The sequence below is a fragment of the Streptomyces sp. NPDC060031 genome (assembly GCF_042736805.1).
GTDB lineage: Bacteria > Actinomycetota > Actinomycetes > Streptomycetales > Streptomycetaceae > Streptomyces.
In genome coordinates this window covers 1-55379 of the sequence record NZ_JBHWVM010000046.1, presented here as the reverse complement: position 1 = coordinate 55379, position 55379 = coordinate 1, and the positions used below count along the sequence as shown (strand labels likewise).

Sequence of the window (55379 nt, the reverse complement as noted above, 5' to 3'; positions counted from 1 at the left end):
CGGGCAACCTCGGCAGCCTCGCCGAGACCGCCCTCCCGTGGTTCGGCATCGCGATAGCGGTCCTCCTGCCGTGGGCGGCGCTGCGCGGCTCGCGTCGGGCGATGGCCGCCGCGCTGGTACCCCTGGTGGCCTGGTGCTACCTCTTCGTACCCACCTTGACGACGACGCCCCGCGCCGGGCACACCGACTTCAAGGCCCTGACCTTCAACGTCGGCGGGCACCGCACCACCCCCGAGGCCGTCGCCCGGGAAGTGATCGCCACCGGCGCCGATGTCGTCGCCCTGGAGAAGGTCCCCCTCCCGGCCATCCCCGCGTACAAGAAGGCACTTGCCCGGGTGTACCCCCACCACGCCACCCACAACACCCTCGGCCTGTGGTCGCGCTACCCGCTGCGCGCCGTCGAGGCGATGAACCTGGGCGGCCCCTGGCCCCACGCGATCCGGGCCGTCGCCGGCACCCCCGGCGGCGACACCGCCATTTACACGGTGCGCCTGCCCTCCGTACGGTTCCAGGCGACCGAGGGCTTCGCCATCGGTCGCCGCGACGCCGCCGCGGCCGTACTGGCCGACCGCATAGCCAAGGACCCGGCCCGCCGCATGATGCTGCTCGGCGACCTCAACGGCAGCCTGCGCGACCGGGGCCTGGCCCCCCTCACCCACCGTCTCAAGCCCGCACAGGAACACGCGGGCCGGGGCTTCGGTTTCACCTGGCCCGCCGCCTTCCCCGTGGTCCGGATCGACCACGTACTGCTGCGCGGCCTGGAGGCCAGCACCACCAGCGTCCTGCCCGACCTGGGCAGCGACCACCGCCCCGTCCTCACCGGGGTGCGACGCACGGCGTGACGGACGCCCGCCCCGCACCAGCTCCTACCCGGGGAGTCGGAAGCCGTTGAAGAGGTCGTCCATGCCGCGCAGGGCCAGGCGGGTGGGGGTGGCACGGACCGCGAGGTCGCGGGCAGCCACCGCGAGCGGGTTGCGGAGGGCGCCCAGGCTGCCGACCCGGCGGGCGCGGACGCGCACGGCGTCGGTGCGGTCGCGGCGGGCGGAGGTGTACGCGGCGAGGGCGGCGGGGACGGAGTCCGCGCCGGCTCCGCTGTCTCCGCCGGCTGCGCTGTCTCCGGACGGAAGCAGGTGGGCGAGTACCACCGCGTCCTCGATGGCCTGGCAGCCGCCCTGGCCGAGGTTGGGGGCCATGGCGTGGGCGGCGTCTCCGATCCAGGCGATCCGGCCGTGGTGCAGGCGGGGAAGCGGGGCGGCCAGGTCGTAGAGGTCGTTCTGGAGGACGTCGGCAGGATCGAGGCGCCCGACGTGGTCCAGCAGGGCCGGGATCGGGTCGTGCCACGAGGCGAAGCGGCGCCGGAGTTCGGCGCGGGGGTCGGCCGACCGGCTGCCGGCCGGGACGACCGCGGTGGCGTAGAGGTACAGCCGGCCGTCGGAGAGCGGGGTCACGCCGAACCGCTCGCCCCGCCCCCAGGTCTCGCTCATGGCCGGTATCCGGAGTTCCGGGGCGTCCACGATGGTCCGCCAGGCGGTCTCCCCGATGTAGTGCAGGCCCGGGTGGGCGGGGAAGTACGCGCGGCGCAGCGGGCTGTGGATGCCGTCGGCGGCGACGACGAGATCGGCGGGAAGGTCCGGCCCAGCTGCCGTACGGACGGTCGGGCGGCCCGCGGCGTCGTCGACGCCGGTCACATCGGTGCCGTAGCGAAGGGCCTGCGGCGGCAGGGCGGCGGCCAGTGCGGCGGTGAAGGCCGGGCGCGGAACGGCGATCGGGGGCATGCCGTAGCGGGCAGCCATGTCCGCGGTGCCGGTCCGGGTGAGCCATTGGCCGCCGGAACGGCGTACGCCCATCGTTGCGGGTATGGCACTGCCGGCGGCGTGGGCGGCGTCGACGCCGATGGCGTCGAGGGCGCGCAGGGCGTTGGGGGCGAGACCGATGCCGGCGCCCGTGGCCGGGGGCTCGGGGGCGCGCTCGCAGACGGTGACGTGCCAGCCGCGGCGGTGCAGTGCGAGGGCGGCCGTGAGACCGCCGATTCCGGCCCCGGCGACCACTGCGTGACGTTTCGGCATGGAACACCTCACCTCTCCGTTTGAGTCAGGCACCCTCTACAGCCGTAGAGCCCTCACTCTACAACTGTAGAGTGAGGGCATGTCCAGCTCCGGCCGCCGCAGCCTCATCGCGGACACCGCGATCGCCACCGTGGCCGAGGCCGGCCTGCGCGGGCTCACGCACCGCGCGGTCGACACCGCGGCGGGGCTGCCCGCGGGCAGTACCTCCTACTACTTCCGCACACGTACGGCGCTGATCGGCGCCTGCTACGCGCGGATCGCCGAGCTGGACCTGGACGACATCGAGTCGAGACAGCCGAGCTCGCGCGAGGAGGCCGCCACCTCACTCGGGAAGCTGCTGCACCGCTGGCTGACCACGGGCCGCGAGCGCCAGCTCGCCCGCTACGAGCTCAGCCTTGAGGCTGCGCGCACGCCGGAGTTGGGGTCCGCTCTCCATCGTGAAGGCCTGGCGGCCCGCGCCCGCGCGTCCCTCATCCTCGCGGCACTGGGCGCTGCGCGCCCCCGGGAGGCCGCCGAGCTGCTGGTCGCCTGGACCGACGGCCTGCTGTTCGACCGCCTCGCCGGCGCGACGGCCCGCACCCGGCCCGCGCCCGACCTGGCGGAACTCACGGCAGTCGCCCGCCGGATGCTCGACGCTGCGCTGGCCGGCTAGGACCGCTTGCTCCTCACCCTCATTTCTCGGCTGACGTCCACACGGAGCGCAGCCGATCGGCGGTGGCGGTCGCCTGGGCGAGACCCGCCTGGTAGGCCGGGCCCCAGGTCGCCCGGTCGTGCAGGTCCGAGCCGAAGGCCCGCACCGCATCCGGATCGGGGCCGACGGTCACGACGGTCTGAGCCCCGAGGGCTGCCAGTTGCTGCTCCAGCGGTTCGCGGGGAAACAGGTGCGCCATCGGCTCGATGACGACCAGCGTGCGGGCTCCGGCCGCGAGATCGGCGTTCGTTCCCGAGCGCAGGGCGCCGTCCATGTACCGCCGGCCCTGGATGGCGACAGGCGGCTCAGCCCCGGGGAAGGCACTGCTCGCGGCCACCGCGTGCACCAGCGGCACGCCGCTCGTGCGGTCCCACACCACGGGCTCACCCGTGGCCGCGTCCACCGCGGTGACCAGCAACCGCCGGTCCGGCCAGGCGTTCGAGCCGATCAGCGCGGCTCGCCCCGCGAGCAGCGCCTGTTCGGCGCCTGTGCCCGCGTCCGCGTCGGCGTGGTCGAGCGCGATGCGGCCGACCCGGCGCCGGGCCTCCCCGGGCTCCAGCCCACCGTCGCCGAGCACGGCGAACACGGAACCGATCACGGCGGCGTCGACCTCACGCCGGGGGGCGGCCGGACTCTGCCGGCGCGCCGGGGCGGCGAGCCGGTCGAGGTCCTGGCGGGTGGCCAACAGCGCGCCGACGATCGCACCGGCCGACGTGCCGACGGTCAGGTCGGCTTCGCCGAGGTCCACCCCACTGCGGCGCAGCCCACTGGCCAACCCGGTCATCCATGCCGTACCGGCCAGGCCTCCCGGGCCCAGTACGAGTGCGCGGTCGAAGGTCGCTGCGGTATCGATATTCACTGGTTCGTCCCCCGTCATCAGGTGCTGATCAACGTGATCGACGGTAGGACCTCTACCGAACTTCAGGTCAAGGAGGCTGCCAGGAATGCTGCGAGGCGGGTGATCACTCGCCTCGCGAGGTCGGCGTCAGGCCGGGTTCGGCGCGACCGGGGCGACCGGGGCGACCGAAGCGAGGAAGTCGTCGAGCATGGAGGTCTGTACGTCCACCGAGAACCGGCCGGGGTCGAAGAGGGCCTGGACGACGAGTCCGTGGACGAACGCGACTGCGGTGGCCGCGAGTTGCTCGGGATCGGCGGTTGCGGGCAGCTCCCCCAGGCGGCGAGCGGCTTCGAAGTGCGGGCGGATCGTCGAGCGCAACCGGGTGTAGCGGTCGGCCTGCTCCGCACCGAGCCCGTCGTCGGCGAGGGCCAGGTCCCAGGAGCTGACCCAGATCCGGTTGCGGGCGGTGTCGTCCGCGGTCAGCGGCAGGATGTCGAGCAACATGACGCGCACGGCGCCAAGGCCCTCGGCGGGACGTTCACGTCGCGGGCGTTCCGCGGTGCGCTTCTCCAGCAGGTCCAGGGCGTGAGCGACCAGGGCCCGCTTGGTCGGGAAGTAGTGCATGAGCATCCCGGTCGAGACGCCCATCGCGGTGGCGACGGCGCGCAGCGTCAGCCCGCCGAATCCCTTGTCGGCGAGGACGTGCCAGACGGCCTGGGAGACGTCCTCGCGGCGGGCTTCACGGTCTCCGGGAGCGGGGGGCATGCTGGTACCTTACCTACCGAACACTCGTTACGTACCATGGAATGAGGGTATCCGTGTTCGAACTGTCGCTCGGTGAAAATGCTCGGCTCCGCCCGCTGGAGCCCTGGCACGCTCAGGAGTTCCTCGACCACATGGACCGGGCCCGCCCGTATGTGGACCCCTGGATACCCTGGGCGACGTTCAACACCGACCTGGCCTCCGCCACGGCCACTCTCCAGCGTTACGCGGACCAGCAGGCCAAGGACACCCGCCGGATCTACGGGATCTGGCTGGACGGCACGCTGGTCGGCGGGGTCATGTTCACGAGCTTCGACGCCGCCACCGGGGTGTGCGAGATCGGCTGCTGGCTGGAGGCGGACGGCGCGGGCCGCGGACTGGTGACCCGGGCGTGCCGCGTGCTGATCGACTGGGCTTTCGGGCAACGCGGGATGAGCCGCGTCGAATGGTGGGTCGCGGCGGGCAACGCCCGCAGCATCGAAGCCGCGCGCCGGCTCGGGATGTCCCGCGACGGCGTGCTGCGGCAGCGCCATCCCTACCGGGGCATGCGGCACGACACGGAAATCTGGTCCGTCCTGCGCGACGAGTGGTCCGGCGGTTCAGCCGCCTCACCCCTCCCCGCGCCCGACGCCAAGGCCCGGCTCGACCAGTTGATGCGCGTGTTCCTCGGTGCGTTCACCAACACCAACGGCAGTCGGCCGAACCTCGACGCCGTCCGTGAGGTGTTCATTCCACAGGGGATGATCATCAGCAACGCCGGGGACGAGCCCGTGATCTACGACCTCGACTCGTTCATCGAGCCCCGGCAGAAGATCCTCACCGATGGGACGCTGACGGAGTTCTCCGAGTGGGAAGTCGCGGAGCGCACCGAAATCCGCGAATCGATCGCTCACCGGCTCAGTGAATACCGCAAGTCCGGCTTCCTCAACGGCGAATGGTTCGAGGGCTCCGGCCGCAAAACCACCCAGTTCGTCCGGACACCCGCCGGCTGGAAGATGAGCTCGATGGCCTGGGTCGACATGTAGGACCCCCCGCCCTGGTCCCCGGCTCACCGGGCGGGCAGGCGTGCAGGCGCCGCCCGATGCGCCTGGTGCGCCCGGTGACGATCTCCGGGTCGCGGTGGTCGAGGGGGCTGGTCGGGCCCCTCCTGGTCAGCGGCGCTCATTGGTCTTTCTGCCGAGGGGGTGCAGCGTCGATGGTGGGTAAAGCGCATTGCTTACAGGGGTGTTGGCGGTTTGGATGGCCCGGTCCAAGACGGCGGGGCTGGAAGGAAGCGGATGACACCCGTGCTCGACGGCTGCACACCCTGGCCCGAGGAGTTCGTCGACCGCTACTGGGCGGCCGGGCACTGGCGTGGCAACACGCTGGACAACCTGCTGCGCGGCTGGGCCCTGCAGTACGGACCGCGGACGGCGCTCGTGCACGGCGGCACCCGCATCACGTATGCGTACCTGAACCGGCGCGTGGACCGCACGGCGGCCGGATTCCGGCTGAGCGGCCTCCGGCCGGGGCAACGGGTCGTCGTCCAGCTGCCGAACGTTCCCGAGCTCGTCATCACCGTGTTCGCGCTGATGCGCGCCGGCGCGCTCCCCGTCTTCTGCCCCGTCCCGCACCGTGCGCCGGAGGTGTCCCACCTCGTACGGGTCACCCAGGCCGTCGGCTACGTCGGCCCCTCCACCTACCAGGGCTTCGACCACACGGCGATGGTCGCGGACATCGCGGCCCGAGGGCCCTTCCTGCGCCGGGTGTTCACCCTCGAGGCGCCGGGCGCCGCGTCCCCGTACGGCGGCATGACGGCCGACCCGTCCGGCTGCCACTACATCCCGTTGGGCTCCCTCGACGCCCCGCCCGAGCGGGCGCTCGCGCAGAGCGCCGACCAGGTGGCCTTCTTCCTGCTCTCCAGCGGTGCCACCGAGGCGCCCGAGCTCATTCCGCGGACCCACAACGACTACGCCTACCAGGCGCGGGCCGCCGCCGATCTGGTGTCGCTCACCGAGAACGACGTGTATCTCGCCGCGCTGCCCGCGGAGGTCGACTTCGCCTTCGGCTGCCCCGGCATCGTCGGCACCCTTTCCGTCGGCGGCGCCGTCGTCCTGGTCGAGAACCCGGGACCCGCCCACTGCCTCGAGCTCATCGAACGAGAGCGGGTCACCATCACGTCGGTGGCGCCCGCCGTCGCCGAGCTCTGGCTCGGCGCACTTCCCACGGTCCAGGCGGACTTGAGCAGTCTGCGTCTCGTGCAGATCGGCGGCGCGCCGTTGCCCCGGGCGACCGCCGCACGGATCGGCGCCGAATGGAGCTGCCGCCTGCAGCAGGGCTTCGGGATGGCCGAGGGGGTGCTCACTCTCACCCGGCCCGCCGATCCGGACGGGACCGTGCTCAGCACGCAGGGCCGCCCGCTCTCGCCCGACGACGAGATCCGCATCGTCGACGCCGACGGCAAGGACGTACCCGACGGGGAGCCCGGCGAACTCCTCGCCCGCGGTCCGTACACCGTGCGCGGCTACTACCGGGCGCCCGACCACAACGCGCGTTCCTTCACCCCCGACGGCTACCTCCGCACCGGCGCCCTCGCGCGGCGGACCCCGGACGGCAACCTGGTGGTGACCGGCCGCCTCGCGGACGTCCCGCCGCCGGCCGCGGCCGGCTGAACGTCACAGGCCGGCGGGTCCTGGTCGAGGCCGAAGGGGTGAGGGCCCGGGAAGTCCGTGGTCCCCTGGGTGTCGGCGTGCAGCGCGGGACGACGAAGATCCGGGTACGCGCCCGGGCCATACCCACGGCCACGGCCACGCCTCTCCGTCAGTTCATTCTCGCGGCTCCCTCAGAGGATCGCCACGCGGGCGGCGATCCGCCGCGACCGCTCATCGCCGCCGGAGCCGTCCCCGTACGGCGCCTCGAAGAGCGGCAGATTGCGCCCCATCAGCCGAAATTGCCGTTCACATGAGTGATCACGACGGGTTAGGGGGTAGCCACACATCATGATCACTGTTGGGGTCGAAGAAGAGTACTTGCTCGTCGACCCGGAAACTCTCCTTCCCGCTCCGCTCGTACAGGAGGTGCGTGCCACGGCCCGCCTGGCACCGATCGCGGACGAACGCGAGGTCCAGGACGAACTGCTCCAGGCCCAGATCGAAGTCGCCACCCCCGTCTGCACGGCCCTGGAGGAAGTGGGCGGGCACCTCCTGCGGCTGCGCCACGCGGTCGCCTCCGCCGCACAGGCGAACGACTGCCGCATCGCGATCTCTGGCACCGCGCCGGTCAAGGACGTCTTCCCCGTACCCGTCACCAGCACGGCGAGGTACCTGAGGATGCGGGGAGAGGCGCGGCTGCTGGTCGATGAGCAGCTGATCTGCGGCATGCACATCCATGTGGGGATCCCCGACCGGGAGACCGGCGTGGCGATGCTGAACCGGCTGCGCGTCTGGCTCCCGACCCTGCTGGCCATGTCCGCGAACGGACCCCTGTGGGACGGGCGCGACACCGGGTTCGCCAGCTGGCGCACGATCATCTTCGGCCGCTGGCCGGTCAGCGGCCCGCCCCCGTATTTCGAGGGGGCCGCGGATTACGAGGCGCGGGCAGACGGCCTGCTGGACTCGGGGGTGATCCCCGATCGCGGGCAGCTGTACTGGCACGCCCGGCTCTCCGAGCGCTACCCGACCCTCGAAGTGCGCTGCTGTGACGTGCAGCTGGAGGCGGACGACGCGGTGATGCTCGCCGGTATCGTACGCGGGCTCGCCGCCACCGCGATCGCCGAGGAGAAGGCGGGAGCCGCTCCCGCGCTGTGCCGACCGGAGGTCCTGCAGGCGGCGACGTGGCACGCGGCCCGGCACGGGATGAGCAGCACGCTGGTGGACCCGGAAGGCCGAATGCGGAGCAGCAGGGACGTGCTGTGCATGCTGCTGCGGCACATCGGCCCCGCCCTTGAGGAGAACGGTGACTCCCGCGAAGTGAGCTCGCTCGTTCACCGGCTCCTCCAGCAGGGCACGGCTGCCGACCGCCAGCGCCGTGCCCTCGCCGAGGCGGGTCTGCCCGCGCTCGCGGCCCTGATCACCGCGGGAGCCACCACCGGATGAGGCGGCGCTAGCCGGGGTGGGGTGGGCCGCTCGCTCTCCGGGCGTTGGCCGCGCATGCCGAGCCGTACCTCCAGCGGAGCGGGAGGTACGGCTCGTCCCTGCGCGCCCAGGGGGTGCGGCTGTCAGGTGTACAGGCGGCTGTTGATTCCGTCGTGGGCGTCGGCGGCCTCGTCGTTGAACCAGTAATCACCTGCGGCCAGGTAGCGGAAGGAGTGGACGCTCTTGCCGGGCAGGGCGACGGTGACGGCACGCATGCCGTCGCGCCGCCGGGCCAGGGTGTGAGTGCCGGGCTGCCAGTCGTTGAAGTCGCCGACAACACTGACCGGGCCGGGCGGGGTGTCGGCGGGCAGGACGAAGGTGACCTCGGTGCGGTCCTTGCGCTGCTTGCGTTCGAGCACGGGGAGGGGCTCCTGACGGCAGGGCGGGCAGAACGGGCTGTGCGTGCCCATGCTCGGACCGCCGCCCCGGGCACGGAGGCGGACGCGCCCGCGCTGCCGCCGCAGCTTCACTCGGCCGGCGCTGTGCCGGAACGTATCTGCCTGCGATCACGTGCGATCCGCGGAGGAGGCAGCGGCCGGCCGGAAGCGGGGTGGCCGGGTCAGGGCGCCCTCCAGTGGAACTTGCTGCCGCCGACCCACCGGACCTCGCCGGGGTCGTCAAGGTCGTGGATGGTGATACCGAGGGCCGCGGCGGTGAAGATCACGTCCGTCATGGACCTGGCGGTGCTGACGACCTCGCCGTCGATCTCCACGATGCGGAACGGCGGGTCGCCGGGCTGCACGCCGAGTACGGTGACCCGCGCCGGGGAAACGTAGGGACTCGTGCCTTCGGTCATGGAAGCTCGCCTCCACTTCGCGGCCGGGGCCCACGCGGGGCGGCCGCGGCACGCCGTTCTCCCCGGCGGCTCTTCAGCGGCCGAGGGCCATGGCCCCTCCGTGGTTCGTGTGCGGGTTTCGATCACGCTCCACCGAATGCATCCCGCATACATACTGCGCCTGCCCATGCCCTCTCGGCGAGCTGGTCCGCCCCTGGGAAGGTGTGAGCGTCCGTGTTCGCTCAACGGAAGAGACGCTTCGGCATGGCCGTTCGAGTTCATCGTGGTCAGGAGCACGCTCTCGTCGGCACCATGGAGCACGGGGTGTTGGGGCGGCGCTGGGCCTGCGACGGCTGCCACGACCCGGTGTTGGTGGCCCAGTTGCTCGCCCTGGTCGAGGGCCGGGTCCACGCCCAGGACCGGAACACCAGCGACACGCCCGACCGGGAGGTCATCTGCTCCTCCACCGGCGAAGGCTGGGCCCCTGGCGCTCGGCCCGCATGGCGCGACTCTCCGCTTGCACCGGGCCCTACTCCCCTCACAAGACCGCCCGCCGTTCCTTCCGCAGGAGCGACCGCCACATCTCCGTGACCGAGGAGGAGAGCCTGCCCGCCCCGTCATCGTGAGGGCGGCCCGCACCAAGTGCACCGGGTGCCGGGCCCCTCCATACTGGGGGCGTGAGGCGTACGCGTACGGTCTTGCTGTGCATCGCCGGCCTGATGGGTACAGCCCTTCCGGCCGGGAACGCTGCGGGCGGCCCGGCGCCGGCCGCGGCAGCGCCGGGGGTCTGCGTCAGCTCGCCCGGCCCCACCCGGGGCGACGCGCGCGAGATCCTCGCCATCGCTCAGCAGTCCCAGCGGGAGTTCGGTCTGAACTCGGTGATCCTGCGGGTGTCCTCCGGTGACCGGGAGGTGCTCACCACGGCTCTCGGCGCATCGATGACGGGCGTGCCGGCCGAGCCGTCGATGCACTTCCGTACGGGGTCCGTGGCCATCGTCTACATGGGCACCGTACTGCTCCAGCTGGTCGAGCAGGGCAAAGCCTCGCTCGACGATCCGGTGTCCCGGTGGCTGCCGGACCTGCCGCACGGCTCGGAGATCACCCTGCGGATGCTCGGCAGCTCCACGTCCGGTCTGCACGACTACGTCACGGACCCGGCCTTCCTCGCCGAGCTCGAGGCCGCGCCGTTCCGCACGTGGACACCGGCCGAGGTCATAGGAATCGCGACGCGTCAGCCGCTCCTGTACGAGCCGGGGACCAACTGGAGCTACTCGCACGCCAACTTCGCGCTCCTCGGCGCCGCGCTGGAGAAGATCAGCGGCCTCCCGCTGGAACGGCTGCTCACGGAGCGCGTGTTGAAACCGCTCGGGCTGAGCCAGACCAGCAACCAGTACACGCCGCAGATCCCGGACCCCGTACTGCACGCCTTCACCTCCGAGCGCGGCACCTACGAGGAGTCCACCTTCTGGAACCCTTCGTGGACCACCGCTCCCGGTGCGGTCCTCGTGCAGGACATCTGCGATCTCGACCGGTCTGCGCGTGCCGTCGGGACCGGGGAGCTGGTGTCCGCGGAGTCCTTCCGGACCCAGCTCGATCCGGGCACCGTCGGCCTGGGCCACGCGACGTCCTCCTGCCCGGCCAGCGTCTGCCTCCTGACCAACACGGCGGCCCACCACTTCGGGCTGGGTGTGATCGTCGTCAACGGCTGGATCCTGACGAACCCGTCGTTCTCGGGTTACGCGGCCATACAGGCCTACCTGCCGCCGAAGAAGCTCTCGATATCCGTCACCGTGACGAAGGGCCCCAAGAGCCCCGAAGGCAACTCGGCCCAGACCATCGCCGAACGCATCTCCGCGGCCCTCGCCCCCGAACAGGCGCTCAAGATGCGCTGACCTCGGCGCCGGACCCCACCGCGCCGCTCACTCGCTGAGCGGTGCGGCCCGTACGCCGCCCAGGCCAAAGCGCCGCCGCGAACGCGCACAGCACGGGCCTCTGGCTCGGAGCTCCGGCAGCTAGCGGGGACCGGCGTCCGCTCCGGGACGTGAACGTGAACGTGACTCCAGTCACTTCTAGTGGCGGATGGGACATGACTTCCGGGGCAGAGGGCATGCGCGCCGAAGTGCCAGATCATTGCGGGTTCGCCGCGGTGGCGGCGAACCGGAGGTACAGCGCGTCGTGTCCGAGCAAAAGACCATCCACACCGGCGGGACCTGGCGGTCCGCGGCCTCGGGAGCCACCAGGGAGGTCCTGGATCCGGTGGACGCCACCGTCCTCGCCGTGGTCGCCGAAGGCGGCTCCGCCGACGTCGACGCCGCGGTCAGCGCCGCGCGGGCCGCGTTCGACGGCGGGGAGTGGCCGGGCACGCCGGTCTCCGAGCGTGCGGCGCTGCTGCGCCGCACGGCCGACCTGCTCCAGCGTGACCGCGAGCGCATCGGCCTCCTGGAGAGCCTGGACGCGGGCAAGACGCTCGAAGAGGGCCGCGTCGACGTGGACTGCGTCAGCGACGCCTTCCGCTACTTCGCCGACCTCGTCATCGGTGAGGGCGCGGGCCGGGTCGTGGACGCCGGTTCCCCCGACATCCACAGTGTCGTCGTCCACGAGCCGGTCGGGGTGTGCGCCCTGATCACCCCGTGGAACTACCCGCTGCTCCAGGCCAGCTGGAAGGTCGCCCCTGCCCTGGCGGCGGGCAACACCTTCGTGATCAAGCCGAGCGAGATCACCCCGCTGACCACCGTGGCTCTGATCGAGCTGCTGGTGGAGGCGGGGCTGCCCGCCGGAGTCGCCAATCTCGTCACCGGCGCCGGCGATCCGGTCGGCGCCCGCCTGGCCGCCCACCCCGATGTGGACCTGGTCTCCTTCACCGGCGGCCTCACCAGCGGTACGAAGGTCATGCGCGCGGCTGCCGACACGGTCAAGAAGGTCGCCCTCGAACTCGGCGGCAAGAACCCCAACGTCGTCTTCGCCGACGCCTGCGCCACCGCGGACGGCTTCGACACCGCCGTCGACCAGGCTCTCAACGCCGCCTTCATGCACAGCGGCCAGGTCTGCTCGGCCGGCTCGCGCCTGATCGTCGAGGAGTCGCTGCGCGAGCGCTTCGTCGCCGAACTCGCCCGCCGCGCCGAGAAGATCCGCATCGGCCGCGGCACCGACCCGGGCGTGGAATGCGGTCCGCTGGTCTCCGCCGCCCAGCTGGCGCGGACCGAGTCCTACGTCGCCTCCGCGCTCGCCGAGGGCGCCACGCTGCGCGCCGGGGGCGAACGGCCCGACGGCCCGGGGTACTTCTACCGCCCCACGGTCCTGGACCGCTGCCACCGCGGCATGCGCGTCGTACGCGAAGAGGTCTTCGGGCCGGTGCTGACCGTCGAGACCTTCCGTACCGAGGACGAGGCCGTCGCGCTCGCCAACGACACCGAGTACGGGCTCGCGGGCGGCGTCTGGACGGCGGACCAGAGCCGCGCCCGCCGGGTGGCCGGCCGGCTGCGGCACGGCACGGTCTGGATCAACGACTTCCACCCCTACCTGCCGCAGGCCGAGTGGGGCGGCTTCGGGAAGTCCGGCATCGGGCGCGAGCTCGGCCCGTCCGGCCTGGCCGAGTACCGCGAGGCCAAGCACGTGTACCAGAACCTCGCTCCGCGCCCCGTGCGCTGGTTCGCGGGCTGACGGAGGCAGGAGACACATGAGCACGACCACCACGCACCACCTCGAACACCACCACGAGCGGGAGCAGGAGCACGAGTACGACTACGTCATCGTCGGCGGCGGCACCGCCGGCTCGGTGATCGCGTCCCGCCTGACCGAGGACCCGGACGTCACCGTCGCCGTCATCGAGGGCGGTCCGAGCGACGTCGACCGCCCCGATGTGCTCACCCTGCGCCGATGGATGGGCCTGCTCGGCGGCGAGCTCGACTACGACTACCCCACCACCGAGCAGCCGCGCGGCAATTCGCACATCAGGCACAGCCGGGCCCGCGTCCTGGGCGGCTGCTCCTCGCACAACACCCTCATCGCCTTCAAGCCGCTCCCGTCCGACTGGGACGAGTGGTCGCAGGCGGGCGCCGAAGGATGGCACGCGGCTGCCATGGAGCCGTACTTCGACCGGCTCCTCAACAACATCGTGCCGGTCGCCGAGGCGGACCGCAACGCCATCGCCCGCGACTTCGTGGACGCGGCCCAGAGCGCGCTGGGCGTTCCCGGCGTGGAGGGTTTCAACCGGAAGCCGTTCCACGAGGGCGTCGGCTTCTTCGACCTCGCCTACCACCCCGAGGACAACAAGCGTTCGTCGGCCTCGGTGGCGTACCTCCACCCGGTCATGGACGACCGTCCCAACCTGCGGCTCCTGCTGGAGACCTGGGCGTGCCGCCTGGAGCTGGACGGCACCCGGGCCCGCGGCGTCCACGTCCGTGCCGCCGACGGCTCGAAGTCGCTGATCACCGCCCGCCGCGAGGTTCTGGTGTGCGCGGGCGCCGTGGACACCCCGCGACTGCTGCTGCACTCCGGCATAGGCCCCCGCGAGGACCTGGAGGCCCTCGGCATACCCCCGGTCCACGATCTGCCCGGCGTCGGCGAGAACCTCCTCGACCACCCGGAGTCCGTGATCGTCTGGGAGACGGACGGCCCGATCCCCGAGAACTCGGCCATGGACAGCGACGCGGGACTCTTCGTCCGGCGCGACCCGGACTCCCCGGGGCCGGACCTGATGTTCCACTTCTACCAGGTCCCGTTCACCGACAATCCGGAGCGGATCGGCTACGAACGCCCCGCGCACGGCGTGTCGTTGACCCCGAACATTCCCAAGCCGCGCAGCCGCGGCCGTCTTTTCCTCACCAGCGCGGACCCTGAGGTCAAACCCGCCCTCGACTTCCGCTACTTCACCGATGAGGACGACTACGACGGCCGGACCCTGGTGGACGGCATCAAGCTGGCCCGCCGGATCGCCGCGGCCGAACCGCTCGCCGGATGGCTGAAGCGAGAGGTCTGCCCGGGTCCCGAGATCACCGACGACGAAGCCCTCAGTGCGTACGCCCGTTCGGTGGCGCACACCGTCTACCACCCCGCGGGCACCTGCAAGATGGGCGCCGCCGACGACGAAACCGCGGTCGTGGGACCGGACTTGAAGGTGCGCGGCCTCGAGGGGATTCGCATCGCGGACGCCTCCGTCTTCCCGACGATGCCCGCGGTCAACCCGATGATCGGAGTACTCATGGTCGGCGAGAAGGCCGCCGAGCTGCTGGCGGGTGAGGTCCGGTGACCACGGTTCACACCGACTCCGCCGGGGCCGCGGCGGGCGACACCCCCGGCGCCGACGGCGCTCCCGTCTTCCGCGTCCAGGGCCTGTGGAAGGTCTTCGGCCCCGCGCGCAAGGCCGCCCTGGTGCCGGGCTCCGAGCACGCCGCGCTGCCCGCCGCCGAACTGCGCGAGCGGACCGGCTGCACGGCCGCCGTCCGCGACGTCACCTTCGACGTCCGCAAGGGCGAGGTCTTCGTGGTCATGGGACTGTCCGGCTCGGGCAAGTCCACGTTGGTGCGCTGTCTGACCCGGCTGATCGAGCCCACGGCCGGATCCCTCGCCATCGACGGCGAGGACGTCCTCGCCATGGACGCGGCCCGTCTGCGCGAGCTGCGCCGCCATCGCGCCGCCATGGTCTTCCAGCATTTCGGCCTGCTGCCGCACCGCACCGTCATCGACAACGTCGCCTACGGCCTGGAGATCCAGGGCATGAGCCGCCCCGACCGGCGCGCGAAGGCGGCCGAGATGGTGGCCAAGGTCGGACTCGACGGCCTCGAGGACCGTCGGCCAAGTCAGCTGTCCGGCGGCCAGCAGCAGCGTGTCGGTCTCGCGCGCGCCCTGGCCGCCGACCCGGAAGTGCTCTTGTTCGACGAGCCGTTCAGCGCGCTCGATCCGCTGATCCGCCGCGAGATGCAGGACGAGGTGGCCCGGCTCCACCACGACGAGGGCCGCACGATGGTCTTCATCACCCACGACCTGTCGGAGGCGCTGCGCCTGGGCGACCGGATCGCGCTGATGCGCGACGGCCGGATCGTGCAGCTCGGAACCCCCGAGGAGATCGTGGGCTCGCCCGCCGACGACTACGTACGGGACTTCATCCGCGACGTGCCGCGCGAGCAGGTCCTCACCGTACGCACCGCGATGCGCCCTGTGGCGGCCGGTGAGGCCGAACAGGGGCCCGCGCTCACCCCCGCCACGACGGTGGCGGAGGCCATCGAGGCCGTCGCCCGCAGCGGCGGCCCGGCGCGGGTCGTGGACCACGGCCGGTGCCTGGGTGTCGTGGACGACGCGGGACTGCTCGCCGTGGTGGCCGGTCTTCCGGCCTCGAACGGGCGGGGGGTGGCGGCATGACGCGCCCAGCCCGCTGCGCTGTCCTTGTCCCCGGCGCCCGGAGGTGGTGCGGATGACCGCGGCCACCGCGCCCCCCGTACGGGAGCCCGAAGATCAGGGCCGTTGCGGGCGGCCGGACCGGTCGGGCGGGGGCGAACAGCCCGGTCTCGCCCGGTCCCCCGCCGCGGCGACGCCCGGCGTCCGACTGAAAGCCCGGCTCCGCCACGGCGCCGGCCGCAGGGTCCTGCCCCTCGCCGTCTTCGCCGTGGCACTGCTCCCCCTCGCGCTGCTCTTCCCGGGCGCCGGGAGCTGGCCCGCCGCCCTGGCCGTCGACCTGTCCGGGCCGCTCGGCCGGGCCGGCGACTGGATCATCGACAACCGGGACGGCCACCCGCTCTTCCTCTACTTCTTCGGGCACGTCAGCAACGCCGTGGTGGTGTCCGTCCGCGCGGTGTACGTCGTCCTGCTGGCCGCCGGCTGGATGGGCGTCACCGCCCTGGCCGGGCTGATCGCCCTGCGCCTGGCGGGCGTCCGGCTCGCCCTCACGTGCGTGGCCGCCTTCGCCGCGTGCGGGCTGCTCGGCATGTGGGTGCCGACGATGCAGACCCTCGCGCTGATGGTCGTGGCCGTCGCCGCCTCCGTCGTGGTCGGCGCCCTCCTCGGCCTCGCCGCCGGGCTCTCGCCGCGGGCCGACCGCGCGCTGCGTCCGGTCCTCGACACCATGCAGGTGCTGCCCGCCTTCGCGTACCTGCTGCCGATGGTTCTGGTCTTCGGCATCGGCGTGCCCGCCGCCGTCCTCGCCACCGTGGTGTACGCGGCCCCGCCGATGGCCCGGCTCACCGCGCTCGGCCTGCGCGAGGCCGACGCCGGGGTGCTGGAGGCCGCGGCCTCGCTCGGCGCGACCGGGCGTCAGCGCCTCCTGACCGCGCGGCTCCCGCTCGCCCGCCGGCAGCTCCTGCTCGGCGTCAACCAGGCCATCATGATGGCGCTGTCGATGGCCGTCATCGCCTCCGTGATCGGTGCGGGCGGCCTCGGCGACCGGGTCTACCAGGCCCTCGCCTCGGTCGACGTCGGCGCGGCGCTCGCCGCCGGCATCCCGATCGTGCTGCTCGCGGTGGTCCTCGACCGCACCGCCGACGCGGCGGGCAGCCGCCTGGGCGCCGCCCCGGTGCCCTCGGCCCGGCAGCCCCTGCTGCGGCGGGTGTTCGCGGGCTGGTACGGGCGGCTGCTCACCCTCCTCGCGGCCGTCGCCGCCGCGATCGCGGGCCGGATCGCGGGCACCTCCCTGTGGCCCGGGTCCTGGACCGTGCCGATCGCGGAGCCCGTCAACCGGGCCGTCGCCTGGATGACCGATCACCTGTACTCCGGGGTGCCCGTCGTCGGCGGCACCGCCGACTGGGCGGCACGCTTCACCGGCTGGATCCTCGACCCCCTGCGCTCCGGCCTGCAGGCCGCGCCCTGGTGGCTGCTCCTTCTCCTGGTCGGCGCGCTGGGCCTGCTCGTCGGTACCTGGCGTACCAGCCTGACCGCTGTACTGGCCCTGGCCGCGATCGGCGTGCTGGGCGTGTGGGAGCCCTCCCTCGACACCCTCTCGCAGGTGCTGGCGGCCGTCGCCGTCACCCTCGTCCTCGGGTTCGCGATCGCCGTCGGCGCCGCCCGCAGCGAGCGCGCGCAGCGCCTGCTCCGACCGGTGCTCGACATCTGCCAGACCATGCCGCAGTTCGTCTACCTCATCCCGGTGGTCGCGCTGTTCGGTGTCGGCCGCGCCCCGGCCGCCGCCGCTGCCGTCGTGTACGCGCTGCCCGCCGTGGTGCGCATCACCACCGAGGGCCTGCGTGAGGTGAGTCCGGCGGCCATGGAGTCCGCCCGCTCGCTCGGCGCCACCGGATCGCAGCAACTGCGGCAGGTACAACTTCCGCTGGCTCGGCCCGCGTTGCTGCTGGCCGTCAATCAGGCGGTGGTCCTGGTCCTCGCCGTCGTGATCATCGGCGGTCTGGTCGGCGGGGGCGCGCTCGGCTACGACGTCGTACTCGGCCTGGCCCAGGGCGACTTGGCCACCGGTCTGGTGGCGGGCGCCGCCATCGTCTGCCTCGGCCTGATGCTCGACCGCGTCACCCAGCCCACGAAGGAGGCCTGACATGCGGATCCGACACCACGGACCCGTCCGGGGCCGGCGCGTCGCCGCCGCACTCACCGCCGGTACGGCCCTGGCCGTGCTCACCGGTTGCGGCGCGGCCGACATGACCCGCCAGGCCTCCCCGTACGCCGCCGCGCAGGGCGCGAAGACCGTCACCCTCTCCGTGCAGTCGTGGGTCGGCGCGCAGGCGAACACCGCCGTCGCCGCCTACCTGCTGGAACACGAGCTCGGGTACCGCGTCGACACCGTCCAGGTGGACGAGGTCCCCGCGTGGGACGCCCTCAGCCAGGGCAGGGTCGACGCGATCCTGGAGGACTGGGGCCACCCGGAGCAGGAGAAGCGCTACGTCAAGGACAAGAAGACGATCACGCCCGGGGGCGATCTCGGCGTGAGCGGCCACATCGGCTGGTTCGTCCCGACGTACTTCGCCGAGGCGCATCCGGACGTCACCGACTGGAAGAACCTCGACAAGTACGCCGACCAGCTGGGCACCGCCGAGAGCCGCGGCAAGGGCCAGCTGATGGACGGCTCTCCGTCCTACGTCACGAACGACAAGGCGCTGGTGAAGAACCTCGGCCTCGACTTCGAGGTCGTCTTCGCCGGGTCGGAGGCCGCGCAGATCACTCAGATCCGGCAGTTCGCGAAGGAGCACAAGCCGTTCCTGACCTACTGGTACAAGCCGCAGTGGCTGTTCGAGCGGGTCCCGATGACGGAGGTGCGGCTGCCGGAGTACCAGGAGGGCTGCGACGCCGACCCGGCGAAGGTCGCGTGCGCCTATCCCCACACGCCGCTGCAGAAGTACCTGAACACCCGCTTCGCGGAGGCGGGCGGGAAGGCGGCGGACTTCCTGAAGAAGTTCCACTGGAGCGTCGAGGAGCAGAACGAGGTGGCCCTGATGATCGCCGAGGAGAAGCTGCCTCCGGAGGAGGCGGCGAAGAAGTGGGTGGAGCGCAACGAGCAGGTGTGGAAGCCGTGGGTGCGCTGATCCGCTCCCCGCGCTGACGCGAACTGGTCGGATCGTCGTCGGTTGGGATTGACCCTCGACTTGGTCGAGGGCTCAGAGTTCCGGGTGTGGAGAGCGAGATGCGCAGTATCGGTGAGATGGCCCGGGACAGTGGACTGAGCGTGAGCGCGCTGCGGTTCTACGACCGTGCCGGCGTGCTGGTCCCTGCCTGGGTGGATCCGGTGAGCGGCTACCGCTGGTACGGCCCGGAGCAGCTCGAAGAGTCGCGGTTGCTGGCCCGGCTGCGCCGGGCTGGCATGCCGCTGGCGGACATTCGGCTGGTCCTGGCCGGCTGGTCCGGTGCGGACACCGATCTGGTGCGGAAGCTGCTCCAGGCGCATCTGCGCCGTCTCGAAGTGGGGTTGTCCGATGCCCGCAATGAGTTCTCCACGGTCCGAACGCTTCTCGAACGCAGGGAGAACCCCATGACTGCGCTCCGTACCGACACCGTCCGGCTGGCGCTTTCCGCGCCCGATCTGGCCGCCGCCTTGGACGCGGTCCGCTTCGCGGCCAGTACCGACCCGGAGCTGCCGATGCTCGGCGGTGTCCTGTTCGACATCGAGGGTGAGGCGCTCCATGTCGTGGCCAGCGACCGGTACCGGATGGCTGTGGCACGGGCCGGTGGCGCCGGGCATGGCGGACCCCGAGTGCAGGTGATCGTGCCGTCCCCGCTCGCCGACGCGATGCGGGCGCTGCTGAGTGACGACGCGTCCGTCCAGCTCACCGTGGAGGGTGACCGCGTGGCCTTGGAGGCGGGGGGCCGCCAGGCGGCCGGCCAGTGCCTCGACCACGACTTCCCTGACTACCGTCGCCTCGTTCGCCTGCCTGCCGGGCGCCGCGCCCTGGTCGATGTCCCGGCTCTCCGCAAGGCGGTGGAAACCGGGCCCGTCCGCGCGGGCGAGGCGCGCGAGCAGGACGGGGTGGCGTCCTGTGAGCTCAGCGTCCTCAAGGTGTCGGCCGACGGTGTGGTGACCGTCTGCGAGGACGGTGACGACGGCCAGGACCGCGTCGCCGTCAACCGCGGCTTCCTCCTGGACGCCCTCGCCGCCGGAGCCCGGGACCGGCTGGTTCTGGAGTTCGGCGCTTCCACGGCGCCGCTGGCGATCCGCCGGACCGACACCGAGGGGACCTTTTCCGTACTGATGCCCGTCCGCCTGGAACCCTGAGGCCTTGGCGGTCTGATCGGGCCGCGGACCCTCGGCCAGGTGCTACCGGTGCCGGGCGAGGGAGCGCACCAGGACGATCAGCGAGAAGGCGATGACGAGCAGGTGCACCCATGCCGGGCCGGGCGCCGGGGCCAGGGACAGCGAGGTGAGCTGATGCGAGGTCATGACGCGCTCCTGCCCGCGACGGCCGCGAGGACGAACGAGTGCCCCGCCGGATCGGTGTACCGGCGCAGTGTCGTGCGGCTGTCCGGGCGGGTGCCGTCCTCCTCCGCCGTCACCGGGCGGGCGCCGAGGGCCACGGCCTCGCGCTCGGCTTCGTCGAGCGAGTCCTCGGCCACCAGGATCCGCAGGTGCGCCTGCTGCGAGTCCTCCGGCGGCGGCCAGCTCGGCGGCAGGTGGTGCGGATCGCGGCGGATTCCGAGGAGCACTCCGGTGTGGCCGGTGACGAGGAACAGCTCCGCGTCGCCGCCGGCCGGGCCCGCCGTGGCGCCGAGCAGTTCGGCGTAGAACCGGGACAGGGACTCGGGTTCGGCGCAGTCCAGGACGAGAACGCTTGTCTTGAGTACGGTCATGCACCGCGTGTGCCCTGCGTCGCCGCCCGTACACGCTCGGCGGTTTCCGCTCCCGGTGCCGGGTCCACGAGGATGCGGGGCAGGGCGTCCGGGTGCTTCGCCACCAGCCAGGCGATCAATTGCTCCCGTACCGCGCAGCGCACCGTCCACAGGTCGTCGGCGTCCTTGGCGGTGACGATGACCCGCACCACGATGGTGGAGGGCGTCGTCTCGGTGACGGAGAGGTCCCAGCCGCGGCCGTCCCACTCCGGGCAGTTGTGAAGGATCTCGTGGGCCTTGTCGCGCATCAGGTCGACGGGCGCGCTGTGGTCGCAGTGGAGGAAGGCGGTGCCGGTCATCTGGGCGCCGCCGCGGGACCAGTTCTCGAAGGGGCGGGTGGTGAAGTACGAAACGGGCATGGTGATCCGGCGTTCGTCCCAGGTGCGTACGGCGAGGTAGGTGAGGGTGATGTCCTCGACCAGCCCCCACTCGCCCGCCACCACCACCGTGTCGCCGATGCGCACCATGTCGCCGAAGGCGATCTGGAAGCCGGCGAAGAGGTTGCCGAGGGTGGACTGGGCGGCGACGCCGGCCACGATTCCGATGATCCCGGCGGAGGCGAGCACGGAGGTGCCGAGCGCGCGGAAGCTCGGGAAGGTGAGGAGCATCGCGGCGATCGCGACGACGGCCACGACGACCGTCACGACCCGTGTCATCAGCGTCACCTGGGTACGGACCCGGCGCACCCGGGCCGGGTCGCGGGTGCCGGTGGCGTAGCGGGCGTACCCCGACTCGACGGCGGCGGAGGACACCGCCACGATCAGCCAGGCCCCCGCTCCGATCAGGGTGAGTGAGAGGATCCGGCCCACGGTGGCCGCGTTGTCCTGCAGCGGCGGCCACGCGGTGTGCCGGTAGGCGCCCCTGAGCAGCGCGGCGAGCAGCACGATCTGCAGGGCGCGGCGGCAGCGGCGCAGCAGGTGCCACAGGGGCGTTTCGGGGTGCCGTGCGTCGGCTCGGCGCAGCAGCAGGTCGACGGCCCATCCGGACGCGGCGGTCACCAGGACCGAGCCTCCCAGGACGGTCGGCAAGAGAACGACGCTGTTCATGTCTCCCCAGCGGATGTAGACGGCACGGACTTCCCCGCGCGTGCCCCGGGGGAAGGAGCTGACACAAGGGGCGCGCGAGCCGCAGGCCCGCAAGTCCGCAAGTCCGCAGGGCCGCAGCGCTGCTCGGGGCCTGTGCATGGGCTTCTCAGGGGTGGGTAACCGCGCGTCAAGACGTCCTGCCGGACGGCCCGCACCGCTCGGGGTGCCGGGCCGCCGACGACACGGAAGGGGTGCACATGTCGCACGTCGAGGAGTATGTAGAGGTCAACGTCCCCGTACGGATGGCCTACAACCAGTGGACGCAGTTCGAGCAGTTCCCCGCCTTCATGGAGGGGGTGGAGCGCATCGAGCAGCGCACGGACACGCTCACCCACTGGGTGACGAACGTGAACGGTGTGCAGCGCGAGTTCGACGCTCAGATCACCGAGCAGCTCCCGGACCGGCGCGTCGCGTGGATGACGGTCGGCGGGGAGACCCGCCAGGCCGGGCTCGTCACCTTCCAGCCGATCGACGCGACCACCACCAAGGTCGTCCTGCACATGAACTGGGTGCCCGAAGGCCTGGCCGAGGCGGCCGCCGACAAGCTCGGCTTCGTCAAACGCCAGGTCGTGGGTGACCTGAAGCGGTTCAAGCTGTTCATCGAATCGCGCGGGTTCGAGACCGGCGCGTGGCGGGGCGAGGTCTGACCGCGATGAGAATCGGGGCCGCGAGCAGGGGCACCCGGGCCGCGTCCCGGGGCGGCGGGATCCGGGAGGTCACGGCCCGGTGCGGGCTGCTGGCGCGCGGGGTGCTGTACGTGCTGATCGGGATGCTGGCGCTGCGCGTCGCCTTCGGCGGCGGCGACAAGGAGGCCGACCGGCAGGGCGCCCTCCAGGAGCTCGCGGGAAAGCCCTTCGGCGGTGTCCTCATCTGGGCCGTGGGCATGGGTCTCGTCGGCATGACGCTGTGGCGTCTGTCGGAGGCGTTGTTCGGGGCGGCCGGGCCCGACGGTGACGAGCCCGTGAAACGGCTGGCCTCGGCGGCCCGGTGCGTCTTCTACGCCGTGGTGGCCTACTCCGTACTCACGTTCTCGGCGGGCGGCGGCCGCTCCGGCGACGAACAGTCGCGCGATGTGACGGCGAAGGCGCTGGACCTGCCCGCCGGCCAGTGGCTGGTGGGGGCCGCCGGACTCGGGATCGGCATCGCGGGGGTGGTCATCGCGGTGCAGGCGGCGCGGCGCAGCTTCCGCAAGCACCTCGCCATGGCCGGGGTCTCGGCACGGTGCCGCAAGGCCGTCGACTTCCTCGGAGTGACCGGTGGCCTGGCCCGGGGAGCCGTGTTCGCGGCGGCCGGAGGCTTCGTGGTGTACGCGGCGCTGCACTACGACCCCACGCAGGCGAAGGGGCTGGACGACACCCTGAGGTCGTTCACCCACACCGCGGCGGGGCCGTGGCTGCTGGTCGTGGTCGCCGTCGGGCTGATGCTCTTCGGGCTGTTCTCCTGGGCCATGGCCCGGTGGCGCGAGGTCTGATTCCGGCAAGGGGGATACCCGCCGAAGGGAAGCGGAATCCTTGGGAATCTCGGCCAAGTTGGCGTACGCGCCTGCATGACTCCCCGAAGTGACGTTCCATCACCCCTGTACGGGGGCACCCGCGTGGTGCCGTTGGTTCGTCCACCGAGGAGAGCACACCATGACGAAGATCCTCGTCCTGCACAGCGTCAGCCTGGTCAGGTCGGCCCTGGCCGCCCTGCTGAGATCGGAAGGGCCCTTCGAGGTCACATCGGCGGGGTGGCGTGCCGGGGCGCGCCAGGCCGAGGCCTTACGACCAGACGTGACGGTCGTCGACCTCGACTGTCCGGGGACGACGGCCGTTCTGGCGGACGACGGACGCGCGGACCGGCAGGTCCTCGCGTCCCCGTCCCCGGTCCTGGTCCTCGCGTCGACCGGCGCACCCGGCGCCCTGCACCGGGCCTTCCGGGCCGAGGCCCGCGGCTACGTCGACAAGGACGGGTCACCGGGACGGCTCGTACGGGCCGTCCGCAAGGTCGCCGCGGGAGAACGGTTCGTCGACGCCTCGCTGGCTTCCGCCTTCATGGAGGCCGACCCCGTGCCGCTGAGCCCGCGGGAACTCAGCGTGCTGGCCCGGGCCGCGGAGGGCGATTCCATCGCCGAGATCGCCCGCACCCTGCACCTGGCGAGCGGGACGGTACGCAACTACATGGCGGCGGCGACCCGCAAGACCGGCGGCCGCAACCTCATCGACGCGATCCGGATATCCCAGGGGGCGGGCTGGGTCTGATCCGAGGCCGCCGCGGACGGGTGCCGCAGCCGCGTCATTCGTCCGTGGTCCGGTTCCACCGCCCCACCAGGTCGCGGTACAGGGGTGATCTGGCGGGGAGTTCCGCATGCGTGCCGCACACCGCGCGGGTCCCGTCAAGGACGAGGACCCGGTCGGCGCGGGCCGCGGACGAGACGCGGTGGGCCACGACGACGAGGGTGCCGGAACGGTCCGCGAGGGCCCGCTCGGCACGCTCCTCCGTACGCGGGTCCAGGTGGCAGGTGGCCTCGTCGAGCAACAGCAGCGGGGCCGGCGAGAGGTAGGCGGCGGCGAGCGCGAGGTGCTGGCTCTCCCCTCGGGACAGGTGCCGGGGGGACACCTCGGCATCCAGGCCGCCCAGCCGCTCCACCAGGCCTTCCAGCCCCAGGGCGCTGACGGCCCGCAGCACCTGGGCGTCCCCGGGCACGCAGGCACCCGGGCCCGGGCCCGGGCCCGCGGACAGGTGGGTCAGGTTCTCCCGCACGCTGCCGGTGAACACGTAGGCCTGCTGCGGCAGCAGGGTCCGCCGCGGGTCCGGTCCTGTGGCACCGGGTTCCCGGCCGGCGGCAGCGCCGGCGACGAGGACCGTCCCCGCGTCGGGTGACAGCATCCCGGCCAGCAGCGCGGTGAGCGTGGACTTGCCGATGCCGCTCGGCCCCACCACGGCGAGGTGCTCCCCCGGCCGCACCACCAGGTCGAGGGCGTCGAGTACGGGAGCCGCGCCGGGGCCGTAGGCGAAGGTGACGCCCCGGAGCTCGGCCGCGGCGGCGCTCTGCGGGCCGGTGTGGACGAGCGCCCGCGGTGTCGTCGCACGGCGGTCGGCCGGGGTCGGCGACACCGGATCGCAGAAGCGTTCCAGGACCACCAGCAGCCGGGTCCCCGCGGAACCCACTGCCGTCATCAGGGAGTTGAGTGCGGGCAGCAAGGCCTGGACCACGTAGGTGAGGCCACCGGCCAGCGTACCTGCGGTGATTCCCCGCCCGAGCAGCCAGGGCGTCGCGACGAGCAGCGCGATCACCGGCAGCCGGCCCGCCGCGCCCAGGGCCAGGGTGCGCAGGGCCGCCCAGCGGGCGAGCCGGCGCGCCAGCCGCTCCTGGGTGGCGATCAGCGGCTCCACCCGGGCCCGCGCCGCCGCCTGTCCACCGCACGCGACGATGTCACGCAGGCCCTCCCCCAGCGCCCCTACCCGGTCCGAGAGCGCCTCGTCGGTGTCCAGGGACCGGCGCTGCACGGATGCCATGGGGCGGAGCGTGGCCAGGAAGGCGGCCGCGCCCAGCAGCAGGGGTGGCAGCACGATCAGCAGCAGCACCGGGGCCAGGGCCGCCATGCCCGCGAGTGCGCCCACGGCGGTGAACACGAACGAACGTGCCGTCAGGACCAGCCCCGCGAAGGAATCCCGGGCCATTTCCGTCTGCTGGGTCAGCCGGGACACCGCGCCCGTGTCGGGAGCGCGCACCGGGTCGGCGACGGCGCGGTCCAGCGCCTGCCGTACCGCCCGCCGGACCAGGCCGTCCCGCAGCGGCTCCACGAGGTCCGCGAGGCCGGCGAACACACCGCGCAGCGCGAGGCCGCCGAGCAGTGCTCCGGCTCCCGCCGCGGCCAGCCAGGCGAGACCGGTGGCGGTGCGGCCGGCGAGGAAGCCGTCGTCGAGGGCGCGGGCCACACCGTAGCCGCCGAGGAACGTGTGCGCGGACTCGAGGAGCGACCAGCCCGCCAGCTTCCCCAGTGCGCCCTTGCGGCCGCGCAGGAAGCGTCGGGCTTCGGGTGCCACCCGACGCCAGGACCCGGCCTCGGTCACCGCGCCACCTCCCGGTCCGCTTGCGCACCCGTCTCCGCGGCGGCGGCGAACACCTCCCGGTAGGCGGGCTCGCACCGCCACAGCGCGTCGTGGGCGCCGGTCGCCCGCAGCCGCCCGTCCTCCAGCCATACGACGAGGTCGGCGCGGACGGCGGACGAGAGGCGGTGCGCGACCACGATCCGGGTGCCGGGCCGGATCGCGTGGGCGAGCGCCCGCTCGACCTCGCGGGCCGTGACGGTGTCGAGGCTGGAGGTGGCGTCGTCCAGGACGAGGAGCCGGCCAGCGTGGCAGAACGACCTGGCCAGCCCGAGGCGTTGGACCTCGCCGCCGGACAGCGGGGCGTCGGCGAGGCGCGTGTCGTACCCGTGGGGCAGGTGCCGTACGAACGGGTCGGCGCACGCGGCGCGGGCCGCGGCGCGGACCGCTTCCGGGCCGGGGTCGGGACCCGCGCCGAACCCGATCGCGTCGCCGACCGTGTCCCCGAGCAGCACGGGCCGGTCGAAGGCGTACCCGACCTCGCGGCGCAGCGCTTCGGCGCTGACCTCCCGCAGGGGTACGCCGTCCAGCAGCACCTGGCCCGTGTCGGGGTCGGTGAGCCGGCCGGCCACGGCGGCGAACAGCGTCTTGCCGGCTCCGGAGCGGCCCACCACCGCCACCGTGGTGCCGCCGGGGATCACCAGGCTGATGTCGTGCAGGACCGTCGATCCGCCGCGTACGACCCGGACGTCCCGCAGTTCCAGGGTGCCGGGGCCGTCCTGCGGCAGCTCCGCCCGGCCGTGGCCGAGTTCGGGCAGGGCCAGGAGGGCGGCGGTCCGGCGGGCGGCCGCCCGGCCGCGGACCACGGCCGCCAGCCCGCCGGTCACGGCGCCGATGCCGGCCGCGAGGGCGGCGTACCGTGAGGCGGCGAGGAGTTCGCCGACGCCGATGGCGCCGGCCGACAGGCGGATGCCGCCGACGGCGAGAACCACGTACAGCAGCATCGGCATGAGGGCCGCGGAGCGGGCCGTCGTGCCGCCGTAGACCTGCCACATGCGTCGGCCCTCGGCGCCGAGCTCGGGCAACTGCGCGAGGATCCGCGTGCGTTCGCGCTCGGCGGTACCGGCGGCGGCGATCGTGCGCGCCCCGGCCAGTGCCTCGACGAGACGGCCGGCGGTGGCGAGCTGCACCTGCTGGTAGCGGGCGACGCTGGTGAGGGTGTCACGGGCGAAGGCCCGCAGCAGGAGCACCAGCAACGGAACGCCCAGGAGGAAGGCGAGCGCAGTCCACAGGTCGATGAGGAAGAGTGCGGCCACCGCGCCGAGCGGCGCCACCAGTGCGGCGACGGCGTGCGCGGCGGCGGCCGGGACCTTCCCGGCCTCGGTGGCGTGTGCGGTCAGCCGCGCGGCGGTCTCACCGGGTGCGTAACGGGCCGCGTGGTGCGGGGCCGTCCGCAGCAGCCGGGTGAGCCCGAGCCTGCGCAGCCGCGCGGTGGAGCGGCCGTCCACCTCGCCGGTCAGCCGTGCGGCGGCGGCGTCCAGGGTCACCTCGGCGGCGATGACCGCGGCGCACAGCAGCGTCCAGGCGGGGCCCGACGGGGCTCGGCGGAGCAGCAGGTCGAGGGTGTGGCCGAGGATCGCGGGTTCGGCGAGCGCCGCCGCGGCGGCCGCCACCGCGCAGCCGAGGACGGCGGCGGTGCGCCCGCCACTGTGCCGGGCCGCCGCCACGAGTGCCCGGTCGGCGCTGCGCGCCTCGGCGGGCGCCTGCGCCTGCGCCGTGTCGACCGCCGCGTCAGGGGGGCTCATCGGCGGGTGCCTCCAGTGATGTGGTGCGGGCCCGGACGGCGAACCGCCGCCCGGGCCCGAGGTGACCTATGTCAGTTACAGGTCGTGATGCTCAGGCTGCTGTCTCCGCAGAGGAGCAGGCTGGCCCGGCTGCCGCCGCCCGTCATCGCGGCCTCGGTGGTCTCTTCCTTCGGGGTCTCCATCGACTGCAGGTCAAGAAGCGTCATGTCAGATTCCTCTTCTTCTCTCGAGTGGTGCGATGGGTCACGGCCCCGGGTGGGACCGGCTTGGGGGCCGCCGCGCGTTCGCGCAGCGGCGGGAGGAACGGCAGGTGTGCGCGCCCACCGGGCGCCGCGCTGCCGAGGGCGAGGAGAGCGCCGGCCGTGCCCGTGGCGAGGTCCATGGACAGGCGCATCATCTGCTCGCCGGGGAAGGCCAGATGCCCCTGGTACGGCACGGCGTGCCGGGCCAGTGCGTCGATCTGGCGGGCGATGGCACCGGGTCCGGTGCCCGGGCCCGGCGTGGTGGTCCGGGCCAGGTGGAGGATCATCCCGGCGGCGCCGCGCAGCAGCCCCGGCTGGGCGTAGAAGGTCGCCTGCGCCGCCCGTACGATCTCGCGCCGGGCCTGTTCGAAGCGCTCGTCCGGGCCGTGCTCCAGCCAGTCGTCGAGCACCATGCCGATGCCGACGCTGCCCTCGCCGAGGTACGGCATCGTGCGCCATCCCTCGTTCACCTGGAGGGTGCCGTACGCGCTGGTGACGCAGCGGTCGAGGTCGCGGTGGAGTGCCTGGGCGGCGTGGGTCAGCAGTTCCTTGTCGCCGGTGCGCTCGTACAGTCGCAGGAAGAGCAGGGCGGGGCCGGAGTTGCCGTACAGCAGTCCCGCGCGGGCGGGGCGCTGCTCCGGCCGGGCGATGAGCTCGGCGCAGCGCAGGGCCGCGGTGTGCAGCTCGCTCTCGCCGCTCGCGGTGCCGAGCGCGTCCAGGGCCAGGCCGATGCCGGCGAGTCCGCTGTGCAGGTCGGGACCCGCGCTCTGCCAGGGCTGGTGCAGCAGCTGGTCGGCGAGGGCGAGAGCACGGCCGTGGTGTCCGAGCCGGTGCAGCGTCCAGGCCGTGCCGGCCAGGCCGTCGTAGAAGCCGAGCGGAGTGCCGGAGAGCGGTGCCCCGGTCCGGTCGAGCAGCCATTCCTCGGCCTCGGGCCAGGGTCCGGCGCCGGTCTCGGCGAGGGCGTGGAGCACCCCGGCGATCCCGTAGCCGAAGCCGATGCCTCCCCCGGCGGTCGCGAACTGGGCGATGTCGCCCGGTACGAGGCGGTCCTCGCGGTCCGGAGTGGCGCTCGCACGCAGCGCCGCGGTCATCGACGTACGGGCGGCCGGCCACTGCCCGGGCTCGACGGGCAGGTACGGCCCGGTCGGGACGGGCGGGCGGGCACCCGGTCCGTCCTGCGGGGCGCCGGCCATGATCTCCTCGACGGCCTCGTCCAGGAACCGCCGCGGTACGGGGAACTGCTCGGCGGCGACGGCGGCCAGATGTGCGGCCTTGGTCCGGTCCATGACGAGCAGGCTGGTCAGCGGCAGGAACAGGGCGAGCCGCAGGCAGGCGAGGGCGTAGCGGTCGACGGAGAACCCGCGCCGTCCGGCGGGTGCGACGAAGGCGGGGTTGGCGACGGTCTGCCGCAGCCCCTCGTCGACGTGCGCGGCGGCTTCGAAGTCCAGGAGTGCGACCGAGGGTTCGCCCGTCTCGTCCTCCGCCACCATGATGTTGAAGAGGTGGAGGTCGTTGAAGACCACCCCACGGGCGTGCACGGCGTCGACGGCCTCCGTGACCCGCCGGTGGATCGTGAGGGCCCACTCGGTGTACGAGGCGAGTTCCGCCGGGTCGGGGTCGGCCTCGATCAGCGGGTGGCGGCGGGCGAAGTAGGTGTTGAGCGGTTTGCCCGCGAGGTGCTGCAGTACGAGGAAGTGGTGGCCGCCGACGGTGAAGGTGCCGCGGACCGACGGGACGCAGTCCAGGCCCTCCAGGCGTTCCAGCGCGGCCTGTTCGCGGTGCAGCCGGGTCACGGCGTCCGCGCCGTCGGCGGCGAGGCCGGCGTGCGGACGGGCCTCCTTGAGCACCACGCGCTCGCCGGTGCGGCTGTCCTTGCCGACGTAGACGCCGCCGCCGTTGGAGAAGTGCAGCGCCCGCTCCACCGTGAAGGGGACGCCGGTCAGGGTGACCGCGGAGCGCGCCGCGAGGTGCGGCTTCAGGAAATCGGGCAGTTCGAGCCACTCGGGCGGCTGGAAGACCGGTTCGCGCCGGTCCGGTACGAGCCGCCCATCCGGGGTCCCGATCGCCGGGACCAGTTCGCCGTGCTCGTCGTAACAGTGCCTCAGGGTGAAGCTGCCGTAGCGCAGGTGGACCGGTCCGGCGCCCCAGCGCAGATCGCTGAGGATGTACGGGCCTGCCGCCCCGGCCAGCGCGGCGTCGAGGTCCTCCGCGATCCGGCGGCACTGCTCCTCGTCGGCCGGGTACACGGTGATGAACTTCCCGCTCGCCGCGCGGTCGGCGTACTTGGCGTTGCGCAGGTGCAGCAGGTAGCGGCTCGGGATGAACTTGAAGGCGATGCTGCGGGCGGTGCAGTACTCGTACACCGTCGTCAGCAGCGACTCGGCGTTGTCGAGCGTGGCCGAGACGTGGATCTTCCAGCCCTGCGCGGGCAGTTCGGCCCCGGCGGGACGCAGCGCGAGCCAGTCGCCGCTCCGGTGCGAGAGCCACCCCGACGGGACGGGGGCGAGGGCGGCCGGATAGCTCTCGCCGGCCCGCCGGTACGGCGCGTCGTAGAACCAGCGGTCGGCGTCGCAGAAGGCGGCGTACCCCTTGTTCACACCTGCTCCCTCGGTCGGTGACAGAACCGACCGTGTCACGCCCGGCACGCGCGGCGACAGTCACCGCTGTCACCGGTGGGGTGTGCAGTACTCACGAGTCACGAGGCTCCGCTTCCCGTAGCCCGGGCGGCTGGCGCCGGGTCCAGCGGTGCCACCAGTGCCGGCGGCGCGGGTGGACGGCCCGCCCCAGCCTCCGCCCGATCAGCAGGTAACCGAGGAGCGCTCCGGCCGTGTTGAGGATGACGTCGTCGATGTCGAAGACGCGTCCCGTGACGAGGGCGCCCTGGATGAGCTCCACCAGCGTCATCAGGCAGACCGTCACGGCGCCGACCCGCAGCAGCCCTCGGGCCGGGGGCAGCAGGACGGGCAGGAGCACACCGAACGGCAGGCCCAGCAGCAGGTTCCCGCCCAGCTGGCGCACCGCCTCGATCGTCGACGTCCCGTCCAGGTAGGCGCTGATCGAACGGCCGGGACGGAGATTGCTGTGTACGAGGGCCGCCGAGGCGGCGGACGGTTCCAGCGTCAGCCGGGCCAGGACCAGGCCGAACAGGATGGTCCCGACGAGGGCGATCACCATGGCCAGTGCCCGGACGGCCGGGTGTACCGGCCGGTGTTGCTTCCCGGTGGCCGTTAGGGCCGGTTCCTTTGGCTCCCCACCGCGCCTTCGCGCGTAAGTCCATGTCATGAGGGCGCGTCTACCCTGCGGACGGCCCGGTACGCGAGCGCCGGCGGCAGCCCGCCTTGGCGCCGCACGCGGGACCTCACGGGTGCATGCACACGACGCCGTCGGGCACGCGCACGGCATGAGCGACATCACCCGCACCGCACCGCACCGCGGCAGCCCACCCGCTGCCGCCCTCGGGGCGCGCACCCGCGCCGAACTGCGGCGTACGGCCGTCCACGTCTGGACCGACAATCTCGCCGACCAGGCGGCCGCCCTCACCTATTACGCCGTACTGGCGCTCCTGCCCGCACTCGTCATCGCGGTCTCCCTCGTGGGGCTGCTGGGCGACGGGTCGAGGGACCGGCTGGTCGCCGAGCTCACCTCGTACGCGCCCCCTCAATCGGCGCAGGTACTGCACGACGCGCTCGCCGGCCTCTCGGCGGAGCACTCCTCGATGTGGACCCTGCTGATCGGCGGCGTGCTGAGCGCGGTGTGGTCTGCATGCAGTTACCTGGCGGTGTTCCGACGCACCCTGCACACGATGCACCGGGTGCCCGATACGCGGACCGCGCTTCGCGCGGCCCACATGCTGGTCCTCAACGCCGTGCTGCTGCTGATCCTGCTCGTCGTCGGCGCCGTGGGACTGGTCGTGTCGGGGCCGCTGGCCCGACGGGCCGCACAAGCCACCGGCGGGGACAGCACGCACGGCATCGTGCTCCTGCGCTGGCCCGTGCTGCTGGTGGTCGTCACCCTCCTGGTGCTGGTCCTCTTCCGCACCGGCCCCGCCCAGAGCCGGGGCGCCCGCCGGGGCCTGCCCGGCGGCGTACTCGCGGCCCTGCTCTGGCTGGCCGCCTCGGGGCTCTTCACGCTGTACACGGAGCTGGGCACGTACGGCCGGCTCTACGGCTCGCTGGCCGGCATCGTGGTCTTCGTCGTCTGGCTCTGGTTGGCGAACCTGGCGCTGCTCACCGGGGCCCGGTTCAACGCGGAACGGGCACGGGAACCCGCCCCCCGGCCCCACCCCTGAGCCTCGGCGGCCGAGCGGGGTTTCGCAGCGGTGGATTCCCGGACCCGAGAGTTCTACCGTGGGAGCAGAAGCTGGAGCGGCCATGCTCGTCACCTCACCCTCACCCCCGCCCCGCCCGCCCTCACCGCCCCCGCCACCGCCGAGATGACCGGGTCCGGAGGGGCGGGACGGCTGTCGCCCTTCGGGCGGACACTCAGCGCGATCCGCCGTGCGCGGGCCGGTCGCCGCTGGGCCCACGTGCGGAACCTCGATCTGTGGCAGCGCTCCCTCGGGTTCGCGGCGCTCGGGTTCCTCACACTGGTGCCCCTGCTGATCGTCGTATCGGCCGCGGACACCCGCGGGGGGCAGGGGTTCGCGCAATGGCTGGGAGACGGGCTCGGCGTGTCGCCGGCCGCCAGGGTGGAGATCGAGCGGCTCTTCGCCCTGCCCGGCCAGGCCTGGCGGACCACGACGGCGTTCGGCCTCGCCGTGCTCGCCGTGTTCGGCCTGTCCTTCGGCACCCTGTTGCAAAGCGGATACGAGCAGGTCTGGGGTCTTCCTCCGGCCCGCTGGTGGGCCAGATGGCGTCACGTGCTGTGGCTCGGCGTGCTGATAGGTGTCCTCTACCTCGCGGCGATCATTCCACCGTGGCGCGATTCCCCGGCCCGCGGTTTCGTCACGGTGGTGATCGGAACCCTCTTCTTCTGGTGGTCCCAGCGCCTGCTGCTCGCCGGCCAGGTCCCGTGGACCGCCCTGTTTCCCGGGGCGGCGGCCACCATGACCGGACTGCTCGGGCTGCGGGTCTTCTCCCGGCTCGTCTTTTCACCGCTGATCGCGTCCAGCGCGGTCACGTACGGCCCCTTCGGAACCGTCCTCGTCATCCAGACCTGGCTCGTCGGTATCGGGGTCGTCGTCTTCGGGGGCGCCCTCGTCGGCCGACTGCTCCACGACGAACTGCTGCGCCGGGCGCGCCCGGCGGATCCCGGCCGGTGAGCCGAGGGCTGCGGGGTCGGCGCCGGGCGACACCGGCCCGGCCGTCGCACGCGAACGGCGTGCCCGGCGCGCGATGCGGCGGACCGGGCGACCGCCGCCGCCTGCCGTTCGACGTACTGCCGCAGCTTCTCGCCGCGGACTCCCTCATCTTCTTCTGATCTCAGAGTCCACTGCGGCTGGACGTGGGGCAACGGCAGGCCCGCGGCTCGTGCGTTCGCATACTTGCGACGTGACAGACCACGTGAAATCCCTGCCCGATGCCGCCATACCGCCCGGCGGCCTGCGCACTTGGAGCGTCAGCGACGCCGAGCGCTGGCGCGCGGCCGCCACCCCCGCCGCCTTCTCGCCGGTTGCCGGAAGTTGGGCGCTGGCCCCGCTGGTCGCGGTGGCGGCCGTCCTGCTCGGTTGGAACGATGCCGCGACGGCGGATCGCGGCACCGGGTGGGCAGGTTATCCGGTGGTGTTCCTGCTGATCAGCCTGCCGCTGTGGTTCCGGCTGACCCCCGTCGCCGCGCTCGCGGCCACAGCGCTGCTCGCCGGGTACTCGGCGTTCACGCTGGCCGGCCTGCCCGCCGGCGATACCGCGGGCCTCGGCGGCTGCCTGCTGGTCTTCGCGGTCTGCGCGTACGTGTGCGCAGGGGCGACGCTACGGCTGCGGGCCCGCCGACGCCAGCGCTCCCTCGCCCTCGCCGCCGCCGGCCCGGGCCGCCACCCGCTGCCCCGCCGGCTCCCCGAGAGCCACCGTCTGCGCGGCCTGGGGCTGATGCTGCCCGGCGGCGTGCTGTGCGTCGGCGGCGTCATCATCCTTTGCTGGGCCCTGGCCATGGACCTGGGGGCACGGCGGGCGGGCACGTACGACGCCACCGGGCAGCAGATCCTGGCCCTGCTGTCGGCGGTCCCCGGTGCCGCGATGCTCGGCCGGGGGGTGGCTGCCCAACTGGCCGCGCGCCGACTGCGCGCCGCGCCGCAGCCCGCCCTGCTCGTCGGCGTGCGCGCCACCGGTCCCGCGCACAACTGGCTGTACGCCGACGCCCGCACCCCGACCGCACAGCCGCTGATCTGCTTCCGGAGCCGGTTCGAGGACCGCGTCAGCCCGGTGCGGACCCTGCAGGGCGGCTCGGCGGAGCGACTGCGCGCAGAGCACCAGGACGTCAATCCCTTCAGCGAGCCCTTCGAAGCCATCCTCTACGGCGCCCCGCGTGAGGGTGCGGAAGTCGTCCTCGAGTACGCGGTGGTCCACGACGGCACGCTCATCGTCACGGAGGTGGCGGCCGTCCCGCTGCTGGCGCGGCTCCGCCGTCAGCACGCCGAGTGGGGGGCGTCCGGCACCTCGTCCCCGTCCGCCCTCTGGCAGCGCAAGAAGGATGCCGACCGCCGGAGGCGGTCCGTGGCGTCGACCGGGTCCTCCGGCTCCTCCTGCGGGTCGTTCTACGGCTGCGGCTCGGACAGCAGTTGCGGGGGCGGCTGCGGGGGCGGCGACTGATCCACGTGAGTGAAGGTTCAACCACCTTGCGGAGCAGGCTAGTTGGCCGGAAGTGAAGGTGACTGCCGCAGTGCACACATGGCATGATCAAGATTGACGTTACTTACCAGTAACACCTCCTCCCCCCATCGAAGGTCACCGCTCAGTGCGCACCACGCTCACCACACGCCTCCTGCTCCCCGGCCTCACCACGCTGGCCCTCGCCGCCACCGGCTGCTCCTCGGTGGCACACACCAGTGCCGCCGAACCGGCCAGCCCCGCCCCCCTCACGTCGACGGCCGACGGCACCCAGCAGCTCAACGTGGCCGCTGCACCGCAGGGGTCGCCCGCTCCGACGGCCATCGCCCGCACCCGTACCGGCAAGGGCCCCGAGAAGTCCTCGCTGAGCGTCGCCTCCTACGACAAGGCGAACGGGCGGGCCGTCATATCCGCGGCCCCGCAGGGAAGTTCCGCCGCGCCGAGCCACTCCCCCACGCCCGCCACGCCCGCCACGCCCGCCGCTCCCGTCGCGGTGGGCGACGTCATCGCCAGCGCGCCCGCGCCCGGCGCCCCCGACGGCCTGCTCGCGAAGGTCACCGAGGTCGTCGGCAAGACGGACCGCGGGACGGAAGTGAAGACCGCCGCCACCACGCTCGCCTCCGTCCTCAACGACGACAAGGCCGAAGGCAAGGTGCCGGTCGACCCCGCATCGGTCACCGTCGAGCCGCTGATGAAGGGCGTCACCTTCTCCTGGGCGAAGCCCCAGGGTGCGCGGTTCGGGCCCAAGGGCGCGACCCTGCCGCTCGGCAACCTGCGGCTCGACGTGGACGCCTCGGTGGACACCGCCCAGGACGCCCCCGCCTCGGCCGGCGCCTCGGTGTCCGGCTTCGTCCAGCTCGCCCCCGAGGTGGAGTTCTCGTACGACGGCAGCTCCGGCGCCGGCCACGGTCCGAGTTCCGCCTTCCTCGGCATGAGCGGGGCCTGGTCCTCGCAGTGGGAGCTCAAGGGCCGCGCCGCCGCGAGCACCGGGGCGCCCAAGCGCATCCCGTTCGCCAAGCTGCACAGCGCCCCCGTCATCCAGGTGGGCCCGGTGCCCGTCGTCGTCAACCTCGACATGACCTGCTACGTCCAGGTGGAAGCCGACGGCCGCGTCACCCTCGACGTCCAGCAGGACGTCAAGGGCGACTTCCGTGTCGGCGGCAGCTACGCGTGGGGCAAGGGCTGGACCCCGGTCAGCACCTCGGCCGTGCACAGCTCCCCGGTGAAGGCGAGCGTCACCGCCGCCGGGCGGGTCAAGGGCGCCCTCGGCGCCGAGGCCTCCGTGGGCCTGTACGGGGCCGTCGGCGTCACCGCCGACTTCGCCCCCTACCTGCGCGGCGAGGCCGACGTCAAGGCGAGCGCGTCCACCGACGGCAAGACCTCGGTGAACGGCTCCTGGGCGCTGCACGGCGGCTTCGACCTGAGCGGCCAACTCCACTTCGCGCTGTCCCTGTTCGGCACACCGGTCATCGAGCGCCGCATCCCGTTGGGCACCCTCAACCGCGAGTGGCCCCTCGCGAGCGGCCGCACCGCGGGGTAGCGGGCGCCGGAACACCGCCGGCGGGCAGACGGCCCCGCTAGGACGAAGGTGGCCCCGCCCCTGACAGGGCGAGGGCGCCTTCCGCCACGCGGGCGGCTGCCAGCTGGCCGGGGGTGGTCTCGGCCAGGGCGCGGAACTCGCGGTTGAGGTGGGCCTGGTCGTAGAAGCCACAGGCGGCCGCCACTTCGGTGAGATGCGCACGCTCGCCGGTGAGCAGACTCATGGCCCGGTGGAAGCGCAGGACCCGGGCGGACATCTTGGGCGTCAGGCCGACCTGTTCGGTGAACCGGCGGACCAGGTAGCCCTGGCTCCAGCCCACTTCGGCCGCGATCCGGCCGACGGGGATCGCCCCGCCGGCGCGGCACAGCAGTCGCCAGGCGTGGCTCACCTCGGGCGCGGGACGCGGGCCGTGCTCGAGCCGGGCCGCCAACGCGCGGTCCAGCAGGTCGAACCGGGCTCCCCAGTCGCTGGTGGCCGCCAGTTGCTCCACCAGCATCGCGGCCTCGGGACCGAGGACGTCGCGCAGCTCGACCACCCTGTTGGTCAACTCGCTCATCGGCAGTGCGAACAGCCGGTAGGCGCCCAGTGGGGTCAACTCGAGCCGAATCGCCTCCTGGCCGCCGGGGTGGTCACACACCCGGGGCCCGTCCTCCAGACCCGCGACCAGCGATCCGGTCACCTGGCTGTTCGGGCTCGCGTCCCCCAGTCGACGGCGGATCTGGGCGAACGGCTCCCCCAGACTGATCACGACGACGGCTCGGCCCGTGGGAACCAGCCGCACCCGATAGGGCGAGGCCGCCGCCTCCCAGTAGCCGGCGTAGCTGTGCACGATCGGGCGCAACTGGGCGGGCCACGGCCGGCTCACCCGCCACCGGCCACCCACCTGGGTCACCTCGACTCCCTGACCGGCCGTGCGTGTGCTCGAGACCACCGGCATACCCCTCTCCCTCCCGTGGCAACGGGCGCCCGGCGCGAGCGGGGCTCCCCTGACAGGTCGGTTCCCCTCGGCCCCCGCACCACTTCCGGATCAAGCATCAGCATCCCAGACAGCGCCCCGGAGCGATCCGTTCAGGGGCGGACTCCCTGATCGGGCGTACGGACGGCCCCGCACGGGCGTGGGCGGCGGCCCCACGCGGAGATCATCGGGGCGGTGGCCAGGTCGAGGCGTCCGGTGGCGAGGTTCGCCAGGTGCGGGTCGATCTCCCCGTCGGTGGCAGGTCCTTCCGCCACCAGACGACGGCGGATCTGCCGCACGGTCGCGGCCTCCAGGACGGCGCAGGCCGACGAGGTGACCGGGAAGTACGCGTCGGCCTGAACGTCCTCCAGGCCGGCCTCCCGCAGCAGCCGGGGCAGGGTCCGTCCGTACGCCGGGTCCGCGCCGCGGGCGGCCATCAGGGTGCGGAAGCCGGAGCGCAACCGGTTGGCGAGCTGCTGTTCGGGACCCGACTCGTCCGGACACAGCAGCGGCTGCAACCCGGGGTCGGCGTCGTCCAGGAGCAGCCAACCGCCCGGCCGCAGCGCCCGGACCATGCGGCGCGGCGCCTCGGGGCGGTCGGTGACGTGTACGAGGACCAGTCGGGCGTGGACCAGGTCGAAGCCCGCCGGGCGGCGGCGGGTCGGCCGCCACGTCGTGGCGCAGCACCTCGATCACGCCACCGGCGATGTCCCGGGTCCAGGACACGTCGATGTCGGTGGCCACCACCGTTCCCGCGGCGCCGACTCGCCCGGCCGAGCCGGTCGACGTGCCGGAACGTCACCGGGTCGAACAACTCGCTCAGGGCGTCGAACCGGATCCCTGCCTCGCCTGCCGGTTGTCCAGCAGGTAGCCGTGATCGTCGTCGTGCTCAGCCATGGGGCGATTCTGGCAGAGGGGCGGTCGGGCGCGGCCAGCTCCGCCGGACCTGGTCCCGGAGCCAGATGTGCGCCGGGTCGGCGTCGTTGCGCGGGTGCCACGCCATGCCGAGCGCCACGGGCGGCAGTTCCAGCGGTACCTCGAAGGTGGTCAGGCCCAGCACGTCCAGGGGGTGCGCCGCGCCGCCGGCCGGGGCGAGGCAGACCAGGTCCGTTTCCCGGCAGAGCAAGAGCGCGGCGCTCCAGCCCGGTACGACGGCGACCACCCGGCGGCGCAGTCCGAGCTCGGCCAGCCGGTCGTCGATGGGGCCCCGGACCCGGCCCTGCCGGGACACCCCGATGTGGTCGGCGGCGGCGAACGCCCCGGCGGTGACCGTCTTGCGGCCGGCCAGGGGGTGTCCGGCTCGTACGGCGGCGAGGAGGCGCGTCCGGCCGAGGGACTCGGTCCGGGTTTCCGGGTCGGGGTGGCCGATGACGCCGATCTCCAGGTCGAGCCGGCCCTCGCGCAGGGCGGGTGTGCCTTCCAGGGCCTCCGGCATGAAGCGGAGAGTGACGCCGGGTGCTTGGCCGGAGACGGCGCGCACGAGCCGGGGGGCGAGCCCGGCGAGGACCATCTCGCCCGCCTGGACGGTGAAGTCGCGGGCGAGCCGCGCCGGGTCGGTGACGGGCTCGGGTGCGAGGAGGGCGCGTGCCTGGTGGACGAGGGTGCGGACGCCCGGGCGCAGTTCGACGGCGCGGGGCGTGGGGACGAGCTGCCGTCCGGCGCGTACGAGCACGGGATCGCCGAGGGCCCTGCGGATCCGTCCGAGGGTGCGGCTCATGGCGGGCGCGGACACGTGCAGCCGGGCGGCGGCCCCCGTGACGCTCTCCTCCTCCAGCAGCGCGTCGAGGGCAACCAGCAGATTCAGGTCCAACTGCCTGTCGAGTCCGTCCACGAGATGTGTCCCCCCTCACGGGCCGGTCCGCTCAACCCCTGGGCGACCAGCGTCTTTTCCCTGCACGCAATCACACCTTGCCATAAGTGCACTGGAGTTAATCCATCCGGCCACCCAGGCTCCAGGCATGACAGAGAACATGCAGGACGTACTCGCCGTGGCGAGCCAGAGCGGCCCCACGATCACCTTCTTCGACGCCGTGGACTTCCGACGGCTGGGAGTGCTGGAAGTCCCGAACGAGCCGCACGAGCTGTGCTTCGACCTGGTGCGGCGGCGGCTCTACGCGACGATCACGTACCGGTCCGGCTATTACCACGCCAACGGTGGCCGTGCCCACGAGCTCGTGGTGATCGATCCCGATCGGCGCCGGATCGTCGACATCGTCGACCTCGCGCCGGAACGCGCGCCGCACGGCATCGCCATGGACCCGTCGGGCGAGCTCCTGTGGGTGAGCGTCGAGGCGCACGGCGCCGAGGAGGGCGCCCTGGTGGCGCTCGACGCGGACACCCTCAAGCCGGTGCGCCGGCTGTCCGTCGCCGCACCCGGTCCGCACTGGTTCACGCTCACGCCGGACGGGAGCCGTGCTTACAGCGCGAACAAGGAGGCGCCGTTCGTGTCGGTCGTCGACATCGGTTCGGGAGCCGTGGCCGACCGCATCGAGGTGCCGGGGAGCGAAGGCATCGCGGCGTCGCGCGACGGGCGGTTCGTCTATGTGGCCGCCCCCAAGGGGGACTTCGCGGTCGCCGGGCCGGTGCCTGACGCCGGGGTGCGGGTCGTCGACACGGCCACGGGCGCCCTGGTCCGGACGCACCGGACGAACGGGCTCGTCTTCCCCGTCCACGTCACCGCCACGGATCTGGTACTCGCCGGAGAACTGCGCATGCGAGCGGGCCGGTCGGCGCTGGGCGTGCACGAGCCGGGGCTCCTGCACGTATACGGCAAGGACGGCGCGGAGCGCGGCTGCGTGGAGGTCGGCGCCTTCCCGCTGACGATCACCTCGTCACCCGACGGGAGGTACGGCTACGTCGCGGCGGTCTGGTCCAGCACGGTGACGGTGGTGGACTTGGAGCGAGTGGAGGCGGTGGCGACCCTCCACGTCGACCGCGCGGGAGAGCCGGGAGCGCACGGGCTCGCCTACATCCCGGCGCGGAAGCACGCGTAGCAGCGGGATGCGTCCGGGGCCTGGCAGGTCCCGGGCGCGTCCCGTCACCCCGATCACGGATCCGGGGGCTTGTTGCAGCAGTGCGAGGCGCTCGACGTCATGCTGGCCACAGCGACGCTGCTGGGCGTACGCCGGGGCTGCAGGTTCTGGAGTTTGAGCACGGCCATACGGTTCACCTCCTCGCAGTAGTCGGGTACGCGGCCCCGCGCGGCTGGGGCCGGGGCGGTCGTACCGGCCGATCGGCCGAGCCGAGTCAACTCCGCCCGCGACCTTCACACATGCGGGCGCGCCCCCCGCAATTGCCGCGCGGGACACCCGGATCAGCGCCGCCCTCGGACGCCGCGAATGGTGGTGGTGGCGGCGATGGCGGGCCCGCGCACAGCTCCGGCCGCCGATCGCGCCGTCCGCACCCGTCGCCTGGAGCTACCCTCCGGGGATGGAACGCGCAGAGGTTCTGAAGCGAGTCATCGGCATCCTCACCGAGGCCCAGGAGATCCGCCGGGCGGCGGAGGCCGGCGAGGATGACGACCGTCCCGACACCGAAGCAGGAGTGATCAACCAGCTGCTGAACGAGATGCTGCCGTCGATCAGCGTCCCGGCCGAATCCTCCCCCCAGGAGGTGGCCCGTCTCGTGGCGGAGGCACTCGGCCCCGCTCTCCACGCCATGGTCTCCGGGTTCAGCCTCGCCTTCACCAGTCTGGCCATGGCACACGACGCCGGCCGGACGGACATGTCCTCGGTCGAAGTCCTCCAGCAACTCGCCCTCGAAGTCGAGGCGGGGACGTACGACGGGGACTCCTGAACTGCCGCACCGGGCCCGTCGCCTCGCGTCCGCTCGGCGGCCTCGCGGTCGCCGGCGAGGTGGGCGACGATGGATCGGACCTGCTCGTATCCGGTCATGGCGAGGAAGGTCGGGGCACGGCCGTAGGACTCCATGCCGACGAGGTAGACGTCCTTCTCCGGGCGGGAGAGCTCGTTCACGCCGTGGAGGTAGACGGTGCCGTAGGAGTGCTGGTTGGGGTCGATCAGCGGCGCCAGCCCGACGGGGGCCTGGAGCCTCTCGTCAAGCGCGGAGTCGAGTTGGTCAGGCCGCGCGTTGGTGGAGGGCGTCCAGAGCAGCCAGTTCGTCCCCGGAGAGGCGCAGTGCGCCCGCAGCCACGTTGGCGGCGAGGTGGTGGGGGTCTCCGGTGCCGGGGATGGCCAGCACATGCGGTCCGCGGTGCAGCGTCCAGGCCAGGCGGACCTGCGCGGCGCTCACTGCGTGCGCCCGCGCGACGGTGAGCAGTTCGTCGTGCTCGGCGCCCGTCGCGCCCGCCTGTCGCCCTGTGCCGGCGATCGAGTAGAACGGCACGAACGCGATGCCCTGCTCACCGCAGTCGCGCAGGAACGCGTCCTGCTCGGGCCGCACGCCGATCCCGTACATGTTCTGCACACAGACCACCGGCGCGATGGCCCGGGCCTCGCCGAGGTGCTGGGGGGTGATGTTGGAGAGGCCCAGGTGGCGGATGAGCCCGGCTTGCCGCAGCTCGGCCAGTGCGCCGAAGCGTTCGGCGATCGAGTCGGTGCCCACGATGCGAAGGTTCACCACGTCGAGGTGGTCGCGGCCGAGCTGGCGCAGGTTCTCCTCGACCTGGCCGCGCAGTTGCCCGGGGGTGGCGTGGGGCAGCCACTGGCCCGAGGGGTCTCGGCCCGGTCCGACCTTGGTGGCGATGACGAGGTCGTTCGGGTAGGGGGCCAGCGCCCTGCTGATCAGTTCGTTGGCGGAGCGCAGGGACGAGAAGTAGAACGCGGCGGTGTCGATGTGGTTCACGCCGAGCTCCACCGCGGTGCGCAGCACGCTGACCGCCTCGGCCCGGTCGCGCGGCGTGGCGTCCGCGATCAGCGCCTCGCCGGTCTGCGGCAGGCGCATCGCGCCGAAACCGATCCGGTTGATGGTCAGGTCGCCGAGCGTCCACGTACCGGAGGCGGCCGCGGTGATCGTCTGTGAGGTCATGCCAGGGATGATCTCCGCGCAGTAGGGTGACCGCCATTGATTCAGACATGTGTGAATCCGGGGGTTCGGTGTGCTGGCGGAGCTGGTGTTCTCGACGAGCGATCTGGCGCAAGTGCGGTTCGCCGTTTCGCCGATGTGGGAGGTGGGGCCCAGCCTGCGGCTCTTGCGCTCCGGATGTGCGCATCCCGTTCACCAGCCCTGGATCGGGCAGGTGAGGCCCAGGCTGGCTGCCGCGGGGCTCGACCGAGGGGGGCTGGCCGAGCTGGTCCCGCCCGCGGGTTATGTCCCCGACTTCCTCAACCCCGCGCCCGCCTCGCCGGCTCCCGCACTGGCGCAGGAGCTGGCCAGGATCCTGGCCACGCCCGCTGCCCAGGTACGCCAGGACCTCGACCGTCTCGCGGACGAGCAGGGCGGTCTCGGCCCGCGTTCGCGGGCCCTGTACGCCGAGCCGCGGATACGTCTGGCCCGGGTCGTGGAAGAGATCGAGGGCTACTGGCAGCTGGCGCTCGCCCCCTATTGGGCGCGGGTCCGGGGCGTCCTCGACGCCGACGTCTTCCACCGGGCCCGCAAGTTCGCCGAGCAGGGCCCGGGGCGCCTCTTCAACGATCTGCACCCCTCGGTGAGTTGGACCGACGACGCCCTCCGGCTGGACCGCCGACAGCGTGACCTGTCCCGGGAGACGGCCGGTACGGGGCTGGTGCTGATCCCATCGGCCTTCACCGGCCCGGTTACGTTCACCCGGGTGACGCCGCCGGAGCCCCCGCAGCTGGCCTATCCGGCGCGGGGTGTGGGCTCGCTGTGGGAACCCCGCCCGGCCACCACCCGAACCGACGCGCTCGCCGCGGTCTTGGGCCGCTCGCGGACCCGGCTGCTGGCCGAGCTGGAGACGCCCGCCTCCACCACCGATCTGGCCCGTCGCACCGGGCTCTCACGGGCGGGGGTGTCCCAGTACCTCACCGCGCTCCGCGATGCGGGCCTGGTCAGCGCCCACCGGGCCGGCCGCTCGGTGCTGTACGCACGCACCGCGGCTGCTGATTCCCTGCTTGCCCCGTGAGCCGCGAGTTGCCCGACCAACTCGCCTGTCTACGAAGCACTTTGAGCCCTTGACATACCATCCACTCGATTCCCGCACCCCCGCGTCATCGCCGGGACCGGCGGGAAGTGAATCTTGATGAGAGGGCGATGAACACTTGCGATTGACAGGCAAGCACCGGATATCCATCGTTGCCGCGGCGGCCGCGACGGCCGTCGTGGGAAGTCTGCAACTGTCGGCGACCGCGTTCGGCACCGAGGACACCGGGAACAGCGCGACGGAGACCGCGAGCTCCCGGACGGCCCCGCCGACCGGAGAGGCACCCGACTCCCACGCTGAGGATTCCGCCACCTACAGCAGCGACGGCACCACCTTCAAGAACGGTGTCATGTCGCTCGGCACACAGGCACCCCGGCCCGAGAGCAGAACGGCCGCGGCCGCCGCACCCGCACCCGCACCCGCACCCGCAGCCGCACCCGCACCGCCCCAGGGCGAGGGGTGGAAGCTGAGCGGTGCCACCAAGTGGCTGCAGACCGGCTACACGATCAAGTTCTACGACCAGAAGTCCGCGGACTGGCTGGCTCCGTACGTGCAGGCCACCGCCGCGGACCTGCGGCGCATCACCAACCTGCCCGTCACCGTCGACACGAAGCCGGTCGGCTGGGACTACGTCCGGCCCAGGGGCGAGGTGATCGTCGGCCTCCTGCACCACCCGTGCGTTCCGCCGACCGACGGCGGCAGCATGGGCAGCACCGGCTGGAAGGTGGTCCGCGACGGGTCGGGCACCGCGAACCTCAGCTGCGGGTTCACCGTCTCGTCCGTGCCCGAAACCGTGACCAGCGGGCACGCGTACATCGACGACGAGTTCTTCACCTCGGCCGGCAAGCCCACCGCAGCCATGGGCGAGACGTACATGCGCAACCACATCAGCCACGAGATCGGGCACACGCTGGGCCTGGCGCACGCCAACCGCAGCCTGAACAAGAGCGATTGCGTCAAGGGCACCGACTCCGGCGAATTCCCGGTGATGTGCTCGCCCACGTACGCCTACCCGGACAAGCGCGCGGGCACCTACGTCCAGCAGTTCGACGTGCAGGGGCTGCGACGCCTCGCCGCCGGTGCCGGCGCCACGCTGTCCCCGCAGGGCAAGGTGAGCGGGATCGGCGCCAAGTGCCTGGACGTCAAGGGCGGAAAGGCGGCCAACGGCACGCAGATCCAGCTCTACACCTGCAACGGCTCCGCGGCGCAGTCGTGGATCCTGGGCAAGGACGGTACGGTCCGTGCGCTCGGCAAGTGCCTGGACAACGCGCACAACGCGAGCACCAACGGCAACAAGATCAGCCTCTACGACTGCAACGGCAGCGCGGCGCAGCGCTGGTCCGTCAACGCCAAGGGCCAGATCGTCCACGTGACGTCGGGCAAGGTCCTCGACGTCACCGGCGGCGCGACCGCCAACGGCACCGTGGTGCAGCTCTACACGGCGAACACCAACAAACGCCAGGTCTGGACCACGCCCAAGTAGTCCTCCCCAGGGGATGCCCCGGGCTGCCTTGCCCGTGCAGGATCTTTCGTCATGAACGACGGAATTCTTGCCCGTCTCGACGAAGCGGCGCACTCGGGCGAACTGGTGCGCCTGCGCCGGTCGATCCCGGGTGCGCAGCGGCTCGAGGGCTTCATCGTCGCCGCGGGCGCCGAGTGGGCCCTCATGGCGGTCTGCACGGACACCCGGCTGAACGGCTGGGCGGCGGTCCGCATCGCGGACATCACCAAGGTCCGTCCACGGGGCGACGAGACCTGCCTGACCATCAGAGCGCTGCGCCGACGCGGCCAGTGGCCGGTCCAGGCGCCCGGCCCGGCCCTCCCGCTGGACGTCCCCGAGATCGACGCCGCGCTGCGGGACAACCACCGGCTGGAGTACGAGACGGCGCGCCTGCTGCGGGTGCGTGACCCGCACGCCACCGCGAAGGGCCGCTCGTACCATCCGGGCCACCACCAGCGCGCCCTGCTGGCGGCCGACCCCGACCTCGCGGCGGCCGCCCTCCTCGACGGGCGCGGCGACGGCCGGCCGACCGCGCGCCGCCGCCTGGGCCACCGTACGAGCGGCCGGCGGGACGGGAAGCGTACGCGAGCTGGCGGCCGCGCTGCCCGGGCACGACGAGCATGACGACCCGGTCGACGCCGACTTCGCCCTGGCCTGCGCCGAGGCCGATCCGGAGCCGTTCCTCGACACGGCCGTCGAACGGTGGTTCGGAACCGGCGCCCTGCTGCGCCGCCTGCGCGCAGCACACCGTGCCGGGCGCCGGCCCTGGCTCGTGCTGCACGCCATGCGGGCGGTCCTCGAAGAGCCCTACCGCATCGACTGGCAGCTGGTGGCGGCGGCCCGGCTCGGCTCCCGGCTGCCGCGCCCGGCGGCGGAGCTGCTGCGCTCGCGTCCGGACGGCCCGCCCGAGGTGGCCGTCGTCCTGCGGACCGGGCGGCCCGCACGGCCGGGCCGTCCGCTGCCGCCGCCCGCACCCCCGGCGGCGGTCGCGCAACGGCACCGGCCGCCCCGGTCCCACTGGGCGTCCCAGTGGCAACGGCCGGGCGAAACCGGCCCGTTCGGGGACACGGCCGAGTCTGCGCGGCACGCGCTGCGGACCATGCCCGTCGCCTACGACACCCACACCGATCCGGCCGCCGCCACCCTCGCCCACCTCGGAGCGGTGATCGAGCGCGGGCAGCTGACCGCCTGCGAGGCCGTGCCGCTCGTCCGCCCGGCGAGCGTCCCGACCTCCTGGGTCGGCCAGGCTTCCGGCTGGGCCGACGTATTCCGCGCCGCATGGAGCGGGCGCGCGGCCCTCCACGTGGAGTCCGCCGCCCTGCTGGCCCGTTGGGCGGCCGGCCGCGTCCCCGCCGCCCGATGGGCCGCGCTCCACCCGCTCCTGCGGCACTACCCCGGCACGCTGCCCGAGCTGCTGTCCGCTGCCTCCGCGGCCAGCCCTTCGTACGACGTCACTTTCGGCGCGACCCACACCGGGGGCGATCTGCACTGGTCCAACCGGTCGGCGTCGGCGGTCGGGGTCCAACGGTCCGTCAGCACGAGCCCCGGCGGCTGTCGCAAGACCCTCGCACGGACGTACACCCCCGACCTGATCACGACCCTCGACACCCGGACCACCACTCCCGTGTGCGGTGGATCCGCGAACATCACCATCCCCCTCAAGGCGGACGTACCCGGCGGAGCCGGATGGATCGAGATCTGCCTCCTGGACGAGCTGGGGCGGGTCGTCGGCGGCAAGTGCAACTTCTACAAGCGCTGACCGCGCGTCCCCGGGCTTCACGGCTTCACGGTTAATTGGATGATATTGGCCGAATGTACAGATTCGGTAATATCGAGTGTTATGCCGGTCGAACGGTCTCCACTCGGTCCAGAGTGTGGCCTCTCGGCAGCAAGCCGGGACTGCAGCCGCCCGACAAGGCCCTGACCAGGTCCTGACGGGCATGTCCTTGAGGTGACATCTCCATGTCTGCTTCTCGCAACACCCGCCGCATCGTCGCCGCAGTCGCGGCCTCCGTCGCCCTCGTCGGCGCGGCCGCCCTGCCGGCCGTCGCCGACGGCCACCACCGCGACGGGAACTCGCGGCGCTCCTCCATCGTGATCGGCAAGGTCCAGTACGACAGCCCTGGCCGCGACGACCGCTCCAACCGCAGCCTGAACGCCGAGTGGGTCGAGGTGAAGAACACCGGCCGCAAGGCCGTCAACCTGCGCGGATTCACCCTGACCGACAAGCAGGGCAACCGCTACCGCTTCGAGGGCCTGCGCCTCGACGGCCGCTCGAGCGTGAAGGTCCACACCGGCAAGGGCCGGGACAGCAGCCACGACGTCTACCAGGACCGCCGCAACTACGTCTGGGACAGCCGTGACACGGCCACCCTGCGCAGCGACCGCGGACACGTGATCGACACCCGCTCCTGGGGCAAGCGCGGCCGCTGATCCTCGGCCGTGCTCGGCGAGCCCCCCGAGACGTCACCGTCTCGGGGGGCTTCGGCCTGCCGCTGCCCGGCTACCGTTACTCCGTATGGCTGACATCGAGAGGGAGTTGACCGCGGAGTCGGTCCGGGATCTGCTGCGCGCCCAGCACGGCGACCTGGCCGATCGCCCCGTGCGGCTGGGCGCGCGTGGCTGGGACAACCAGCTGTGGCGGCTCGGCGACGACCTCGCCGTCCGGCTGCCCTGGGCGACGCGGTCCGCGGACGAGCTGCTGCTCAAGGAACACGCCTGGCTGCCCGTCCTCGCCCCGCACCTTCCTCTGCGGGTCCCCGTCCCGCAGCGCCTCGGCGAGCCCTCCGAGCGGTTTCCGCGGCCCTGGATCGTCACCACCTGGGTTCCGGGCACGCCCGCGGACCGCGCCCCCGTCACGCGCGGCGCGGAGGCGGCGGACGCCCTCGCCGCCTTCCTGACGGCGCTTCACCGACCCGCCCCCGACGGGGCGCCCGTCGGCCGTGGCCGCGGGGGACCACTGGCCGACCGCGCCGAGCAGTTCGCCGAGCAGCTCGCCTCGGCCACCGATCTGGGGCTGATCCCCGACCCGGACTCCGTCCGCGCCGTCTGGGAAGACGCCGTCACCGCGCCCGAGTGGACTGGGCCGGCACTGTGGCTCCACGGCGATCTGCATCCGGCCAACGTCCTCACCGCCGGCGGCACCTTCTGCGGGGTGATCGACTTCGGCGATCTCTGCGCGGGCGATCCGGCCTGTGATCTCGCCGCCCCTTGGACACTGCTGCCGGACGGCGCTGCCGACCGCTTCCACAGCGCCTACCAGCCGACCCCGGACACCGCGACACTGCGCCGCGCCCGCGGCTGGGCGCTGCTGCGCGCCCTCAGCGGCATCCTCATCGGAGAGGCCGGCACCCACGGCCGCCCCGGAGGCAAGCCCACCTGGGGCCCACCCGCCCACACCGCCCTACGCCGCCTCACCGCAACGGCCCGAGAACAAGACCTCGGGTAAGCGATTCCTCCCGGGGCTGAAGCCCCGGGGGTTCCTTGCTAGATCCTGCTGAACCGGCTCGCTGTGCCGCGCGCAGGCCCGTCGCGATACGGCCGCATGCCTGAAGTCCGCGCGGGCACCAGCGGACGCATGGTCCTCATCGCGCTCCTCCTCGCCCTCGCCCTCGCCCTTGCCGCAGTCGCCACGGCCTGCCGTCCACCGGGTGCGCGCCGCACCGCGGCCCCCGCTTTCCGTGACCGGGCGTTTGACATCGGCCCCATCGGCCATACGTGCCAGGAGGCACGCCATGGCCAATGAATCCGCGCACAAGAAGTCCGAGCACGCGAAGCCGCCGGGAACAGTGGAGACCATGGCCGCACACGGCCAGGAGGCCGTCCTCTACGGCGTGCTGGCCGACGACATCGAACTGCGAACCATGAGCCAGGCCAACGGGGCTGCCGGCGGGAGCACTCACGAACAGAAGCTCCGGCTGGGCGAGCAGGTGGCCCGGGCGGTGCAGGAACGCGAGTCGCAGGACGCGGAGTTGACCGAGAGTGTTCTGCGGCCCGTCGCCGCAGACGTCAACCGCGGTCCGGAGAAAGGGGAGCTGGCTGGCGAACCTCTTCTTCCTCGTCGAACGGGAGAACGCGCAGCCGTTCCTGGACGCCGTGCGCCGGCTGCACACGGATCACCCGCACATCGCCATCCAAGTGTCCGGCCCGCTACCGCCCTACAGCTTCGTCTCCCACTAGAAATCATGCTCATTCACCCCGTGACATGACAAAGCGCGTGTTCCTGACCAAAAGCGTCCACCCTGGGGCGGCCGCGGATCGCGCGCCGACCGCCCCTATCCTGCGCGGACCGGGGATCGCAGCTGGTCCACGGCGGGGAGGGGATCAACAGGCATGGAAACGGTCGACAAGGTGGACGCATCGCAGGTGCGGCAGTGCCCGGAATGCGGGGCCACCATCTCCGTGCAAGCACGGTTCGTGAGCTGGTGCGCGGCCTGCGACTGGAACGTGGATCCGGGCTCACCGGATCCGGACCGGGGCCGCCTCGCGGTGTTCCGCCGGCACCTGGCCATGCGCTACGGGCAGCAGCTCGCGGAGGAGATCGAGCGGAATGGGCAGGCGGCCGACCAGGTCGGGCCGGACAGGTCGACCGTCCTGGCCTTCGGCGTCTCCCTGCTGGTGCACTCGGTCACCGGGGGGCTGCTGCTGGCTGCGGGGGCGCTGATCATCGGCGGGTGGCACACTCGCATCCTGCCGGTCTTCGGCGTCGTGCTCCTGGTGGTCGTGGCGGCGCTGCTGCCCCGGCCGGGCCGGCTGCCGCGGCACGCGCCGGTGCTGTACCGCGCCGACGCGCCCCGGCTCTTCGAGCTGATCGATGAAGTGGGGGCGTCCGTGGGTACGACCGGGGTGCACGCGGTGATGCTGGACACCGCGCACAACGCCTGGGTACGCACCTATGGGATCCGCAACCGGCGGGTGATGTGCCTGGGCGCCGGGCTGTGGGAGGTCCTCTCGCCCCAGGAACGCGTGGCCCTGCTGGGCCACGAGCTCGGGCATTTCGCGAATGGCGACGTCCGCTCCTCGTTCGTGACGCACGGAGCGCTGCGGTCCCTGGCCCACTGGTACTCCTTCCTGGTCCCGCAGCCGGTGGTGAGCCTTGTACACCTGTGCGTGAACGCCCTGGTGTTCCTGCCGCGCTGGGCGGTCTACGGGCTGATCGTCCTGCTCGACGGCCTGACGTTGCGGGCTTCGCAGCGGGCCGAGTACCGGGCGGACGCGGGCGCGGCCCGAGCCGGTTCGACCGCGGCGGCCATCACGTTGCTGGACCGGCTGTTGATCGGCCACGCGGTAGAGGCCCACCTGCAACGCGAGTCCATAGCGGCGCCCCAGGCCAACGGCGACTCCCGCGACCGCGAAACGCGTGAGGCCGCCGAGCGAGCGCTGTGGGAGCGCTTGGCCGCACGGATCGACTCCATACCCCGGAGCGAGTACGAGCGACTGCGCCGGGTCTCGGCCCGGCGCGGGCACAGCATCGACGACACCCACCCGCCGACCCACCTGCGCCGCCGCTGCCTGGCCTCGGCCGACCCGCAGCCGGCCCGGGTGGTCTGCGACGCCTCCCGGGCCCAGTCGATAGCGGCCGAACTGGCTCCAGCCCGCGCCTGGCTGGCCCGTACGGTGATCCGGTACAACGCCGACTAGGCCAGGCGCGGGCAGGAGGAGGGACACGTCCGTGGGCCTGCTCAAGGAGCTCCTGCTGCTGCCCGCGGCGCCCGTACGGGGCACCGCCTGGGTGCTGAACCAAGTGGTCGCCGAAGCCGAGCGGCAGTACTACGACCCGGACGCCGTGCAGCGGGAGTTAACGGCTCCGGCCGCTGCCGCCGCCGTCGCAGCAGCGGCAGCGGCAGCGGCCGTGAACAACCGGATGGCCCCGGGGGTCGCCGTCGGAGCGGGGTACGCGCTGGGTCGGACGAAGAAGGCAGAGCTCGCCCTCGGCGTGGGCACCCTCGTCATGGGCAAGCGCCTCCACCTCGGCCCGCGCGCGCTGGCCGAATTCGCCGCCGCCCGGCTTCAGTAGTTACCACCTGGAAGGTCTGGCGGACCGGCTCCACGAGCGGGCCCAGGGGGTGCAGGACCGGCTGACGGGCCCCACCGAACCGCCGCGCCCAGTCCGGCAGCGAAGAGCAGGCCGCCGAGACGGCCTCACGCCTCCACGAGGCGCCGGCCCCCATGCTGACGCCGCCGCCCTGCACCCCCTCCAGAACCCCCAGCTCCCGGGCAGCGCCGGTCAGAACGTACTGGACCGGCTGCTCGCCGGGGGCGTCGTGCTGGCCGGCGACATCACCCTGCGCATCGCCGACGTGGACCTGGTCCGGATCGACCTCAAAGCCCCCATCAGCTCCGTGATCGACTTCGGTCCCCTCGGCAGCCTGCCGTGTACCGTCGGCTGGAGGACGGGTTTACCGCCGTCGGGGCCGGACACACGCGCAGCATGACTGAATCCCGTGGAAGCGCGAACTCCAAGACGTCGACCGCCAACTCCCCGGAGCAGAGCCCCTCATCGGGGCCTGCGACCGGCACCGCCGAGTCTGCGACCCGAAGGGTGAGCGCGGTCGCCGAAAGCGCCGGCCACCTCACGTCGGTGGCCGCGCCCGCGGCCGAGCGGACCAAGGCCGCCGCGAACTCCGCGCGGAAGTCCCTGGGCTCCGCCACCCGCCAGACGCTCGGCAAGGCCACCGTGGCGTGGACGGTGGTGAAGGGCCGCAAGGCCATCGCCCTCGGCGCCGGCGCCGCCACGGTCGCCGTGACGGCGGGGTCGTACGCGGTGGGCCGGCGCGCCGGACTGCGCCGCCGCGGCCCCCTCTCCAGGCTCACCGGTGGCCGTCTCTGAAACGCGCCGCCGGGCGCGGCGGCCCCACAACCCCGCAAGGCCCCGGCACCTCGTGCCGGGGCCTTGCGACGCGTGCTCGGGCGGCGTGCCGGGCGAGGTCGGCCTCTGCGGCACGACTGCTCGTAGACGCCTTTGACGGGTTCAGCTGCCGCACTTGCCGAGGCAGACCCTCGGGGTCTTCACCGGGGCCTTGGTGTCGATCAGGTAGTCCCAGTCGTAGGCCACGGCGCCCACCGACGTGTCGGCCCAGCCGTCCCGGTAGCGGGCGAAGTCGTAGGCGCTCGCTTCGCCCTGCCACGCCACCGTCGCGCCCGCCGTGCAGTCGATCTGCTCCCGGAGCCAGCCGGTGATCTTCTTGGCGCCCTGCTGCTGGGTCACGTACGCGTACACGTTGACGCTCGCGGTCTTGTTGCAGCGCAGGGTGCCGTGGAGCACCGCGTCGCCGTCGGGGGGTGACGCTGCCGATGCGTGCGGCCGTCAGCGTCAGGGAGAGTACGGGCGGTGCGGGCGGGGCCTGGATGCGGACCCGGCCGCGGGAGGCCGCCGGGCTGCCCTGGCAGCGCTGTTCGAAGCTGGCGTCAAGGGAGTTGAGCCACCCCTGCGCGGTCCAGTCGATGCTGTGCACGGTGAAGCTGCCCGCGACGGCATGGCAGTAGCGGCCGTCGCCGCTGAAGTCGATTCCGGGCGTGTTCTCGTGGAACGGGAACAGGGTGGCTCCGGCGTACGTTCCGGCGGTGAGCTTGCGGCCCGCGGGGGCGCCGAAGGCCACGTACCACCAGGTGTCACCGTCCTGGACCCGGATCTCCGCCATGTCGCTTCCGGTGCCGCGGTAGACGAGGAAGGTCTGCCCGGCAGTACTGAAGGACTTCGAACGCCCCTGGGTGATCTCGTCACCGGCATCACCGCTGAAGGTGAACGTCCCTTCGGAGACGGGCTGTTCGATAGACGGCAGCTCCGGTGTGTCCTCGGCCTCGGCCATCCGGGCGTACCGCGGGCCGTGGGCCGCCGGGGCGGAGCGTTCCCCCGCCCCGGGCGCCGTCACGACGGCCGTGTTCTGTGCGGCCGTGCTCTGTACCGCCTTGCTCTGTGCGGCGGCCGCCGCGGTGGCGCTCGCGGCCACTCCCCCGGCCGCGAGGCCCACCAGCAGGCCCGCCGCCGCGACGGCGCGTACGAGCGCGTGTCGCGTCGTGCTCCGTGTCGGGGATCCCCCCTGGATTCCACTGTCCTGGTCGCGCGCAGCCTAGGTCCCGCGGGCGGGCCGGGGATGCGTCTGGCCGAGACTGGAGGGGAGGCGGCCAAAAGCGCGGGCCCGGGATCGCCGCCGCCCGGCCGACGACGGCGCCGTCCATGCCGCGTCCTAGCTCAGCAGCACAGCACGGGGACGTGGTGCACGAGGTTGTTGGCGAAGCCGCCGCGGTTCCAGGGTTGTTCGAGTGGCTGGGTGTGTCCCTCGGTGTCCGTGGCACGGGTGATGAGGGTGTGGCTGCCCGGCGTGGCCGTCCAGGCGCAGTGCCATGCCTGCCATGCCCACGCGCGGCGTGCCCGCGGCGCCACCTCGGCTTCCGTCCAGGTGCGGCCCCCGTCGCCGCTCACCTGGACCCGCGCGATCGGCCCGTACCCCGACCAGGCGCGCCCCTCCAGCGGTACGGGCCCCGGGCGCACGACGCGGACGCGCGACATGAAGTCGGGGAAGCCCGGCGGGACCATCAGGGCGCGCGGTGCGATCCGGCCGACCGGTTCGCCCTGCTCGTCGGGCGCCTGCCGGTAGCGGTAGGCGACGGCCTGCTGGAAGCCGGTGAACGGGGCGTCGACCAGGGTGATGTCCCGCAGCCACTTCACGTGCGCCATGCCGTACCAGCCGGGGACCACCAGGCGCAGTGGATACCCGTGCTGCGGGGGCAGGGGCAGGCCGTTCATCGCGTACGCGATCAGCACCTCCGGCTCCTCGCCGGTGGCGACCGGCAGGGGCAGGCTGCGCTGGTAGTCCTGCTCGATCCCGCGTTCCACTCCGTGGTCGGCGCCGGTGAAGACGGCTTCGGCGGCGTCCGCCCGCACCCCGGCCTCGGCGAGGACGGTCCGCAGCGGCACGCCCGTCCAGTCCGCGGTGCCCACGGCCTCCACCAGCCACGGCTGGCTGACGGGCCGCGGCGACAGGCGCGCCCGGCCGTTGCCCGCGCACTCCATGGTGACCCGGTGCGTGACGGCGGGCAGCGCGCGAAGGGCGGCCATGTCCATGGCCAGTGGGTCACGGACCCGGCCGCCGACGGTGAGCTGCCAGGTGGCCTCGTCCGCGGCGGGGATGTCGTAGTGGACCAAGACGTAGTGCAGCCCGGCCGGGGTGACCTCGTAGCGAAGGGCCTCCAGGGGCAGCCCGTGGTTGCGGGCGGCGAGGGCCAGCTCGTCCAGGCCGATCCCCTCCCCGACGGACGCAAGACGCCCGGGAGTGCTGACATCGCCGAGTGACGCCGGCTCCATCTCCTCATGGTCGCGCGCCCCGCCGGCGACTGCGACTGCGACTGCGACTGCGACTGCGACTGCGACACAATGCAGCGGTGACGGGAAGGCGTTCTTCGCGATGTACTCCTGGCACCTGCGGCACTGGACCGACCATGACATCGCGTGGGCTGAGTTCGCCGCGGCCTCCTACCACGCCATCGGCGGCAGCGACGGCTGGAAGACCATGCTGCACGAGCGGGCCGCCTGCGCGAGCCGCGCGGACAGGTACCGGCTGGAGAACATCGGGCACGAGTCCTGTACCGGCGAGACCGTCTGACGAACCTACAATGCTCGAATGATCTTCATTGTGGTGAAATTCGCAGTCAAGCCCGAATACGTGGAGCAGTGGCCGGAGAAGGTCGCGGAGTTCACCCGCGCCACCCGGGCCGAGTCCGGAAACCTGTGGTTCGAGTGGTCCCGCAGCCTGGAGGAGCCGAACACCTACGTCCTGGTCGAGGCGTTCCAGGACGACGCGGCCGAAGCACACGTCACCTCGGAGCACTTCCGCGCTGCCCTGGAGACGATGCGTCCCCTCGTCACCCGTACCCCCGAGATCGTCAGCACCACCATCGAGGGCGCCACCGGCTGGAGCCGGATGGGCGAGCTGCAGGTCGACTGAACTCTGCCGCCGTGCCGGGCGGGCGGTGCGGACGGCGCGGGGTGATGCTGGTGGCATGGGTGGCGTTCCCGGGGTCCGGCTGCCCGCCGCCTACAGGGCGGCGGCCCGCCTGTCGGTGCGGGTCACGGTGGCCGCCGGCGCCGGTTTCTACCTGTTCCTGTACGGCTTCGGCTCGACCGTCGCCGCGACCTACGCACTGTTCGCCGCGGTGGCGCTCGCGGGCCTGTCGCACATCCCCGGTACCGGCCGGCAGCGCGCCGCGGTGGTGCTCCGGCTGCTGCCCGTCTGCTGGGTGCTGATCACCATCGGCACCTACCTGTCCGTGCGGACCTGGAGCGCGGCCCTGGGGATGCTGGTGGTCGGCTTCGCGCTGGCCTTCGCCGCCGTGGGCGGCCCGCGCCCGGCGGGGGCCGCCCCGGGGCTGCAGCTGATGTACATCCTGCCGTCCTTCCCGCCCTACGATCCCGGTTCGCTCGGCCAGCGGCTGGCGGGCGCGACGGTGGGCATCGCGCTCCTCGTCCTCGCGGAGACGTTCCTGCTGCCCGATCCGCCGACCGTCCCGTACCGGGAGCTGGCCGCCCGGGCCGCCGACTGCGCGCGGCGGTGCGCCGACGAGCTGACCGGGCCGCCGTACGTGCTGTCCGAGGAGGCGTCGCGGGAGGCGCGGGAGGCGAGTACCGGGCTGCGGTCCTCGCGGGTACCGGAGGCCGAACGGCCGGCCGGGCCGGGCCTGCGGGACCGGGCCCTGGCCCACACCGGCCTCGCCACCCGCACCCTGTTGGCCAGGCTGGCGGTGCCACCGCGGCTCCCCCTCGGCCCGCATCCGGCCGGGACCGGGTTCGACGCGTTGCGGGCGGTACGGGACGTGGCGCGGGAAACGGCCGACTGCCTGCGCGGCCGGGCGCCCGCCGGGGACGCGCACACCGAGCTGCTCCGGGCCCGCGCGGCCGTCGCCGCGG

General features: G+C 72.8%; 52 protein-coding genes and 5 pseudogenes (1 of these 57 running past the window's edge). 36 read left to right on the top strand and 21 right to left on the bottom strand.

What is annotated here, in order from left to right:
* Nucleotides 1-842, top strand: partial view of an endonuclease/exonuclease/phosphatase family protein gene (locus ACFWB8_RS21260; RefSeq protein WP_385229088.1) — the 3' portion only. The gene continues 121 nt to the left of window position 1, outside the view; 842 of the gene's 963 nt are visible here — the last part of the coding sequence; the start codon falls outside the window, past its left edge; it ends in the stop codon at nucleotides 840-842.
* Nucleotides 843-866: 24 nt separating this feature from the next.
* Here the strand turns inward: ACFWB8_RS21260 and ACFWB8_RS21255 are convergent, their stop codons facing one another.
* Nucleotides 867-2066 (bottom strand): FAD-dependent monooxygenase, encoded by a 1200-nt coding sequence (locus ACFWB8_RS21255; protein ID WP_385229085.1) that lies wholly within the window; start codon nucleotides 2064-2066, stop codon nucleotides 867-869.
* A gap of 79 nt (nucleotides 2067-2145) precedes the next feature.
* Here ACFWB8_RS21255 and ACFWB8_RS21250 point away from each other — a divergent pair, with 79 nt between their 5' ends.
* A complete protein-coding gene (locus ACFWB8_RS21250) occupies nucleotides 2146-2718 on the top strand; it encodes a TetR/AcrR family transcriptional regulator (protein ID WP_385229082.1) in 573 nt (190 codons plus the stop codon).
* Nucleotides 2719-2737: 19 nt separating this feature from the next.
* Here ACFWB8_RS21250 and ACFWB8_RS21245 read toward each other — a convergent pair whose 3' ends face one another.
* Both ACFWB8_RS21245 and ACFWB8_RS21240 read right to left on the bottom strand, forming a co-directional pair.
* Nucleotides 2738-3616: a patatin-like phospholipase family protein gene (locus ACFWB8_RS21245; protein WP_385229079.1), complete on the bottom strand. Its 879-nt coding sequence runs from the start codon at nucleotides 3614-3616 to the stop codon at nucleotides 2738-2740.
* 126 nt (nucleotides 3617-3742) lie between these two features.
* Nucleotides 3743-4360 (bottom strand): TetR/AcrR family transcriptional regulator, encoded by a 618-nt coding sequence (locus ACFWB8_RS21240; protein ID WP_385229076.1) that lies wholly within the window; start codon nucleotides 4358-4360, stop codon nucleotides 3743-3745.
* Between the two features lie 53 nt (nucleotides 4361-4413).
* On the opposite strand from ACFWB8_RS21240, the gene ACFWB8_RS21235 reads away from it, so the two are divergent.
* The 3 genes from ACFWB8_RS21235 (at nucleotide 4414) to ACFWB8_RS21225 (ending at nucleotide 8430) form a co-directional block, all read left to right on the top strand.
* Nucleotides 4414-5382, top strand: a complete 969-nt coding sequence (locus tag ACFWB8_RS21235; RefSeq protein ID WP_385229112.1) for a GNAT family N-acetyltransferase — start codon at nucleotides 4414-4416, stop codon at nucleotides 5380-5382.
* A gap of 252 nt (nucleotides 5383-5634) precedes the next feature.
* Nucleotides 5635-7008, top strand: coding sequence for a (2,3-dihydroxybenzoyl)adenylate synthase (locus tag ACFWB8_RS21230; RefSeq protein WP_385229073.1), 1374 nt, complete (start codon nucleotides 5635-5637; stop codon nucleotides 7006-7008).
* A gap of 327 nt (nucleotides 7009-7335) precedes the next feature.
* Complete coding sequence (locus tag ACFWB8_RS21225) at nucleotides 7336-8430, top strand: glutamate--cysteine ligase (RefSeq protein WP_385229071.1); 1095 nt, start codon at nucleotides 7336-7338, stop codon at nucleotides 8428-8430.
* Nucleotides 8431-8552: 122 nt separating this feature from the next.
* Here the strand turns inward: ACFWB8_RS21225 and ACFWB8_RS21220 are convergent, their stop codons facing one another.
* Nucleotides 8553-8828, bottom strand: a complete 276-nt coding sequence (locus ACFWB8_RS21220) for an isoamylase early set domain-containing protein (RefSeq protein ID WP_385229068.1) — start codon at nucleotides 8826-8828, stop codon at nucleotides 8553-8555.
* Nucleotides 8829-9028: 200 nt separating this feature from the next.
* Nucleotides 9029-9265, bottom strand: coding sequence for a hypothetical protein (locus ACFWB8_RS21215; protein ID WP_385229065.1), 237 nt, complete (start codon nucleotides 9263-9265; stop codon nucleotides 9029-9031).
* Nucleotides 9266-9508: 243 nt separating this feature from the next.
* Between ACFWB8_RS21215 and ACFWB8_RS21210 the strand changes: the two genes are divergently transcribed.
* The 8 genes from ACFWB8_RS21210 (at nucleotide 9509) to ACFWB8_RS21175 (ending at nucleotide 19886) form a co-directional block, all read left to right on the top strand.
* A complete protein-coding gene (locus ACFWB8_RS21210; protein WP_385229063.1) occupies nucleotides 9509-9835 on the top strand; it encodes a hypothetical protein in 327 nt (108 codons plus the stop codon).
* 86 nt (nucleotides 9836-9921) lie between these two features.
* A complete protein-coding gene (locus tag ACFWB8_RS21205; protein WP_385229060.1) occupies nucleotides 9922-11136 on the top strand; it encodes a serine hydrolase domain-containing protein in 1215 nt (404 codons plus the stop codon).
* A gap of 283 nt (nucleotides 11137-11419) precedes the next feature.
* Nucleotides 11420-12904 carry an aldehyde dehydrogenase family protein gene (locus ACFWB8_RS21200; protein ID WP_385229057.1) on the top strand — a complete coding sequence of 495 codons (1485 nt, stop codon included), beginning with the start codon at nucleotides 11420-11422 and terminating at the stop codon, nucleotides 12902-12904.
* Between the two features lie 16 nt (nucleotides 12905-12920).
* Nucleotides 12921-14492: a GMC family oxidoreductase gene (locus ACFWB8_RS21195; protein WP_385229054.1), complete on the top strand. Its 1572-nt coding sequence runs from the start codon at nucleotides 12921-12923 to the stop codon at nucleotides 14490-14492.
* Entirely contained in the window at nucleotides 14489-15601 is a 1113-nt protein-coding gene (locus tag ACFWB8_RS21190; RefSeq protein ID WP_385229051.1) for a glycine betaine/L-proline ABC transporter ATP-binding protein, read from the top strand. The genes ACFWB8_RS21195 and ACFWB8_RS21190 overlap by 4 nt, the downstream gene beginning before the upstream one ends.
* A 52-nt stretch (nucleotides 15602-15653) precedes the next feature.
* Nucleotides 15654-17717, top strand: a complete 2064-nt coding sequence (locus ACFWB8_RS21185) for an ABC transporter permease subunit (RefSeq protein WP_385229048.1) — start codon at nucleotides 15654-15656, stop codon at nucleotides 17715-17717.
* Nucleotides 17718-17820: 103 nt separating this feature from the next.
* Nucleotides 17821-18702 carry an ABC transporter substrate-binding protein gene (locus ACFWB8_RS21180; protein WP_385229109.1) on the top strand — a complete coding sequence of 294 codons (882 nt, stop codon included), beginning with the start codon at nucleotides 17821-17823 and terminating at the stop codon, nucleotides 18700-18702.
* Nucleotides 18703-18800: 98 nt separating this feature from the next.
* Nucleotides 18801-19886, top strand: coding sequence for a MerR family transcriptional regulator (locus tag ACFWB8_RS21175; protein ID WP_385229045.1), 1086 nt, complete (start codon nucleotides 18801-18803; stop codon nucleotides 19884-19886).
* Between the two features lie 42 nt (nucleotides 19887-19928).
* Here the strand turns inward: ACFWB8_RS21175 and ACFWB8_RS21170 are convergent, their stop codons facing one another.
* Genes ACFWB8_RS21170 through ACFWB8_RS21160 form a run of 3 tightly spaced genes read right to left on the bottom strand, consistent with a single transcriptional unit; the run spans nucleotide 19929 to nucleotide 21543 of the window.
* A complete protein-coding gene (locus ACFWB8_RS21170; RefSeq protein WP_385229043.1) occupies nucleotides 19929-20051 on the bottom strand; it encodes a hypothetical protein in 123 nt (40 codons plus the stop codon).
* On the bottom strand, nucleotides 20048-20458 hold the full coding sequence (locus ACFWB8_RS21165; protein WP_385229040.1) for a VOC family protein: 411 nt from the start codon (nucleotides 20456-20458) through the stop codon (nucleotides 20048-20050). The genes ACFWB8_RS21170 and ACFWB8_RS21165 overlap by 4 nt, the downstream gene beginning before the upstream one ends.
* A complete protein-coding gene (locus tag ACFWB8_RS21160; protein ID WP_385229037.1) occupies nucleotides 20455-21543 on the bottom strand; it encodes a mechanosensitive ion channel family protein in 1089 nt (362 codons plus the stop codon). The genes ACFWB8_RS21165 and ACFWB8_RS21160 overlap by 4 nt, the downstream gene beginning before the upstream one ends.
* Before the next feature lie 236 nt (nucleotides 21544-21779).
* On the opposite strand from ACFWB8_RS21160, the gene ACFWB8_RS21155 reads away from it, so the two are divergent.
* The 3 genes from ACFWB8_RS21155 (at nucleotide 21780) to ACFWB8_RS21145 (ending at nucleotide 23822) form a co-directional block, all read left to right on the top strand.
* A complete protein-coding gene (locus tag ACFWB8_RS21155; protein WP_385229034.1) occupies nucleotides 21780-22229 on the top strand; it encodes an SRPBCC family protein in 450 nt (149 codons plus the stop codon).
* Nucleotides 22230-22234: 5 nt separating this feature from the next.
* Nucleotides 22235-23053: a DUF1206 domain-containing protein gene (locus ACFWB8_RS21150; protein ID WP_385229031.1), complete on the top strand. Its 819-nt coding sequence runs from the start codon at nucleotides 22235-22237 to the stop codon at nucleotides 23051-23053.
* A gap of 160 nt (nucleotides 23054-23213) precedes the next feature.
* Complete coding sequence (locus ACFWB8_RS21145) at nucleotides 23214-23822, top strand: LuxR C-terminal-related transcriptional regulator (RefSeq protein WP_385229028.1); 609 nt, start codon at nucleotides 23214-23216, stop codon at nucleotides 23820-23822.
* 34 nt (nucleotides 23823-23856) lie between these two features.
* Here ACFWB8_RS21145 and ACFWB8_RS21140 read toward each other — a convergent pair whose 3' ends face one another.
* From ACFWB8_RS21140 to ACFWB8_RS21120, 5 genes are all read right to left on the bottom strand, one after another.
* The gene (locus tag ACFWB8_RS21140) at nucleotides 23857-25638 is read right to left on the bottom strand and encodes an ATP-binding cassette domain-containing protein (RefSeq protein WP_385229026.1); all 1782 of its coding nucleotides are present in this window, start codon (nucleotides 25636-25638) and stop codon (nucleotides 23857-23859) included.
* A complete protein-coding gene (locus tag ACFWB8_RS21135; protein WP_385229023.1) occupies nucleotides 25635-27419 on the bottom strand; it encodes an ATP-binding cassette domain-containing protein in 1785 nt (594 codons plus the stop codon). Before ACFWB8_RS21135 ends, ACFWB8_RS21140 begins: the two co-directional genes overlap by 4 nt.
* Nucleotides 27420-27490: 71 nt before the next feature.
* Nucleotides 27491-27625 (bottom strand): SapB/AmfS family lanthipeptide, encoded by a 135-nt coding sequence (locus tag ACFWB8_RS21130; protein ID WP_214939950.1) that lies wholly within the window; start codon nucleotides 27623-27625, stop codon nucleotides 27491-27493.
* On the bottom strand, nucleotides 27622-30258 hold the full coding sequence (lanKC, locus tag ACFWB8_RS21125; protein WP_385229019.1) for a class III lanthionine synthetase LanKC: 2637 nt from the start codon (nucleotides 30256-30258) through the stop codon (nucleotides 27622-27624). The genes ACFWB8_RS21130 and lanKC overlap by 4 nt, the downstream gene beginning before the upstream one ends.
* A gap of 91 nt (nucleotides 30259-30349) precedes the next feature.
* Complete coding sequence (locus ACFWB8_RS21120) at nucleotides 30350-30835, bottom strand: VanZ family protein (protein ID WP_385229016.1); 486 nt, start codon at nucleotides 30833-30835, stop codon at nucleotides 30350-30352.
* Nucleotides 30836-31061: 226 nt separating this feature from the next.
* Between ACFWB8_RS21120 and ACFWB8_RS21115 the strand changes: the two genes are divergently transcribed.
* From ACFWB8_RS21115 to ACFWB8_RS21100, 4 genes are all read left to right on the top strand, one after another.
* Nucleotides 31062-31949 carry a YihY/virulence factor BrkB family protein gene (locus ACFWB8_RS21115; protein WP_385229013.1) on the top strand — a complete coding sequence of 296 codons (888 nt, stop codon included), beginning with the start codon at nucleotides 31062-31064 and terminating at the stop codon, nucleotides 31947-31949.
* A gap of 144 nt (nucleotides 31950-32093) precedes the next feature.
* Nucleotides 32094-32921 (top strand): ribonuclease BN, encoded by an 828-nt coding sequence (locus tag ACFWB8_RS21110; RefSeq protein WP_385229106.1) that lies wholly within the window; start codon nucleotides 32094-32096, stop codon nucleotides 32919-32921.
* A gap of 229 nt (nucleotides 32922-33150) precedes the next feature.
* Complete coding sequence (locus ACFWB8_RS21105) at nucleotides 33151-34404, top strand: hypothetical protein (protein WP_385229010.1); 1254 nt, start codon at nucleotides 33151-33153, stop codon at nucleotides 34402-34404.
* A 145-nt stretch (nucleotides 34405-34549) separates the two neighbouring features.
* Nucleotides 34550-35962, top strand: a complete 1413-nt coding sequence (locus ACFWB8_RS21100) for a hypothetical protein (protein WP_385229007.1) — start codon at nucleotides 34550-34552, stop codon at nucleotides 35960-35962.
* Between the two features lie 37 nt (nucleotides 35963-35999).
* Here the strand turns inward: ACFWB8_RS21100 and ACFWB8_RS21095 are convergent, their stop codons facing one another.
* The 3 genes and pseudogenes from ACFWB8_RS21095 to ACFWB8_RS21085 form a co-directional block, all read right to left on the bottom strand.
* Nucleotides 36000-36854 (bottom strand): helix-turn-helix domain-containing protein, encoded by an 855-nt coding sequence (locus ACFWB8_RS21095; RefSeq protein ID WP_385229004.1) that lies wholly within the window; start codon nucleotides 36852-36854, stop codon nucleotides 36000-36002.
* A 176-nt stretch (nucleotides 36855-37030) separates the two neighbouring features.
* A pseudogene (locus ACFWB8_RS21090) lies at nucleotides 37031-37814 on the bottom strand (methyltransferase domain-containing protein).
* On the bottom strand, nucleotides 37807-38748 hold the full coding sequence (locus tag ACFWB8_RS21085; RefSeq protein ID WP_385229001.1) for a LysR family transcriptional regulator: 942 nt from the start codon (nucleotides 38746-38748) through the stop codon (nucleotides 37807-37809). Before ACFWB8_RS21085 ends, ACFWB8_RS21090 begins: the two are co-directional and overlap by 8 nt.
* Before the next feature lie 127 nt (nucleotides 38749-38875).
* Between ACFWB8_RS21085 and ACFWB8_RS21080 the strand changes: the two genes are divergently transcribed.
* Nucleotides 38876-39910 carry a YncE family protein gene (locus ACFWB8_RS21080; protein WP_385228998.1) on the top strand — a complete coding sequence of 345 codons (1035 nt, stop codon included), beginning with the start codon at nucleotides 38876-38878 and terminating at the stop codon, nucleotides 39908-39910.
* 53 nt (nucleotides 39911-39963) lie between these two features.
* Here the strand turns inward: ACFWB8_RS21080 and ACFWB8_RS21075 are convergent, their stop codons facing one another.
* A complete protein-coding gene (locus tag ACFWB8_RS21075) occupies nucleotides 39964-40077 on the bottom strand; it encodes a class III lanthipeptide (RefSeq protein WP_385228995.1) in 114 nt (37 codons plus the stop codon).
* Between the two features lie 269 nt (nucleotides 40078-40346).
* On the opposite strand from ACFWB8_RS21075, the gene ACFWB8_RS21070 reads away from it, so the two are divergent.
* The gene (locus ACFWB8_RS21070) at nucleotides 40347-40712 is read left to right on the top strand and encodes a hypothetical protein (RefSeq protein WP_385228992.1); all 366 of its coding nucleotides are present in this window, start codon (nucleotides 40347-40349) and stop codon (nucleotides 40710-40712) included.
* 29 nt (nucleotides 40713-40741) lie between these two features.
* Here ACFWB8_RS21070 and ACFWB8_RS21065 read toward each other — a convergent pair.
* A pseudogene (locus tag ACFWB8_RS21065) lies at nucleotides 40742-41011 on the bottom strand (flavoprotein); the annotation flags it as partial.
* A complete protein-coding gene (locus tag ACFWB8_RS21060; RefSeq protein WP_385228989.1) occupies nucleotides 40995-41903 on the bottom strand; it encodes an oxidoreductase in 909 nt (302 codons plus the stop codon). The gene ACFWB8_RS21060 and the pseudogene ACFWB8_RS21065, both read right to left, overlap by 17 nt.
* A gap of 70 nt (nucleotides 41904-41973) precedes the next feature.
* Here ACFWB8_RS21060 and ACFWB8_RS21055 point away from each other — a divergent pair, with 70 nt between their 5' ends.
* The 10 genes and pseudogenes from ACFWB8_RS21055 to ACFWB8_RS21010 all read left to right on the top strand — a co-directional run bounded on the left by ACFWB8_RS21055 (nucleotide 41974) and on the right by ACFWB8_RS21010 (nucleotide 51305).
* A complete protein-coding gene (locus tag ACFWB8_RS21055) occupies nucleotides 41974-42957 on the top strand; it encodes a DUF5937 family protein (protein WP_385228986.1) in 984 nt (327 codons plus the stop codon).
* A gap of 142 nt (nucleotides 42958-43099) precedes the next feature.
* Entirely contained in the window at nucleotides 43100-44458 is a 1359-nt protein-coding gene (locus ACFWB8_RS21050; RefSeq protein WP_385228983.1) for a ricin-type beta-trefoil lectin domain protein, read from the top strand.
* 421 nt (nucleotides 44459-44879) lie between these two features.
* A complete protein-coding gene (locus ACFWB8_RS21045) occupies nucleotides 44880-46235 on the top strand; it encodes a hypothetical protein (RefSeq protein ID WP_385228980.1) in 1356 nt (451 codons plus the stop codon).
* A 203-nt stretch (nucleotides 46236-46438) separates the two neighbouring features.
* Nucleotides 46439-46909: a lamin tail domain-containing protein gene (locus ACFWB8_RS21040; protein ID WP_385228977.1), complete on the top strand. Its 471-nt coding sequence runs from the start codon at nucleotides 46439-46441 to the stop codon at nucleotides 46907-46909.
* Nucleotides 46910-46994: 85 nt separating this feature from the next.
* Entirely contained in the window at nucleotides 46995-47924 is a 930-nt protein-coding gene (locus ACFWB8_RS21035; RefSeq protein ID WP_385228974.1) for an aminoglycoside phosphotransferase family protein, read from the top strand.
* Between the two features lie 286 nt (nucleotides 47925-48210).
* Nucleotides 48211-48655 (top strand): annotated as a pseudogene (locus ACFWB8_RS21030) (GvpL/GvpF family gas vesicle protein).
* A gap of 153 nt (nucleotides 48656-48808) precedes the next feature.
* Nucleotides 48809-50116 carry a M48 family metallopeptidase gene (locus ACFWB8_RS21025; protein WP_385228971.1) on the top strand — a complete coding sequence of 436 codons (1308 nt, stop codon included), beginning with the start codon at nucleotides 48809-48811 and terminating at the stop codon, nucleotides 50114-50116.
* A 31-nt stretch (nucleotides 50117-50147) separates the two neighbouring features.
* Nucleotides 50148-50276 (top strand): annotated as a pseudogene (locus ACFWB8_RS21020) (gas vesicle protein GvpG); the annotation flags it as partial.
* A gap of 385 nt (nucleotides 50277-50661) precedes the next feature.
* Nucleotides 50662-50910 carry a gas vesicle protein gene (locus ACFWB8_RS21015; RefSeq protein WP_385229103.1) on the top strand — a complete coding sequence of 83 codons (249 nt, stop codon included), beginning with the start codon at nucleotides 50662-50664 and terminating at the stop codon, nucleotides 50908-50910.
* Nucleotides 50907-51305 (top strand): hypothetical protein, encoded by a 399-nt coding sequence (locus ACFWB8_RS21010; protein WP_385228968.1) that lies wholly within the window; start codon nucleotides 50907-50909, stop codon nucleotides 51303-51305. The genes ACFWB8_RS21015 and ACFWB8_RS21010 overlap by 4 nt, the downstream gene beginning before the upstream one ends.
* A gap of 141 nt (nucleotides 51306-51446) precedes the next feature.
* Here the strand turns inward: ACFWB8_RS21010 and ACFWB8_RS21005 are convergent, their stop codons facing one another.
* The gene (locus ACFWB8_RS21005; RefSeq protein ID WP_385228965.1) at nucleotides 51447-51740 is read right to left on the bottom strand and encodes a hypothetical protein; all 294 of its coding nucleotides are present in this window, start codon (nucleotides 51738-51740) and stop codon (nucleotides 51447-51449) included.
* A gap of 29 nt (nucleotides 51741-51769) precedes the next feature.
* On the opposite strand from ACFWB8_RS21005, the gene ACFWB8_RS21000 reads away from it, so the two are divergent.
* Entirely contained in the window at nucleotides 51770-51961 is a 192-nt protein-coding gene (locus tag ACFWB8_RS21000) for a hypothetical protein (protein WP_385228962.1), read from the top strand.
* Between the two features lie 706 nt (nucleotides 51962-52667).
* Here the strand turns inward: ACFWB8_RS21000 and ACFWB8_RS20995 are convergent.
* Nucleotides 52668-53780, bottom strand: coding sequence for a sulfite oxidase (locus ACFWB8_RS20995; protein WP_385228959.1), 1113 nt, complete (start codon nucleotides 53778-53780; stop codon nucleotides 52668-52670).
* 100 nt (nucleotides 53781-53880) lie between these two features.
* On the opposite strand from ACFWB8_RS20995, the gene ACFWB8_RS20990 reads away from it, so the two are divergent.
* The 3 genes and pseudogenes from ACFWB8_RS20990 to ACFWB8_RS20980 form a co-directional block, all read left to right on the top strand.
* A complete protein-coding gene (locus ACFWB8_RS20990) occupies nucleotides 53881-54078 on the top strand; it encodes a hypothetical protein (protein WP_385228956.1) in 198 nt (65 codons plus the stop codon).
* Between the two features lie 18 nt (nucleotides 54079-54096).
* Nucleotides 54097-54420 (top strand): putative quinol monooxygenase, encoded by a 324-nt coding sequence (locus ACFWB8_RS20985; protein ID WP_385228953.1) that lies wholly within the window; start codon nucleotides 54097-54099, stop codon nucleotides 54418-54420.
* 55 nt (nucleotides 54421-54475) lie between these two features.
* Nucleotides 54476-55379: pseudogene (locus tag ACFWB8_RS20980) on the top strand (FUSC family protein); the annotation flags it as partial.

Coding starts and splice junctions, on each gene's coding strand:
- ACFWB8_RS21195 (WP_385229054.1), top strand. CDS start 12,921: ATGAGCACGACCACCACGCACCACCTCGAACACCACCACGAGCGGGAG.
- ACFWB8_RS21000 (WP_385228962.1), top strand. CDS start 51,770: ATGCGTGCGGCCGTCAGCGTCAGGGAGAGTACGGGCGGTGCGGGCGGG.
- ACFWB8_RS21075 (WP_385228995.1), bottom strand. CDS start 40,077: ATGGCCGTGCTCAAACTCCAGAACCTGCAGCCCCGGCGTACGCCCAGC.
- ACFWB8_RS21120 (WP_385229016.1), bottom strand. CDS start 30,835: ATGGTGATCGCCCTCGTCGGGACCATCCTGTTCGGCCTGGTCCTGGCC.
- ACFWB8_RS21040 (WP_385228977.1), top strand. CDS start 46,439: ATGTCTGCTTCTCGCAACACCCGCCGCATCGTCGCCGCAGTCGCGGCC.
- ACFWB8_RS21025 (WP_385228971.1), top strand. CDS start 48,809: ATGGAAACGGTCGACAAGGTGGACGCATCGCAGGTGCGGCAGTGCCCG.
- ACFWB8_RS21165 (WP_385229040.1), bottom strand. CDS start 20,458: ATGACCGTACTCAAGACAAGCGTTCTCGTCCTGGACTGCGCCGAACCC.
- ACFWB8_RS21150 (WP_385229031.1), top strand. CDS start 22,235: ATGAGAATCGGGGCCGCGAGCAGGGGCACCCGGGCCGCGTCCCGGGGC.
- ACFWB8_RS21155 (WP_385229034.1), top strand. CDS start 21,780: ATGTCGCACGTCGAGGAGTATGTAGAGGTCAACGTCCCCGTACGGATG.
- ACFWB8_RS21240 (WP_385229076.1), bottom strand. CDS start 4,360: ATGCCCCCCGCTCCCGGAGACCGTGAAGCCCGCCGCGAGGACGTCTCC.
- ACFWB8_RS21135 (WP_385229023.1), bottom strand. CDS start 27,419: ATGAGCCCCCCTGACGCGGCGGTCGACACGGCGCAGGCGCAGGCGCCC.
- ACFWB8_RS21210 (WP_385229063.1), top strand. CDS start 9,509: ATGGCCGTTCGAGTTCATCGTGGTCAGGAGCACGCTCTCGTCGGCACC.
- ACFWB8_RS20985 (WP_385228953.1), top strand. CDS start 54,097: ATGATCTTCATTGTGGTGAAATTCGCAGTCAAGCCCGAATACGTGGAG.
- ACFWB8_RS21110 (WP_385229106.1), top strand. CDS start 32,094: ATGACCGGGTCCGGAGGGGCGGGACGGCTGTCGCCCTTCGGGCGGACA.
- ACFWB8_RS20995 (WP_385228959.1), bottom strand. CDS start 53,780: ATGGAGCCGGCGTCACTCGGCGATGTCAGCACTCCCGGGCGTCTTGCG.
- ACFWB8_RS21175 (WP_385229045.1), top strand. CDS start 18,801: ATGCGCAGTATCGGTGAGATGGCCCGGGACAGTGGACTGAGCGTGAGC.
- ACFWB8_RS21060 (WP_385228989.1), bottom strand. CDS start 41,903: ATGACCTCACAGACGATCACCGCGGCCGCCTCCGGTACGTGGACGCTC.
- ACFWB8_RS21070 (WP_385228992.1), top strand. CDS start 40,347: ATGGAACGCGCAGAGGTTCTGAAGCGAGTCATCGGCATCCTCACCGAG.
- ACFWB8_RS21230 (WP_385229073.1), top strand. CDS start 5,635: ATGACACCCGTGCTCGACGGCTGCACACCCTGGCCCGAGGAGTTCGTC.
- ACFWB8_RS21225 (WP_385229071.1), top strand. CDS start 7,336: ATGATCACTGTTGGGGTCGAAGAAGAGTACTTGCTCGTCGACCCGGAA.
- ACFWB8_RS21170 (WP_385229043.1), bottom strand. CDS start 20,051: ATGACCTCGCATCAGCTCACCTCGCTGTCCCTGGCCCCGGCGCCCGGC.
- ACFWB8_RS21035 (WP_385228974.1), top strand. CDS start 46,995: ATGGCTGACATCGAGAGGGAGTTGACCGCGGAGTCGGTCCGGGATCTG.
- ACFWB8_RS21080 (WP_385228998.1), top strand. CDS start 38,876: ATGACAGAGAACATGCAGGACGTACTCGCCGTGGCGAGCCAGAGCGGC.
- ACFWB8_RS21255 (WP_385229085.1), bottom strand. CDS start 2,066: ATGCCGAAACGTCACGCAGTGGTCGCCGGGGCCGGAATCGGCGGTCTC.
- ACFWB8_RS21160 (WP_385229037.1), bottom strand. CDS start 21,543: ATGAACAGCGTCGTTCTCTTGCCGACCGTCCTGGGAGGCTCGGTCCTG.
- ACFWB8_RS21115 (WP_385229013.1), top strand. CDS start 31,062: ATGAGCGACATCACCCGCACCGCACCGCACCGCGGCAGCCCACCCGCT.
- ACFWB8_RS21145 (WP_385229028.1), top strand. CDS start 23,214: ATGACGAAGATCCTCGTCCTGCACAGCGTCAGCCTGGTCAGGTCGGCC.
- ACFWB8_RS21215 (WP_385229065.1), bottom strand. CDS start 9,265: ATGACCGAAGGCACGAGTCCCTACGTTTCCCCGGCGCGGGTCACCGTA.
- ACFWB8_RS21130 (WP_214939950.1), bottom strand. CDS start 27,625: ATGACGCTTCTTGACCTGCAGTCGATGGAGACCCCGAAGGAAGAGACC.
- ACFWB8_RS21180 (WP_385229109.1), top strand. CDS start 17,821: ATGACCCGCCAGGCCTCCCCGTACGCCGCCGCGCAGGGCGCGAAGACC.
- ACFWB8_RS21185 (WP_385229048.1), top strand. CDS start 15,654: ATGACCGCGGCCACCGCGCCCCCCGTACGGGAGCCCGAAGATCAGGGC.
- ACFWB8_RS21010 (WP_385228968.1), top strand. CDS start 50,907: ATGACTGAATCCCGTGGAAGCGCGAACTCCAAGACGTCGACCGCCAAC.
- ACFWB8_RS21250 (WP_385229082.1), top strand. CDS start 2,146: ATGTCCAGCTCCGGCCGCCGCAGCCTCATCGCGGACACCGCGATCGCC.
- ACFWB8_RS20990 (WP_385228956.1), top strand. CDS start 53,881: ATGTACTCCTGGCACCTGCGGCACTGGACCGACCATGACATCGCGTGG.